Genomic DNA, 57,671 nt, shown 5'->3' with positions numbered 1-57,671 from the left:
GTTGAACATTTTAAAAACCATGTGATGGGGTTGTTAGGCGGCCAGGCTAAGGCGATGGTCGTAACCAGTTCACGCAAAGAGGCGGTACGCTATAAATTGGCTTTCGATAAGTATATTGCTGATAAAGACTATAAAAAGATTCATGCCATGGTGGCATTTTCCAGTGAAGTCGAATTTAGCGATAAAGACCCTGATGCCGAAGATTTACTGGGCCAAAAATTTACCGAGCATAATATGAATCCGAATCTTAAAGGCCGTGATATGCGAAAAGCCTTTGATTCTGACGACTATCAGGTCATGATTGTTGCTAATAAGTTTCAGACCGGGTTTGATCAACCCAAGCTTTGCGCCATGTATGTGGATAAAAAACTGGGGGGCGTGGAATGCGTGCAGACCCTGTCGCGATTAAACCGTACCTATCCTGGCAAGGCGGAAATCGGCACTTTTGTACTGGATTTCTTTAATGAGCCTGAAGACATTCTCAAATCATTTCAGCCTTACTATCAAACGGCTGAATTAGCGGATGTTTCCGATCCTAATCTCATCTTTGACCTGTTCGATAAACTGCGTGCGGCAGGGATTTTTCACTGGCATGAGGTCGAGCAGTTCTGTGCGGCATTTTTACAGAAAAGTAAAAGCAATGCGGCGATTGCCAATATCTGCAAACCGGCAGTCGAACGCTGGCAACAACGCTATAAGTCAGCGGTTTCTGCGTACAAGCAAGCCAAGGACATGTTTGAGCGCACTAAAAAAACAGGGGATGCGGTATTAATTACCAATGCGGAGAACAGCTTTAAGTCATGTAAGCAGGAGAAGGATGCCTTGGAAATATTTAAGAAGGACTTGGGCACGTTTGTGCGCTTTTATGAGTTTATGTCGCAGATCGTGGATTATGATGACAAGGAGTTGGAAAAACTGAGCTTATATGCGCGGCATCTGCGTCCCCTGTTGCGTGAAACAGTGCCTGATGACGATGAAATTGATCTGGATAACGTACTGCTGAGCCATTACCGCCTGTCAAAAATTCACCAACAGGATTTAAAGCTGAAAGAAGATTCAGCTGAATATCTGCAACCGGGCGATGGCTTGGGTAGTGCGAAACCAAAAGATAAAAAGGAAGAATTTCTCTCGCAGATTATCAGCCGATTGAATGATCTGTTTATTACCGATCAGCTCACTGAAAAAGATCTGGTCAATTACGCCTATACCATCAGAGACAAGGTCCGTGAAAACGAACTGGTCATGAAGCAGATCGACAATAATACCCCTGAACAGGCCATGTTGGGTGACTTTCCAAAGGCTATTGACGACGCGATACTGGATAGCAGTGCGGCGCATCAGAACCAGATGATGCAGTTGTTATCCGATCCGGCCAAAGCGGCGAAATTTTCACAGATTGTGTTTGATTTGTTGACGAGGGGATGATGATCGTCCGTTATTTGTGTATGGTTTGGTAAAAAACTGATGCCGGGGCTGGTAAAGAATTTATGGATAGTAACGTGAGAAAAGGGAAGGTATAAGATCATGCTTGATCAGATTGATGCCGCCTTATCTATTTTGGAGCGTCTTAAGAATCTTTTTATGCCTGATAGACAATCCCATGAAATTGATTCAATCGCTAGCCGATTTGTCCGCCTATTCGAAAAACATGGTATTCATCGCAATCAAATTCCACGTTTTTTTGGGCATGGCTTAACGCTGGCTGATGTTGCAAGCAATGAAAAGCTTTTGCTCAAACTAACGCATGAAATGCTGCAATCTGTCAGTGAGCTTTTTGCGGTTCGATTGGAATGGCTGGAAGGTGTTGACGAAGAAATATATAAGACACACGACTTTTATAAACATCCGGAAGATTATGCCGAGTTTCTTGATCAACTTATTGCCGATGATAAGCATCGAGTAATGGCCAAGTTGGTGCTATCGGCTGATTCTTCAAAGCAAAATGATGCCTTGTTAGTTTTGGAAGAAGAAATTGATTATATCGGTAATGAACCAGTGGTTCGTTATCATTTATGTAGTGGCTGGGTTAACAAGTACTGGAAATCACGAGCAGACTTAACGGCATGTATTGCCATTACACTTAATCGGTCCGTTCATATTCATGGATGGAAAAAGCGACCAGCAATTGATGTTTTTTGTGCGGGAGAGGGATTCATTAAGGATCTTTATGATTTACCTTGGGCATCTGGACGTGGCTGGCTTTTTCGACGACGAGATCAGTCCTGGCACCCTGAAGATTGGGTATATGATCCTGCGGCATTTTTAAAAGGTGTTGATGCTGAAAGAGATAATTTTGGTATAACTAGTGCGCTTGATCGGTGGCTATATTATTTTGATAAAGGCTACATGGAAACGGGGTATTACCGAGAAAATGCCCATAAAAAATTCACCGCATTGCATGAAAAATATAAGTAGTTAATTTAGTATGCACAATCACTATTTAATTATTAGTCATCGATCAATTTAGGATAAAACTCAGCTTGGATACTTTTAAACAATCGAATCTTTGGAAGAAAAATTTAGCTAACCAAGGAGATAGTGATCCTTATACAGCAGCGCGTGAGCGTCTACGTCAAGCTTTTATTAAAGCCCGATCAGCGGTGGAGCCGCTTGTAGGTCTTATAGCCAAAGAGCTTCCAGATCTGACGATGCATGATATCACTCACTTAGATAGCCTATGGGATATAGCTGATGAATTGATTGGTGATGAATTCGATATAAACCCAGCTGAAACTTTTGTTCTCGGTATGGCGTTCCTGTTGCACGACGCTGCTTGCTCCACCTTTGCATTTCCCAATGGCATAGATGGTTTGCGTGCTACTTCAGAATGGAAGGATTTTGTTGCACAAAAAAGTTTTGATGAAGATGCAATGAAAAAGGGGGTATTAGAATATCAAATGACGCTCTTTGAGACTCTCAGGCTTTTGCATTCTCGACAAGCTGAGAAATTACTGATGCAATGCTGGCCAGGTCTAGATGGCGAATCGCGCAATTTGATGGAAGATATAGAGCTGCGGAATTACTATGGTCCCCATATAGGAAGAATCGCCGCTAGTCATGGTAAAGATGCGGCTGTTGCTGAACAAGAATGGGCTAATGCCGCACCTCTTACTCCACCTAGCTCACTAGGTCTGGATGCAAGTGCACAGTGGAAAGTTGATCGTCTAAAAATAGCGATGTTGCTTCGTTGTATTGATGCTGCACATATTGATAGTCGCCGTGCTCCTGATATGTTGACGAGCTTAATTCAGCCCACGGGCATATCAAGAGAGCACTGGCTTTTTCAAAATCATTTAGGGTCTTTAGCAATCAATGACCAAGACGAGCTTTACTGGTCCAGTCGAGCTTTTGAAGAGAAAGATTCAGATGCATGGTGGCGTTGTTACGACACCATGACAATGATTGACCGTGAAATTCGTACTGCTAATCGTATTTTAAAAAACAATGGCCGGAATGAGTTACTTGCAAAAGGAGTGGCAGGGGCACAAGATTTGTCAATATTTGTACAGAATGTGCCGGTGCAAGGCTGGCGTCCAGTTGATGTAAGTTTTCAAATAAGAAATGTTGGCAGTGTGATTGAGAGATTCGGTGGTGCAAAGCTTTATGGCGATGAACCTCATCTGGCTCTGAGAGAACTTATCCAGAATGCGGCTGATGCTATTCGTGCACGTCGCTTATACAGAAACAAGCCGGAACATGGACGCATCGATATTTTTCTGAAAGAAGAAGATGGAGCATGGTGGTTACATGTTCAAGATAATGGCATCGGTATGAGCCGTTATGTGCTGACTGATGTTTTACTCGATTTTGGCCGGTCTTTGTGGCGAGATGCTGCTTTGCGCGAACAATGGACAGGCTTAGCAGGGAAAGGTTTTGAAGCTGTTGGGCAATTCGGCATTGGTTTTTTCTCAGTATTTATGCTTGGTGATGAGATCAAGGTAACTACTTGGCGGGACGGTGATGCTGAATCTAATCAGGCTACACTATATTTGCGGCAGCGTACCAATGCTAGACCAATTTTATTAGGCTCATAATGGATTCCAGGGAGTTAGCTGATAATCAGCTCCAACAGAGAACTTAATAACGCTTTACCGCGTTTTCTGGCGTTATGGACAAACTCGAAAAAGCCTAAATAAATGGGCAGATGCGCTTGAGAAATCCCGCGATGCGGGCGTAACCAGGAACGCAGCAGCGACCAAAACCCTTCCATTGTGTTCACATGCACTTCATAAAACCCATCACCGTCCTCATCGCGCGCATATTCCCCGGCACCATGGCAAACGCTTTTTCGCGCGTATCCCCATGACTCCAGGCGGTCATAAATCGCATATTCATCGGTGTAAATGAGCGTACCCGGCGCTATGGTGCTTTGAATCACAGGCTGGATGGTCGTTTGCTGAACATTGTCCAGCATCTGAATGACCACTGGTCCGCCGCGTTGAATCATGCCCAATATCGGCGGCTTTTCCTTGGCCAGCGTACCGCGTCCACGCGCACCTTTTAAGCGGTTACGCCGACCTTTTCGGCCTTTTTTTTACGGCTTCCGGTTGGCCTTTATGCCCGGCTACCACATAAACTTCGTCGCATTCGACTTCGCCTTCCAGCACCACCACTGGTCTTTTGCTGACGATCCCTGACCGCAACTGCTGGGTCATTGGCTGAACGTCCGTTTCATTTAAATCCAGCTCACGGGCAATCTGCGCGTTCGATAAGTTCAAGCCCATAAAATACAAGCACAGCACCCAGATCTTCAAGGGTTGATGGTGACCCGCGAAAATCGTACCGGTTAAATCGTCGAATTTGCGCTGACAGGCCTTGCAGCTGTAACGCTGCCTTTCAGACTGGGTATCATCCTTGCCCTGCTTGATTATGGCTTCTGAGCCGCAATGGGGACAAGAGACTTTATCCGGCCAGCGCAGGACGCGAATCGTTTCAAAGCATTTGGCATTGTCTAATAGTTGAGGTAAGGTAATCATCCGTCCTATCTGGGGATACTGAACCTCAAATTCAAGCTTTCAGCAATGGTTGGGTATCTCCCTGGAATCCAATAAGAGCCTTTTATTAAACACTCCCACAGAGCTAAAACTGGACGAACCCGGCACTTGTGTATCAGTCCGATTAAGGAATGGCCGTGCTTCTCTCTTAGAAGAATTTCACACTGGGGGGATCAGATATATGTTGTCAAGTTCAAGTCCTGCTCAAGAAATGACACTGGCTCAAACTGTCGGTATATTAGCCCCAGCGCTTGATATAGATGTGTGGTGCCAAGATGGGGTGGGTCAGAAAACTAAAACAATCGAAGCCAATGACTGGGAAAAATTGTCCCCTATCAAATTGCTGCAACGTTTGGCTCCAGCATACCCAGAAACTGATTTACTGCAGTACACAGAAAGTTTTTATAATGTAAGCGAGAATAATGGAACTATTGTTGGACGCATCGGCATAGATTCGCCATCGATTAGCAGTTTCGGATATGAGCTCGGTGTACTTGCCCATAAAGGGATTTCAATGAGCAAGTTGGATAATATGTGCGGTATATTGCTTTCTAGCAATAATGTAGACTTAGCTCGCAGCCTTGCTAAACCAATTTGTTCAGCAGAAGCTTTAACTACTTGGGCGCAAACTGTTCATGAGAATATAAAACATTCTTCCCCATGGATGACTAGTAAACTGCTTAGTCTGGGAGTATCCGCAGAACATTTACCTATAATAATGTTAGCTAGTAAGTATATTACTGCAGAAGAATTTAAGGCGTACTTGCGGCGAGATGGAACTGAAGAGATTGTGCTGGTATGGTCGGAGAATCTTAAATGCCCTGCCTCAATATCTAAAGCAGACTTTGATAGTCAATTTAAATTATCTGATGATGCGTTCGTGCTTGGCTCTTTTACTGAACGCCAAGATTTTGGCTGGGGTGAGTGGGTTAGCTCCCAGTTGCCAGAAACACCCGAGTCCCCAAGAAATATTATATCCGCTATAAATCAATGTTTTCAGCAAACATGGTCCAATGTTAAATGGACGAAGGAAATGAGAAATGTGGGCAAGGTAGTCGATGAAGATATTAATGTAGAGTGCTCTGTTGCTAGGAAAGCATAATAATATTGATCATACGCTAAGATGTTTACGAGTTGGATTTGCGATTTATGATCATAAATATAGTATCGGCAGGAACGAATTCATTCAATTAATGATAGATTGGTTGCAGCTCATCTTTGATACCATCATCCAAATCAATCCTTTTACCTGAGTAACTGTCGCAATAGTCGCAACTGTCAGTGTCGCAAATATATCGGAAAGCAAACTGGCACGACTACACTATCGTTTTCATCATGCTAACAATGGCCGTGGTGGCCTAGGTATATATGGGTCAGGTTGGGTAATCGCAGTCGACCCAAAATTGGTCTTTTATCTCAATTGTTTGAATGACTGGTTTATTAGCGGATAACAGACAATCGATAAGATAAGAAAAAACCCTATATCATCCGATACGAGAAGATACACTATTAGCGTTTTGATGGCATGCGCTGAATTTATTGCCCAGAATGAGGTAATCATGGATGATATACAGAAAATTATTTAATCATTTGTTATGTGCAAAAGAGGTAAGCGCCTAGCAGAAAGTTAGTTGGTATTGAGAGCCGAAACCAACTGTAATTTCATCAATGGCCTGTTCAAGTTCAGCTGGCGTAAATGATTTGAAAGGCAACCACTCGTATTTCATTTTGTACCATAACATTTCAATGCGATTTAACTCTGGACTGTAAGGCGGCAGGAAGTAAAACTGCATACCTTTGTTTTTCAGTAGCTCCCAATAGGGGGCGAGCTTTTTAGTAGTATGAATCGAGGCATTATCCAGGATCACCACTAATGGCTTATTGATGCGCTCAACCAATGCCATCAAAAAACCAAAGAACCACAAACCGTTCACGCTTTTCCATAATTTTGCCAACATCAATTCTCCCGAAGACAAGAGAGCGCCAATCACATTTAATCGCTGCGCCCGTTTTGCCGTGACAGCATGGGTTTCGCCGCGTTTCGTCCAGGCTGAACGATTCGGCGGTTGTGGCGCAAACCCTGCCTCGTCCACGTAAGCCAATTCGATTTCACCCGCCTGCGCTTGCTGAATCAATCGGTCGATGTCCTGACGGGATTGTTCGAAGCGTTCGGGGTCGCGCTTTTTTTTAAACTGTAGCGTGTTCGTTTCCACACATAGCCCAAGCGCTTGAGCTCAGTTCGCAAGGTAGTCGGTCCAATTTGGACTTGATATTGTTCAGCCAAGCGTGTTAATAATTCCCGGGATGATAACGCTTCGGCTTCAACCCATTGACCTAATTGCTGACGGTGTTCATCCGTCAGTTTACGCGGTGCACCACTCCGTGGCTGATCCGGCAAACTGGCTAAACCGAACTTCAACCAGTTGCGTCGCCGAATTCGGACCGCTTCAAGGCACAGGCCTTGTTGTTCGGCAACCTCTTTTACGGTTTTCCCCGAAGCCAGTAATAATATGGTTTCGGCTCGCTCTCGTTCATGCCAATTAGCGCCTTTTTTGATGATCAGCCGCAGATCATCACCCTCAATTTCCATTAACTCTATCCGTGCAACCCGTGCCACGTTTTGTTCTTTCATCGCATCCAAATGCTCAATAGCATAACGCAAATGGATTTATTGCGAAGCGCTTAAAGGCCCGTGGATGCTTGGAAGATTGGGATAGTTGTTTACCTGATCACATTGATTGCGACCTTCCTTCCAGTTGCAAAGGCCATTGCCCGAAAGGTCGAGTTGAAGCCTGGCGGTGAAGGATTTCAAGAAAGCTCTCACTTCGATGAAAAGCACAAGAAGCTGCTTTTGCAGCACTATTCGAGAATTCAAGGGACGTTGGGATATTGGAAGAACCTAGCAGAGCTATACAAATCCTTGCATTACTACCTTCTGCTATGGACCATCCCTTCGGCGGTAGTGATCCCGGTTCTCACCCCGTTCATTGTAGATAGTAACTTTTCGAAGGAAGCCGTTACCATTCTTTCGGCCATAACGGCAGTTCTGTTGGCATTTCATCAGGGTCTCAAGGTCGAAGATAATCTAAAGGCTTTTCGGCACGGTGAATCCGAATTCTATGATTTGATGAGGCGCCTTCTTGATCGACCGAACTCTTTGGGAAAAACGCAATCTGAACAGATAGATGCCTATTTTGAAGAAGTTGCCCGAATAAGGCGTTTTGTAAGGAATGCAGAGACAGATAATTTAGGAACGCTTGATGATGCCCGGACGGAACTTGAAAAGCGGAGAGCGGAAGGCGGTGGCACATAATCGGGTAACTGGGGCTATTTAGCCCCAGTTACCACACTACCTGACATGCAAGTCTGCACCGGGCGATTCATCAGTTATAATGAAACTTGATCCACTGTTCTCTGACCGAGATGAGACCCTGATCCTTAAGCCATTGATCGCTGAGTCCGCGTTGCACTGCATAGGTTTTCGCCAACCGATAGTACCCTTTGGAACTGAGCCCCAAGAGAATGGCCTGTCGTTTGCCGACACCCAGCTTGATCAGGTCGCGTATTCGAGTTCGCGGCTCATGCCTAGCGTTATGAGGGACCGCTTTCCGAGATTCACCGACCATTCTACGCCATTTATAATCGACCGGTTGTTGCCGGATTCGTCAGTCAGTCCACAGGCTAAAATCTACCCAGAAGAGTCGTCTGGCTTTCTGTGTCATGAAGGTCTGCTATCTGAGGCGGAGGTGCCAATCGTTAACTTGCCGTAGTTTTCAGCTTGCGACCACTCACAAATGCGCACATCTGAGGGATGAGATTCCCATGGGTTTTAAATGGTGAGTGTCGCATAAAAGGCCTTATAGTCATATTCCCATCGCTTTGGTCAAGATGTCCCACACGATCTCGAACGGACGCGTCAGTTGTCTCAATGGCCCTTTAGATTCCTTCCCTGGGCTAACTTCATGAAGATAAAAACCTGGCCCAGAAGAAAATCGGTCATTCAATAACGCCATCTTCCCGCTGTAATACGAGTAAAAGGTTTCACAACGACTAACCGAATAGGCCAAATTAGCACTAAACCCCAAGGTTGCTGCTTGATTTAGAGTGGTTCCAGTGTTAATCACCATGCAAAACTTACCAGATAACTAATAGCAATCAACATTGAAAATTTTCCAGATGCCAAAGTATTGCTTATGAAATCAAAATATTATGCCATATTAAGCTGAGAAAAGCAGCGTTGATAGCTGGAAAAGATTGAGCGTTGATTTACAAACGTCAGAAATATTTTCATATTTTTCAATAGTTCTGAATAAAGACTGGTGGGCAAGAAAAACTCAAAAATAAAACAATAGTCATTTTTAGTTGTCACTTTAACTGATTTAGTTCTTCCAGAATTAATTATGAACATTCAACACTGGTTTAAAAAAAAAGTTGCTAATTGGGGATCAGATATAAATCGACTATGGAAGTTACTAAGCAGATTTGGATTTGCACAAACAATTGTCGTATTGGCTGCTCTTGTTACTTTGATTAGCTTCTTTGTTCCTGCTAGTTCCATTCATACATTCTTCTCGAACATTACTCGCCCATTGATCCAAAATCCTCTGCCCCACGCAGACCCCAACCGATTTAGTATTGCAGTAGCGCATCTTGAAAACGACACCTTAGATCAGCAGAGTGAAAAACTGCTCATTGAAGCTCTAAGAGATTTTGAAGGTGTTCAGGTTCTGAGAGTAGATCGCACAATAAAGATTTCGAAAGGCAATATTCCTGAAGATGCTGAGAGAGCAGCTGAAGATGAAGCGAAGGAATATTTACGTAAAACTGGCGCTGATGTTTTGATTTGGGGCACAGTTCTGGTGGAAGGAGACAAGGTTAGCCCCAAACTTTGGTGGACAATTTCTTCAGATATTGCTCTGAGCAAGCGTCGGGACATATATATGCCGACAAATTTTCGTCTGCCCCAATTATTTTGGACTGATTTAGTTAAGGTCATTCAAATGTTGGTTGAGAGGCAAGTTGAAATTGTTTCAGAACGTGAAGGTGTCCTGCAAGCCGATAAACTTAAGTTATATATTGATAAAGTGAGCAAGATTCTGGAGGTAAGTGATGAAAAACTTGACTGGAGAGAAGAAGATCGTGCCCGCACTTCAATGATTCTTGCAGCTTCATTATTTACTTTGGGCGAAGAAACAAGAAAAAACAGACCGATAGCGCGAGCGATTACTGCCTGCCGAGAAGCCCTGCGCTTTTATACACTCGATAAAACGCCATATGAATGGGGAGCGACGAACTCCATTTTAGGGGGGGCATTCATGATCATGGGGGATCGAGAAATCGGTACGGAGCGGAGAAAGGAGGCAATCGCTGCTTTTAAAGAAGCTATTAAGGGATTTCCAAGAGACAAAAGCCCATTTGAATGGGCGTTAGTGCAATTTTTAATGAGTTCCGACATCTTAAAAATTGGTGAGCAGGAATTAAACAGTGAGAAAATGGAACAGGCGGAAATTGCTGCTAGAGATGGACTGAAAGAACTTTCCAGGGAGAAAACGCCACTGCGTTGGGCTAATGCTCAGAGTATTTTAGCCCTAATATTACGTACTTTAGGTATGCAAGAGACTGGCATTGTGCATCTAAAAGAAGCGGAATCCCTTTACCGAGAAGTACTTCAGGAATTTACTCGAGAGAGAGTGCCGCTGGAATGGGCGCGTGCACAAAGTGATCTAGCTGTAACTCTACAATTGCAAGGCGAGCGTACAGGAAGTGAGAAGCTTCTGGAGGAGGCTAAAGTGGCCTACCAGGAGAGTTTAAAGGTATTCTCGCGGGAAAAGACACCGGAAGAATGGGCAAATGTGCAGATTAATTTGGCTTCCACTCTAAAACTTTTGTGTATCAAGGGCGCAAGGATGCAGATGGAAGAGGTAAAGGTCACCTATCGAGAGTCGATCAAGAAGGTGGAAGAAGCCTACAGAGAGTTGCTAAAAGTATACGATCGAACGGAGACTCCTAGGCTCTGGGCACAGGTGCAAATTGATTTGGGCGATGCTCTGGAAGAGGAGCTTTTTTGGGTATCAGATGATAATACACTTCTAAGAGTGTTTAAAGAAGCGAGCGCGGCTTATTACGAGGCACTCGGCCTATTCACGCAGGATAAAGCGCCATCAGAATGGGCAAAAATACAATCCAGATTAGGGGACTTAATGTCCCATATGGGGGATCATATAGGGTCCTATATGGGGTCCAATATAGTGCGTACATATTTTCCTCCCTATAGTATTGAATCGGCTAATTTCTTTGAAGGAGCAGCATCTGCTTATCGTGAGGCGTTGAAAGTATACAAACCCGAAAATGCATTTTTCGACTGGGCAGATGCACAATTATCTCTGGGCTCCTCACTCTTATCTTTAGGCAAGACTGAAGAGGCGGTGTCTGTTTATCGTGAAGCGCTAAAGGCGAATTTCCGGGAAAAACATCCATTGGAATGGGCAAGAATGCAATCCAATTTAGGTAACGCCTTGGTAACGTTAACGTTAGACACCCGAAGGCAAAACAGTACTTCTTACTTAAAAGAAGCAGTAACGGCTTATCATGAAGCGCTTAAGGCATACCGCTTATCCAGCAATATTTCTAACTCTTCTAATCTGTGGAATCAATCATTTCTAGAGGAGTCACTAGGCGACGTGCTGATGACTTTGAGTGATAGAGAAGCGGATTCGTCATGGCTTGAACAAGGAATAAAAGCTTATCGAAGATCTTTATTCATCGAGGAGCAAATCAGAGCCGAGGGAGATGGAAAAAGATTAACAAGAGAGCCCTTTCAAATGGTTATTCTTTATAAAAAGCTCGGTAATGCGTACTCGCGCAGGGGCATGCGTGAAAATGATATGGGGTTCTTGTTGCAAGCTGTAGTTACTTATCGGGAAGCTCTTAAAAATGTCATTGAAAGAGGCTCACAATTCGATCGGGAAGAGGTACAAGGGAATCTGGCCAATGTACTGAGTGAACTAGGTTTGCGAGAGAATAATATTAGGCGTTTTAGCGAAGCTTTATTACTTTATGTGGAAGTATATTGGGGTAAGGGCTTATTTGGTTTGCCAACGATATATAGCCAATATCCAGGAAGCTATGCACTGCTTCCATCTAGGGACAGAAAGAAGATGATAGCTTACATGCAACAAACTGCTGTTACTTATCGTGAGGCATTAAGAAAAACAAACCGAGAAAAAAAACTGAATGATTGGGCGAGATTGAAGGAGCAATTAGGTGATACGTTATTCATAATTTGCTGGTGGGATATATCTGGGCGTAGCTGTACAGCGCATCTCAAAGAAGTTATAGACGTTTATCTGACGGCATTAAAGCCCAATCCTGATTCTCCATTTATATATTTTAAGCTTTGCTCGGCAATCAACGTGCGGATCAAGTCTATGGACGAAGAAGAACGCGCTTCCTATCTTGAGGAACTGAAAGGGCTTCAAAAACCTAAAGGTGAGCAAGCACCGTTTGTACATGTGATAGTAAAGGAGACATTGGGAAACTTGCTGAGTAGAAATGGGGTACGGCATAACATAAAGGAACTAAAGGAAGCGGTAGCGGCTTATCGGGAAGCTCTCCAGGAGTACAAATTGTTGGGTCTTCAGCAGCAAATTCAAAATGTGCGGATCAGTCTTCTACATACGCTTATTAGTTTGGGTGAGCGAGAAACTGATGCTGACCAGTTGGAGGAGACCCTGATCCTCTACCGTGAGGAATTCAAAGAACTTAAAGGAAGAGAGGCACCATATCAATGGGAAGGTTTGGGTGATCTACTGAAGAAATTAGGCGAAAGGAGAGCTGGGACAGCACGCTTGGAAGAGGCAGAAGAAGCTTATCAACATGCATTGAGTGGTCTCAAGTCGAGTTATCCCACGGGATATGGTACTAATTACATAGCTAAGGATGGCGACTCTTATAATGAACAGATTAAAAATAAAGAACAGATTAAAAAAATAGAGGATAAGCAAGCGGTTGTGCGGGAATTGCTAGCAAAACGAAAGAAGTAATAGTATTCCAGTTATCTTTTTAGTTGAGGGCGATTTTGGAAACCATTAGATGTGTGATTCATAGACATTAGATCAAACCCAGAGTTATACAAACTGCGTATTCTGATTAATTTGAACACCGATTCTGGACAATTTGAACAGTTAAAATCCTAACGCATCCGTGGCAGTAAATTTTTATCCCAAGTGTTCAGCTTGGGTCAAGGAATTCAATTTTTTACGCATCGATTCACCTTTCAAATTGATCCGGTGCGCGTTGTGCATGAGCCGGTCTAAAATGGCATCGGCCAAGGTATTGTCGCCGATCGACTGATACCATTGATCGGTGGGCAATTGACTGAGGATGGCGGTGGCGGATTGGTCATGCCGGTCATCCATGATTTCCATCAGGTCATTGCGGGTGGCAGCTTTTAACGGCTCCAGCCCCCAGTCGTCGATGATCAGCAAATCGAAGCTGGCCAGGTTCTTCAGCAGCTTGCCATAACTGCCGTCGGCTTTGGCCTGGGTCAGCGCCAGGATGAGGCGGGAGAGCCGGACATAGCGCACGCTGTACTCTTTCAAGCAGGCCTGATGCCCCAGCGCACAGGCGAGATAGGTCTTGCCGCTGCCGCAGGGGCCGGTCAGCAACAGGTTCTGCGCTTTGCGGATCCAGTCGCACTGCAGCAATGCCGCCATTTGGCTTTGCTGCAACCCCCGGGGATGCTGGTAATCAATGCCTTGGGCATGGGCTTTGAGTTTAAACTGGGCCGTCCGGATCAGTCGTTCCTGTTTGCGTTGCTGGCGTTCCTGGTTTTCCTGGTCGACCAGCAGTTGCAGGCGTTCGGCAAAAGACAGGCCTTCATAGGGGCCAGGTTGCTCCTGTTGCGTTTGCAGGGCTGAGGCCATGCCGGTCAGTTTCAGTTGCCGCAGTTGGCTGAGGGTTTGTGCAATCATTTTTGGGTAATCCTTGGGTTAATCGTTTATGGGGCAAACGGACTTCAGTGAAAACTGTCAGGTCCGCGAATATTTTCATGATCCTGGGGAAGTAAAGAGGTTTGCACAAACATGGGATCCGGTAACTGATCACGGTGACTGAGCAGAATGGCTTTGATGTTTTTCAATCGATACAGGCCCTCCCGATTGGCGAGGGCGCAGGCCCGGTTCAAACGTTCGGGCGGATAGCTACGCTGCAGATTCAGCAAACCCAAACAGACGCGGTAGGCCTGTTCCGGATGCTGTTGACGGTTTAACTGAGCGTTCACCCAGACAAGCGCTCGCCGGCATGAATCTCCACCGGCTCGCCGACGCAGTGATGCGGGACTGAATACCAGTGCTGCTCGTACGGGACATGGTAATCGATAGCGACCCGGACCGTCTTGATCGCAATATAGCGATAGGCATGTTTCGGCAACGGTGCCAGCGCCGGTTGATCCAGTTGCTCGAACCATTGCCGGCGACTGCCCGGCCACTGCTTGAACGGCTTATCGTTCAGTTCGGCCAGCCGGGCTCGGATGCACTGATTCAGTTCGGCCAGCGAGAAAAATGTCTGATGGCGCAGCCGGGCCAGGATCCAGCGCTCGACCAGTTGCACGCCGACTTCGGCCTTGGCTTTGTCTTTGGGCTTATAAGGCCGGGCCGGCAGCACGGCCACTCCGTAATGGGCGGCCAGCTGCTGATAGGCCGGATTGAGCTCCGGCTCATAGCGGCAAGCCTTGCTGACCCCGCTTTTCAGATTATCGGGCACCAACAGTGCCGGACAGCCGCCGAAAAACTCGAAGGCCCGCACATGGCTGCCCAGCCAGTCCGGCAGACTCTGGCTCCAGGTGGCTTCGGCATAGGTGTAACTGGAAGCGCCCAGCACCGCGACAAAGATACTGGCCGGGCGGATCTCGCCGCCAGCGCAGATGATGGGCACGGTCGGGCCGGCATAATCGATGAACAGCTTGTCGCCGGCCCGATGCGTTTGCCGCATGGAGCGCTGCTGCCGCTTCAACCAGTCGGCATAGCGGGCGCAGAACTGCGAGTAGCTGTAACAGCGGTTCGGATACTGTCGGGTATATTCTTCCCACAGCAACTGCTTGGTCACGCCTTTTTTCTTCAGTTCCTGATGAATCTCCGACCACACCGGCTGCTGAAATTTTCTGGCAGGCCGGGCATCGGATCCTGGATATAACCTCAACGCCAGGGCCTGGTCGTCCAGATCATCCGGCAGCGGCCAGCAGAGCTGGTGCTGTTCGGCCAGCTTGAGGATGTTCTGGATACTGCCGATACTGATCTTGGTGCCGGCGCTGATTTGCCGGATGCTCAATTCGGCACTGAGGCGCAGTCGTAAAACTTCTCTGATTTTTCGCATTGCAATTCGTTGGGCTGACATATCCTTTCCAAAAATCGGAACAGGATACTAAGGTTGAACAAAACAATGCGTTAGAAATGATTCTGGCAATCTGAACAGTGATTCCGGCATCTTGAACACTGATTCCGGAAAATCTCCAAAAAGTGTTCAGCTTGAAATCAGAATCAGTGTTCAACTTCGATCAGAATCAGTGTTCAGATTGAATCAGAATAGGTGTTCAGGTTGGGCCAGAATATGCACAAACCACAAACTCTAAAGAGAGAATCGGCTTAGGCTGGTTTTTTATGCCAGTAAAACTACAGTAAAAACTACAGTAGTTTATTTTTCCTCATACTACTTTTAACAACTTTACACGCTTTTAAATGTGATCTATCCTATTGATTAAAGGATGTTATAAGTAGTATGCAGTTTTCTAATAGACTTTAGCCTCGAACTTTTAATGCGATGGTCGTGCGTTCGAATCGCACACGGCCCACCAACAAACCCATATTCGTTCAAGGACTTCGTTACCTAGTCGATTAAAACCTACAAACGCAGCAAAGGTTATATTCTTTATTGATAAGCTTTATGCTGCGGCAATGACTGCAACGCACCAAGCGCAGATCGCCGGAATCATGCCATCCTGAGATAAACCAGGCATCCGAGAAATCGATCAGTGGCTCGTCGTGCCAGACGGCTTTGATGTAAGCGGTATACCGTTTATAGGCATTCATCAACTTCTTACACAGGTTCGATTCGGGCTCCAGACTGTAAAAGAACGTGAACAGCGTAGCTTCCTTATGGCGTGAGAACTTCTTGAAGAAAAACTGGGGCGTCGTTTTCATCGCCCCACAAGACGGCGATTTCTGGTGCATTCGCACATATTCCCGGCGCAAAAGGGCCGGCGGCAAGCCCGTAGCCTTCGACACAATGGAGATGCGCGCCTTGTAAGCCAGCATCTCCAAGGCCAAATGGTACTGATCAAGCGTAGGCTGGCTCATACGTGTCCTCCAGTCCACCCACGACATGCAGAAAAACATCCATTTCATGCGCTTCAAGCGCAGCCAGTTTCGCAGCAAACTCAGGCGTAAACCGGGGCTCGAAGCAAATAACGCCTGAGCCGGCCACCCGTCGGATTTGCTCCATGTCCATGTTGGCGAAAAAATCGATCATGCTGTGGTTGATGCCGAAAATGATTTTCGCCGTGGCCGGATCGTTTCTCGACAACTCCCGCGCCTTGATCAGCAGTTCGCAGGTTAGATCCGAAATCTCGCCAAACGGCCGGACGTCCTGGGCCAAAAGCTTGTCGATATGATCAGTAGTTTGATTACACGCTGTCCGATAGGCGTTTATATGTTCCTCCCGCAGATTGGCAAATTTCAGCCGGGCGCTCAGCGTTTGAGAGCCAAATTCAAGGACTAGCGGAAAGATAAAATCCTGAAAAAAAACAGGCGACAAGTGCGAGACATCGGCAAAATCGATCTCGCACGGCTCTTTTGACAGGTACAGCTCTGTCGATACCAGTTTGGCGAGCCGTGAGCCGTGGGCATTTTTTGTGTTTCGCTTGAAAAACTCCTTCAAAGAAATCATGAGCAATCCTTTTCTTAAACGGCTTCGAGATATAAAGACTTTTTGATCCTGTTGTGACCGCCGCATACCCCAAAATTCACCTTGCGCCATTTCTGGCGCCCGAGCGAATCGATAGTGGCATCGCAGATCGGACAGAACTTGTAGCCTTCCGGGTATTCCTTGATGGTGGCGTAAGTGTAATTACATCGGCCGCAGCTCATTCGACTAACGTCTGACAGGCTGATTTGCCGCTCAATGAACCAGGCACGGTTGATATTAAGCAGCACCGGTTGGCGCCTGAAGGCGAACGTTTCCTCATAGCGTTCATACGCTTCAAGAAAAATTTCCCCTCGCCAGGCATCTGTCTCGGCACGAACCAACGTCTCATGAATGTTGCAATAGACGGAGGCGTGCAGACAATTTTCCGGCGATTTCATGACCCATTCCGGATCGTAGGGCAGTAAGCCGGAACTTGGGCCCTTACCGTGTATTTCCTTATACAGCTGCACCGCTGACGCTTTGGAGATTCGGCAAACAGCTCGCACGATCGTCGGACGCCCCTCCTTTTTTATAATGCCGGTAGCCAGATTCAGCTTTCGTTTCATCCCCAGGATATCAGTCTCCTTGGGCGTTAAACGCAGATGCGTAACGTCTAAAGTATTTTCGCGTGCCAGTATAGCGTTCATTCAGCATGGCCCCCGTTAGCTGAGAATGGGAGGCCAGCGTCTTCCGAGGTCCGCTCGGAAGACGGTGCTTCCGGAATGGGCAATAACGCAGCGACAACATTGGCCGGTATATGATGGGCCGGCGTTTCTGGTAACGGTGATATGGCCAGAGTGGACCGGCCGCAGGCAGCCAGGTCTTGGATCTGATCAAGAGACATATCCGATATTCTTTCCGCATCAGACTTATCCATTCGGAATCGCCAGATGGCTTCAAGAATATTACGTTTAGCACACTCACGAACCAACATCAAAAATTGAAAATTGATGGTGGTTAGATCTCGGTTTATTGCGTTCATAGTTTTGCTCCCTTACTAAAACGAAAGTTACTTCAAGGTTCCATTACAAGCGAATAACAAAGCTGCCGGCTGACTCAAATGGCTTGATTTCGGCGTGGCGGTTTTAGTGGTATATGAGTCTCTATTACCCAATAACTTATTAGAACCTTAAAAAGTGCTTAAATTCTGAATGAAAACACGGCAAAACTAAAGGCCAAAAGATTGCAAAAAACGCAACGATCCGGCGGAAGCTTTGGGAAATACAGCTTTCAGAGTTTTCATCCAATCTATGATAACCACAAAAAAAATAACGCAAGGGGCAAATCGAAAAAAATGCTTGGTACTTAAATTTTTGATCACTGTGGATTTTTTAGATCAGGCCCAAAAATCCGGATTTTTCCTCCCTATTTAACTTCCCAAAATCAAAACAGTCGTTTTTTGCGCGTCTTTCGACCCGATGCAAAATTTTTTTTTCCCGTAAGATCTTCTGCTGTTGAGTTAAAGAATTTTATCGAGGAGGAAAATTGGACCAGTTCGGATCATCTATCGAAACACGGCATTTTGTTTGCCATTGTCAGTGTCATCTTTGCCATCCTGGGTTTGCGCAGCCTGTATTTCGTGCTGGAGGCGCTGACCCGCTATCTGGTTTTTCCAATAAAGACAAGGCAAGTTCACCCGATCTGCCGAATAGTTAAACAAGTTACCCCTTCCACAACTTCTATTTACTTAAGGAGCGAAAGCATATGAATACGCCAGTCATCAGCCTTGAAAAAGGCGAAAACATCAACCTGACCAAAGAGGAACCCAGCTTAAAAAACATCCTTATCGGATGCGGCTGGGATATCAGGGCGTCCGACCAGGAAACCTTTGATCTGGACGTGTCGTTAATCATGGTCGGCGCTGATGGCAAAGCCAGCAGCGAGCGGGATTTGATCTTTTACAACCCCGCCCACCAGGTTTCGGTTTGCGGCTCAGTCCGTCATACCGGCGATAACCGAACCGGGGAAGGGGAGGGCGACGATGAGTCCATTCTTATCCAGCTGGATCAGGTGCCAGCCGATAAGCACCGGCTCGTGGTGTGCGTATCGATCTACAAGGCGCTCGAGAAAAAACAAAACTTCGGCCAGGTCCTGAACGCTTACATGCGCGTACTGAATGCTGACACGGACCAGGAAATCAGGCGCTACGACCTGACCGAAGACTACTCAAAGTACACCGCAGTCCTTACCGGGGAAATCTACCGTTACAACGGCGACTGGAAATTTAAAGCCATCGGCACCGGTTTAACGGGCGGACTGCTGGAATTCGTTCGCATGCACGGACTATCGGCAGGCTAGCTCATGAATCCACTATCTCCCGTCAAACTGGTCATGTTGTTATTGTCTTGCGGCTTCTGCGGCGCATTAGGCGGCTATTATGCCGCCGCCTTTTCGCCCGTCCCGGCCCAGATCGCCGTTGTCGATGTGCAGACACTGGTTAAAAAAGCCGTGGAAAACAACCAGGCGCAAACCGAAGACGATGCCAAAGCGCTCATGACCAAAATCAAGTCAGCGACCCAACCCCTAATCGAGCAGGGCATTGTTATTTTCGACGCCCAATCCGTTCTGCATGCCCCAGAGGAAGCCTATGTCAACATTGAATAAACCGCAGCCGATAAAACAGCCTTTAACCGTTGATCTCTTTATCGAACGCAGCAAATTTTTTGGCCCGATCTTGCTGAACCATTTCAAGAGTCATGCCATTACCTGGGCCTTGTTGGCTGCGCTGTATGGCGTGATTCACGCCAACTACCGGCTGGCCATCAACCAGACTCCCAGCCTGCCTTACAGATTGTTTCTGATTTCGCTGGATGAAAAAGTGGAAACAGGCGGATTGATAGCATTCCGCTGGCACAACGGCGCTCCTTATCCGGACGGCTACATCTTCACCAAGCGGCTGCTGGCCGGCCCCGGTGACATCGTGACCCGAAAAGGCCGGGATTTCACAGTGGTTGACCGCACGCTGATCGGCAAGGAGGTCGGCCTTAGCCTCAGAAAGCTGTTCCCGAACGATGAGCTTCACGAAGGCAAAAACACCCTCCAGCTGGGCAAATACTTCGTCGCCGGCGATCACGAATACAGCCTCGATTCCCGTTACAACCTACTCGGATTAGTGGATAAAAAAGATGTCATTGGCCGCGCCTACCCGATTTTCTAGTTATCTTTTAGCGGCCATGGTGCTGCTGTCGTCCTCAATCGCCGGGGCGGGCGAGGACGATTTTTTTCTCAAACAGCTTATGAAAGAACAACAACCCAACATGAACCGCAGGATTCCCGACTGGCTGAAAACCCAGCCGGCCCAGTTAAGCCCTGTTTTCGAAAAACTGTTGAAAGACGGCAATCAGATTGCAGGCGGAAATGCACAAGTCCCGGGCGGAGATCCCAATAAACCGCAACCCGTCACTGTGCAAGGAAAATGGATTTTTGTGTCCTTTTCAATGCCAGCGCATGAAATCAGAGCCGCCGCTGAAGAAGCGGCCACCTCGAAATCCGTACTGGTATTCCGGGGCGTGGAACCAGGAACCCATACCGGATCGATCACAAAGAAACTGATCCCGATCGTCAAAGACCTGAAGCCGGTGCCGGGCACCGTGATCGATCCCACGCTTTTCACAAGATTCAACGTGAATGTCGTGCCTACCATGATCGAGACGGATGCCGAGGGAAAGACCCGGATAGCGCGAGGCCTGCCCGGCTTTGAGTGGCTCAGCAAGCAGGAGCCCGGCGATCATGGCCAGCGAGGCCCCACCTTTGGGATCCTGGAGCCCGACATGATCGAGGAGATCCAGCGCCGGATGGAGCACATGGACTGGGATAAGCAAAGACGCGAGGCCATGGCCAATTTCTGGAAAAGACAGGATGCGTTCAATTTGCCGGCGGCCGAGAAAAACCGCGACAGCCACGTCGATATGAGCATCGTGTCGACGCAGGCTATTTTCCATCCCGACGGCCGGTTAATCATCGCCAGAGGGGATAGAATCAATCCGCAGGCCATCATGCCGATGCGAAATGTCTACATTGTTTTTGATGCGACCAGCCAAAAGCAGGTGGCGATCGCCAAAAAAGCCGGCGATGAAGCGCTCAAAAAGCACAAGCCCGTTATTTATCTGTTTTCACAAATCGACAAGGACAGAGGCTGGGATCACTTCAACGAGACCGGGGATGTCTTGAACGGCCCGCTGTACAAGCTGAACCAGGACATGATTAACCGCTTCAAGATCCAGGCGCTGCCTTCCGTCATAGAAGGGGAAGGCGATCATGTGGTCGTCAGGGAAATCGCTGCCCGGGAGCTTCATTGAGATGAGAACAATCACTTCTACCCTACTGCTTCTGTTTGGAATGATTGCAAGCTGGGACACCATGGCAGTCGATCCCATCAATACGACTGAAAGCCAGTCTGTTTCCGCTGAGAAATTGCTGTGTCCCGATGCGGACTTATGGGGCAAAAAAATGATTACCGGAGTGTGCTGGACCTGTTTGTTTCCGGTAAGGCTCCTGGGTTTTACCATTTATGACGACGACAATGATCTGCCGGATGATGTGGCTGAGCAGAGCTTTTGTTTCTGCAATGACGCCGATGGCATCCCCTCGCTGGGCGTCACCGGCGGCGCCTGGTTGCCGGCCAGGCTGATTGAGGTCGTGCGTAAACCTTACTGCTCGCCGGCACTGGGCGGCATTTCATTCAACAACAGCGTCCGTTTGTGGGGTGGGCATAAAGAAGTAGAAGGCGACGGTACCGACAAGACCTTCTACAACTACCATTACTGGGCTTTCCCTTTGTACGTGATGCTGGACCTGTTCGTGCAGAATAGCTGCAATGCCGGCGGTTTCAGAAACATGGACATGATGTACATGTCGGAAATCGACCCGACCTGGAACGTGGACGAGCTGGCCTTCTTCCTGAATCCGGAGGCCGTGGCGTTTGCCAATCCGTTGGCGGTGGCGGCCTGCGCCGTGGATTGCGCGGTCACGACGGCAACACAGCCGATGACCTCCTTGTGGTGGTGCGCAGGCTGCTGGGGCAACTTATACCCGTTCACGGGCAATATCGCCTCCGATGGCTCACCGGTCAGGGACAGTAGCCTGCTTTCTGCGAGAGTGCTGGCTGCCCTGCATCGGCGTGGCCTTGCTCACAAAACCTACGGTAATGACGCGCTGTGCAGCGGCACCCTCTATCCCATGATTCCCAAGCAGCAATACAAGATGAGCATGCTGTTTCCGGTGACCGAAGCCAAAGCGGAAAAAATCAGCACGCAGGAAACGGATGCCGAAGGGCATACCCGCATAGTGGAGAAAGTGGTTCCTGGTGAGAATTGCTGCCATTACCTTGGAGAGACGCCGTTCACGTGGGGCGAGTGGCGGAATATCCCCGGCACGGGCGAAGACTTCGTTTACCTGATCTGGCGTTACACGGATTGCTGTTTGACGGACCATGAAGACTAATCCGGCACCCCACCTTCTTCGCTCAACAGATTAAGATTAAGAATAGACAGCCATGCAAAAAATTACAAAAGCCGTCGCAGAAATTCTCATCGTCTGCATTTTCCATAATTCGGTTGCCGTATTTTACATTGCGGCCCGATTCGCTTTCTTTACGCCGTTTCCAGCGTTTGCGGACGCCTTCATAGACAAGGCGGTTGAAGGCGAAGCGCTTGGCGGAACCCTGATGTCCGAGTTTACGATACCGGATGTCAATGCCGCAACCGGGGAAATTACGCTGACCAACGGACCGGTGGCGGGCCAGAAGATCCAGCAAAACGAGATGTTCCAGGAGATACAGCCCGGCTCGATGGATGCGGCTGCAGCGGCCTACGGTAATTCGGCGGCTCAGGGTACTTACGTCAACAATACCATCAACTCGCTGTCCACAGGATCGTCCACGCATGCTTACGCCTACCAGACCCTGATGGGCGCCAATACGGCGATGCCGAACATCTACAACGACCCGATCTGGCAACAATCGGATGCGGTGCTGTCCCGGCAGTCGCCTTTGATCGACGATCTGTTCAGCGGCTGCACTAAAACCACGAACTGGGCCGAGACCTCCTGCCCAATCCATGTGGAAGACCTGAAAACGTGCAAAAAAGTCTTGGGGAACGAGACGTGCAAAGTGACGCGCGCGGTTTCCTATACGCCGATCATGGGCTTCGGATCAGGGAACGGCAGGATTGCCAGCTGCGGATCGGGGTGTACGTATTTGCATGTAGGCCCTGATACGAATAATACCCTGGCAGGGGATTGCGCGGTCTTTAACTGGAACGCGAGTTATGTGGTGATGCGTCCGGATGCCATTATCCAGGTCACGATCGATAATGTTAAATATGACGATTACACGCGCATATACATTAACGACACCTTGGTTTATACCGGTGGGACAGGATGGGGCGGTGGAGGTTGCGAACTCGGTGAAAGTTGGGTCGAGAACCCCGGCACCGATATTACTGCCGCGTTTAAAAATGCGGCTCAAGGCGGAACGGTTGTGGTACGGCAGGAAACGCTGGTCGGCGGACTGGGCGAGGCCGCCGCGACGTTAAAGGTCATGGCCTCACCGGATCTTTCCGAGCAATTCATCGACAATCCGCCCGGCTGCAGGGAACGCGTGTTTAATGCATGGCCGCCAGGCTGGTCGCCTCCGCTCTGGTTTCCGACAGATTCGCTGAATGATCAAGCCTCGACCGATTGGTGGCAGTGCCTGGATGCATCGAATGATCGCGTGGTAGGCACGGTAACCATTACCCCCAAGGAATACGGCGCATTAGCGGGGCCCATACTGCCCGATCCGCCGGCATCGCCGCCCGCGCCCATTTGCTATCAGGCGGAATCGCGAGTGCCGAGCTCGCATGTGATCGAGCCTTGCTATACCGATTACCAGGGCTATGAAATATGTCCTGAGTACGATTATCCGCTCAGTGCGCATGATACCTGCGAGTCACTGGCAGCCAATCCGTCCTGTGCCTATGTCAAGGAGGAATGCACTAAAAACGATGCCGGGAATGACCGTATAGATACCCTTACCGGCGCCTGCAAGGAATTTATCGTCACCTATGATTGCGGCACTGACCATGAAGCCACCTGTGATCTGTCTAATAACGGCGAAAAAACCATTTGCGATGCCCAAATACGCTGCATGGGCGGCGAGTGCGTTGATCCGCCGCAGGAATCCAACGAAGATTTCATCAAGGCGGCCACAGCGCTTCAGACGCTGAACGAGGCGCAAAAGGCCAAGGATTGTGATCCGGCATCGAGCGAGTGCGAGCTGTTTAAAGGGGAAGCCTTGTGGTGCCAGATGGCGGACCTTTCCATTCTGGGTAACGTCGATTGCTGCAACATGCCCATCCAGGGTAGTTGGATTGATTATATCTGGCTGGCCAAAAATACATGGGATATGGCCGATACGTCCGTTGAAGTCTATCAATTTGGATTGTCGAATGCAGGTACTGAGGCCGCTTCCGGCGCCTGGCAATTACTGGCTAACGGCACGGTATTTCAGACTCCGGTCAACATGATAGCCGATACCTATACCGCTATAACCCAACCATTCTCATCCATGTATGATTCTGTGCTGTCCATGATGGGTGAAAATCTGCTTACCGATTTATCGATGGAAGCAATCAAAAACCAAGTGGCCAATTGGCTGGGTCACTGGATAGCATCGACATTCGGGGAAACGGCCGCCTCCACCTTGCTTACGGCGACAACGACAGGAGCTGGAGCAGCCGTACAAACAAGCTATACAATGGCAGGCTCAATGTTGTCCTCGATTATGACAGTTGTGGGCATCATTTACGCGATCTATCAAATCGCGAAAATGGTGGTGCAACTGATTTTTGCGTGCACCGAAGAAGAGATGAAGCTAGCTATGTATAAAGACCAAAAAATGTGCACCAAGCCTGATGAGATTGGGACGTACTGTTCAGCGGATACATTCTTCGGGTGCGTGGCGGAAAAGCAAGCTTACTGTTGTTTTACCAGCCCTTTTGCACGCGTGTTTCAGGAGCAGGCCCGGAAACAGCTGAGTATGAGTTTTGGTCTACCACGCGAACCCAGTTGCGACGGATTCACTGTTGACCAAATTGCCGGTCTGGATTTTGACCAGATGGATTTTAGTGAATGGATCGATATGCTCAAAGTGGCCAATGTCATGCCGCTTAACAGTACCGTGGCGGAATCGCTATACAGTTCTGGAACGGTTACTACGGGCAATTTACCGAACACACAAACCAACAACGTGCAGGATCGGTTAAATACCCAAACCCAAGGATCAGACATTGACGCTCAACGGCAGTATTTGTTGGACCATATGTGATTATTGTCCACTTTTCAGTCAATTCGACTGAACAATAGGAAGAGTGCCGGACAAAAGGGACCCTCTCACAGAGTTATCCACAGATTTTGTGGATAACTCAATTTACCGACTTCCTTAATTCAACAAGAAAAATGCCAAACTATTATTTTATGACTAACTCATATTTACCACCTTGGGTTAGTGAATAAGGCTTCTCACCTTTTTTTGTGATGCGAAAACCCACCCACTCCGGAAGTTTGGCTGAAATCCGCTGGTAGAATCCTGGATAATCGAAATCAGGAATTTCCTGACCTTCTACAAAATGCTTTTCATTTTTGTCGTATTCCTTGGTGATTTTTACAAATCTTATTTTTTCCCTGAAAATATTTGTGTACCAGTAAATTTCTCTGCCGCTATTCCTCGCTTTTACTATTTCTCCTTCCCATTGCCCTGCACTTTGGGTCGGTATGGGACCGCTAATTTGGCATGACCAGTTTTCGCACAACGGACCATCGACGCGGATCCAGCGCGGCCTGGACACCCTGCCAAAAGCATAGTGATCATCGTATTCGACAATTTTAGTCTGATATGTTGGAGGCAAGGCTTGAATAATCGCTTTTTCCATCAAAGCGCTCATTTTCAACTGGGCGTCATCCTCATCTTTCGCATAGGTCAGCGGCATGGCTATTATAAGATAGTTGTCATTGTCCGGCACGATACTAGGTCTGGAGGGCCCGCCCAGCAGCAGGGCTGCGGCGGCAATCCCCACGCCGGCGCCGTGCGGTAGCGCACCGGGAATAGGGCGGCTAGCCGCGGCCAAACCAAGATTCGTTGTCCGGGATGCAAGCGACTTACCTCCGCCGCCTGCGCTTGCCGTCGTAGGCGTGGGTTTGATTCTGGCTTCCGGGTTAAATGGATTCTGTGCGTAAGGTTTGAAGGTTCCGCAGCCCGAAATTAGGCAGGCAGTAAGAAGGATTGCGAAAGCGTTAGTCCGTGATTGAGTCATGTTGCTGCTCCATTAAAAAGAGATTTCTTAAGATACTCTTAAAATATCTTCTCAAACACCGACCAAAACGCAAAGAAAAATCAAAACAGGCGTTTTTTGCGCGTCTTTCGACCCAATGCAAATTTTTTCGGCGGATTATCATATCCCGCATGAACAAGAGCATCATTTTACTAATTATCTTACTACTCGCTTCAGGCCGAGCGCATTCTAATCCGACGCTGGAAAACAGCGTCTGGGGACGCGCTGCGGCCTCGGCCGGCGTTAATGCCACTACGCTCTACAGCATAGCCGTCCAGGAAAGCGGCATGCGCTTGCGTGACGGCGCCTTCAGGCCCTGGCCTTGGACCCTCAATGTCAATGAAAGGAAAAGCGGCATCAAGGCAGGTCCCCGACGTTTCGCCAGCAAGGAAGCGGCTGCACGAGCGCTTCAGGACTGACTAACAGATGATATCGTGATAGTAAGTCACTCAATGATTCCACAGGAATCCCTAAGCTATCACAATTCATTGTATTGAGGTTTTCTATACAAAATTGTATATTAATATGATATACAAATTGGAATATGACCATGTCACATATACGAACCAAAGAAGCCGTTTCCATAAATATCCGTGCCAAAGCTAAGCAGCGCGATCTCATCGATCAAGCTGCGAACCGTTTAGGGCGTAGCCGGTCTGATTTTATGCTTGAAGCAGCCTGTCGTGAAGCGGAAGATGTACTGCTAGATCAAGCTTTTTTCTCAGTCGACGCGGGCACATTTGCTAAATTTCAAGCACTTCTCGACCAACCGTTACCGCCGACTGATAAATTACGCCGGTTACTTAAGACAAAGGCTCCTTGGGATAAATGACCGAATTTAATCTCAAGCCGCCCTCGCCGATCACAGTTGATCAAAAGTTAACAAATTTCGACAGTGGTGAATTGTCCCTGAACGAATGGCTTAAAAAACGTGCGTTAAAAAACCAAGCGACTGGCGCTTCACGCTGCTTTGTGGTGTGTTCCGGAACGGTTGTCATTGGCTACTACAGTTTATCCGCAGGCGCTATAAGTCATGAAGCCGCGCCAAAGGCGATGAGGCGAAATATGCCTGACCCGTTGCCGGTCATTCTGCTTGGCAGGCTTGCCGTCGATAAGCGTTACCACAACAGGGGTATCGGTCAGGCATTGTTGCGCGATGCGCTATTGCGGGCAATCAACGTCTCCGGGGATGCTGGAGTGTTCGCCATACTCATTCATGCCCTTACTGACCAAGCCAAACAGTTCTATCTGTCGCGCGGCTTCGTGGAATCACCTATACAACCGATGACTCTCATGATGACAATTGAAACAGTCCGGTCAATTCTGGCAGAGTCAGTATCGCAGATTGCTTAGTTCAACTGCATCTAATATTCGGTTGTATGCTTTTTATTGTCTGACTCATCTGAGAAAGTATTTCGTTTATTTTTTGGGGCAGAGGCATTTGTTATGAATAACAAGTATTTCAAAAAATCTGTTGAATCAGCAAAGTAGTTCGGGTAGGCCTCCTTAATACCGCCAACCGCTGTAGTAGAAACAAGCGCTACAACAATGCCATTTTTTTCAGTTGCTCGTTTTTCTGCATCGATATACATCTTCTCAGCATTTTTGTTTGCACTATCTTTAAAAAAAATTGTTTTAACTTCCTGTTTTGTTGTGTCGACCTCAACTAAGACGTAACCAGCTTCTGAATTTTTTTCGAGATGCCCGTCAACTATTTTGAGTGAATGAGTAAAGGCTTCAAATACTTCGACTACCCCTAATTTTTCAGAATATTCCCGAGTAGCATCAAAAGATTCAATAGCTTCTGGATTTGCATTCAATTGTTTTACATATAATTTATATTTTTCTTTATCCTCAAGCGCATTAAACAAATGAATACTTTCCATCACAGCAAACTGTGCGCTAACACTTGAGAAAAAACGTTTCCAATTTTCATCTCCTCGATTAGACTTTAATGCTTGACCTGTAAATAGATCAACAATTTCCAAAGCTGTAGCCCAATCATGCTGAATATTTGTCCTTAGCTGGACTTCTATATCTTTCTTGTCTCCATGCTCATCTTTAAATTGACCAACTATATGATACCCTCTGTAACCATCTTCTTTTGGATTTACTATATAATCTTTATACCGGATCTTTCCTTGTGAATTCTTAAATTCAGGCCTCCTTTTTAGCTCTCTTGCTACTTTATATAGCTTTTTGGGGGTTGAAACGATAGCCCTACATCCTCCAATATCTTGCATGTTCTTAAGTTTCATTTGCTTAAATCGTTTTAGCTTAAGAACAATAGAAACATATCTCTTCAATCGTTTTGCAAAGATGGCCGTTTTATCTATTTTTAACGTTATTTCCCGAAGAATTTCTAATGCTTCCCCAAGAGGCACCTCATGACTAAAACGCCAATATGACAAAATGTCCATTGCTCGATCGAATTCGTCAGCACTGTTAATAATGTCGCCCTCAAGGAATTCACCAGCTTTAATGACTTGTTTTCCTGTATATTTTTTATTCATAAATTCAGTCCATTGATAAACGCAAATTGCGATATATTCGGCTTTGTCCTGTAAATTGGATAGGGTGGTCGCAGGTGATAGTAAAGAGTGAGCTTAGTCTAGATGCCAACTCATAAGATATGTGTCGCTCACGCAAGTCCTCAGATTGTAAAATTACATATTGATCGGCTGCTATAAGCCAAAACCAGCAGCCGTCTAAATTTGATGTTATTTATAAGGCTAAATTAGTCAGCGCTAACTCATCCATTATGCAATAAATGACTAAAGAAGTATGTCGGTTAAAGATTACAAAATTGAAGATCGCTACTTGTAAAGGTGGTTTTTTACCTGAACTGGCGATACAATAAAAATTGTAATAGAGAACTGCTACAAAAGTTCTCTTTGTTATTAGTAAAATGAGCTATAAATCAATAAGTTAGAAAATAAATTGCGAAGTCTCTGTCTCTCCACCATTTCACAATTTCCATTCAGAATTAGTCGCTTACAAGATTTCCAAATCAAAAAAGTTAACAGGTTCGTCAACAGATCATTGAGTGAAAAAACACGCAAAGACTGCCGGCAAATCCTCACGTGTTTCTCCAAATTTTTCTAAGCCAAATAACGCCTTTGATCTTTGCGTATTGTGCTAGCTGATCTTCAAGAGTTCTCTCAGTATCAACTGTCAGTCTCGAAACAAAGCATAGCTTATGCATTGCCTATTATGGATGTAGAGAAAATACACAAGTGTTGTTTCAATAGTATGCATCTATCAATAACAAAACTCTCCGTTATCCTTACAGGTCTTATCAACTGGAAATTAGCAGCACACAATCTTCACTACTAGTTTGATGTGGATGGCACTCCTGGAGGGACAGTAATGCTTGCTTCAGGGATAGGGGCATAATTAGTTAAGCTAAACACCCATGGATTAGAGCCGGGCACTAATTCCATTTCGGCACTTACAGTCTGTTGGTCAATGCAATTCTGTATTAATCTTACACTGTGCAGATGCAGTTTGCCGGTTTCAGGTTCAAACTCCACACTAGACGAATACGCTGTTTCCAGCGGAGTATTTTCCGAGACGCTCTCCAGTACGAAGCCAATGCCAGTGGGGCTACTTTCGAGCGGAACGAGTTTCAGGGTAGCCTTGAGTCTTTGATTGTCGATTAGATTGCCAATAACAATAATTGGAAGTGATAGAACATTATTATCGTATGAGTAGAAGGCATCAGATGTAGTCCTTGCCCGTGCCTTGAAAATACGCTCTTGCGTTGCCGGATATAAGTTAAATACCATTGGATCAGAGCCTTCGACTAGTTTCATCTGTACAGATACAAATTGATTATTAATAGGGCAGTCGTCTAATAGCTGATCTACTACGGGTAGAATTACTTGTTTCCCTTTGTCAACGGTATAAAGCAACTTTCCAGTAGAATCATAATAAGCCCAGCTTTCATTAGGCAAAACAGTTGCCGCATTGTTCGAATCCGCCGTGGTCAGCTCGGCGCTTTCCAATACGAATCCATAACCCACCGGACTGCCCTCGTGTGGAATGCGTCTCAGAGTGGCTCTGAATTTTTGATCGTCGACCTTGACGACCGGTACTGTCAGCGTTGACCCGTCAAAGAAAGCGTTAGAAGTAGATATTCTCGGGAAACCAGCCTTTTGCCACGCGAGCATAGCAGCTTTTTGTTCTTCATTCAGCGCTGGAATACTGCTGGAAACGGGCGGCATTGTCATTTCTTCAACGGCCTTGTCGATAATACGATCTGCGTGTGGTCGCGTTGCCTTGTAGGTATCAAAGTTAATTTCAGGCGGAGCGCCATTACGGTCTGCATCGACCTTATCAAATGAATGGCAGGCTAGGCAGTTGGTAGCCAATACCTTGGCTCGAATGCCGTCGGGACCTTCATATACCGGCTCAATAGCTAAAACATGGCTGGTGGCAAGATAAGAAAACAACAGGACTAATGATTTTTTTATAGTCATAGGTTCATCTTTATGTAGGCTTGAAATTGAAAGTCATGACCATAGGATATCTAACATAAAAGATCATGGTCATAATTATGATGCAACTAAATGCGGAGGTTAAGTATGAGCTCGCCATTTTACGTCAATTAAGCGTCACCGTGTGAATCGGCATCCACTCACTATCTTCCACTTTCAGCTTCTAACTTTTATCCGATTGAAAATGAACTGTTGCTGAATCTACTCAGTTTGGTTAATTCAGAATGGGTGTAACGTTTTTGATAATGAGCAAAGCTATCTGGATTCTTCGCTTAAGCTTTGTTCGTTTTTTTGGTGTCTCTCTGATCAAACGGATTTTGCGCGTAGGGTTTGAAAGTGCTGCAGCCTGAAATCAGACGTACAGTGACGAGGATTACAAAGGCATTAGTCCATGTTTTGGTCATTTTTTATTCCGCTAAAAGACAATTCTTAAATTTTTCTTAAAATATCTTCGCAAACACCGACCAAAACGCAAAGAAAAATCAAAACAGTCGTTTTTTGCGCGTCTTTCGACCCGATGCAAATTTTTTCTGCGGATTATCATATTCCGCATGAACAAGAGCATCACTTTACTCATTATCTTACTACTCGCTTCAAGCCGGGCGCATTCTAATCCGACGCTGGAAAACAGCGTCTGGGGACGCGCTGCGGCCTCGGCCGGCGTTAATGTCGCCACGCTCTACAGCATGGCCGTCCAGGAAAGCGGCATGCGCTGGCGTGACGGCACCTTCAGGCCCTGGCCTTGGACCCTCAATGTCAATGAAGGGAAAAACGGCATCAAGGCAGGTCCCCGACGTTACGCCAGCAAGGAAGCGGCTGCGCAAGCGCTTAAGGAAATGCTCAGCAAAGGCGTGACGAACGTGGATATCGGGCTCATGCAAGTCAACTTCTATTGGCACGGCCACAAGGTGTCCAGCCCCTACGCCCTGTTAGATCCCAAGACCAATATCACGGTAGCGGCAGGCTATTTGAAGTCGCTCAACAAACATAACGTCAGCAAAACAGTCGCCGACTATCACGCGCCGTCGAATCCCGCGCGCGGCAAAACCTACGTCCAACACGTCAAACATTACGAGAAGATCATCCATGAAAAACTTAAATAAAGTGCCGATCGCACTATTGGCCAGCCTGGCGATAGGCTGCTCGACAACCGGCGGCGGCCCTTTTAACCGGTCGGGCGATGACTGCGACCGGATAATAGTGACGGCCTATTTGCCGCCCGTGGTCGCCGAACTGAACTACAAAAACATTCAAGGCTCCCGCAATCAGGTGATCGTGCAAAGCGGCTTCCAGCATGCCCTGTCCGTCCCTGGGCCGGAAACGCTGCAACCCGTCACAGAACCCGTGCAGTCCTTTGCGCTGCCACCCGTGCCGAATGCCGTTCCGGACACCGAAACCGTTCTTTTCGCCTTTGACCACGCTTCTCTTGATCCCGTGGAAATGGACAAGCTCGATCATCTGTTCCATCGGATTGAAAACGCCCACTTGATGCACATTCGCATCGAAGGCCATACCGATAGCAAAGGTTCCGCCAGGTACAACCAGAAACTGTCGATCAAGCGGGCCAAGGCCGTCAAAAACTATCTCATTCAGCGCGGCATTCAAGCCAGTAAAATCTCGATCGAAGGCCTGGGCGAAAGCGATCCGGTCGTGCCTAACGATACCGAGGCTCACCGCATCAAGAATCGCCGGGCGGATCTGATTCCTTTCGTGGGGAATTAAGATGCGTGACATTCCGAATTACATAGATGACCCTCAACAAATCCTGTTCTGGGAGTTCGACGAATTCATTCTGCTGGCCATCGCGTTTGGCGTCGGCATCATGGTGAATTATCTCGGCGTGCTCATTCTGTCAGGGCTCGCCGGCATCAAAGTGTACCGGAGAATCAAGGACCGGCAGGCGAATGGCTTTCTGCTGCATGCGCTGTACTGGTATGCCGGCTTGGGCTGCGATGAGACACCGCCGACCTCCAGACCCCTTGCCTTTATTCGCAGATTCTTTTAGGACTCCCTATGCACTATAAAAACTTCGCTTCAACCTGGCTGAGCCTGCAAGCCTCAAATCGGTTCCTGAAAATCGTTTGCCTTGCTCAACTGACGCTGCTCTTGATAACCCTGATCGGCTGGCTGAAAAAAGACACCGCGGTCATCTTGATACCGCCCAGTCTCTCAGAGCAATCAGAAATCGCCAAAAACAAGGCATCGGAAGGTTACAAGAAAGCCTGGGCTATGTACACGGCCACCTTGATCGGTAATGTCACACCGGAAAATGCCGACTTTGTACTGGATTCATTCGGCAACATGGTGACCGGCGAAATCCGTTCCCTGGTCGCCGAACAAGTGGCGCAGGAACTCGACACGCTCAAGCAGGAAAAAGTGACATCCAGCTTCGAGATCGTGCGCGTCACTTATGAACCGGAAACCGACAAAGTGTTCGTGACCGGCCGCAATGTGCTGATGGGGGCGGGCGGAAAATCATCGCCTACCGAACAGACCTTCGAGTTCAAGATCGACGTCAAACAATACTCGCCGATTATCACGCAAATGGCCTCATATCAGGGCATGCCCAAATTGCTCAGTGTACTGCAGAAGGAAGAGGCGAGGCGGAAAGCGGACGAAGAACGTCAAAAACAAATGCAGAAAAAATAGGAGCGACCCCGCATGCAAGTTAAAACACTGATTTTCTCGATGGCCCTGGCAACAACGGCGCTGGCGAACGACATGCCGCCCGAGCTGCCGTTTCAAGCTCAGGACGGCTCATCACTGACACCCTATCAGGATGGCGAGGCAGGCGATCTGGGCGTGAGCGACAGCAAGCCAGCGCTGCCCGTCCCCCCCGCACCGGATACAGCTCCGCCCTCTAGCGGCCAAGTCATCAACGGCACGCCGGAGACGCCCACGGTTGCCCAGCCTGAAACGGTCGAACCTGCGCCCAGGCCAAAACTCAAGAAAAGACCGAAAATCCTTGATAAAGCGCCGACTGCCCAAAAAGCCCAAGCCGAGATGAATGTCCCTGACAGTGTGCCGGGGCTGCAATCCGGCATCACCCTTAAGCCCAAACCAGGGCGCACGGAGAGCGTGATCATTGCCAAAGGCCGGTTGAACCGTATTGTCACGCCTTATCCCGAGCCGAAAGTGCTGACGGTTGATCCGGTCGAGACCAAAATAGACGGCTCGGCCGTGTACATCGCCACTGATTCCGAGGCACCGGTCAGCCTGTTTATTTCTGATACGGAAACCGGCAGCGCGACTTCCCTGCAGCTGGCGCCACAGGACATGGCCATGCCGGTCGAAATCCGGATCGAAGGCGGTCCCGTCCAGGCCAATTCCACCGAAGCGGCCTCATCCAAAACCGACAAGCTGTTTCGGCAAGACACACCGTATATCACGGAAATGAAAGCCATTATGCAAAACCTGGGCAAACAGCAGATCCCGCAAGGCTTTACCCTCGAAGAAGTCACTGAAGAATTGCACGGCATAACTTTCTGTCACGATCCCAGCCTGACTTACTGGCCCGGCCAACTGCTGTCCGGACATGAGTCAAGAATTGTGGTCCTGATTGCCCAAAACAACGGTGCAAGCACGGCAGTATTCGAAGAAGCGTCCTGCGCGAGCGATGACACGATGGCCGTGGCCGCCTGGCCAAAAGTCCGTCTGGAGCCGGGCGAGAAAACAGAAATCTACCTGCTGATGCGCTTGCCCGACGGGAAAAGCGGCGAAGAAATCAGACCTGCCTTGCTGTAAAAAAGGAGCCTTGTTGTGATCGACCTTGAAAAGAAAACACCCCAGGAAAGACTGATCGACTGGTATACCAAGCTGGACCCGTCGAAGCGCAAGCAGCTGACGCTAATTGGAGGCAGTGCCCTGTTTTTTGTGCTGTCGGCGATTGTTATCACGGCGACATCGGATGATACGCCCAAGATCATGCAAAAACCCCGCAAGGTGGAATACACCTTATTTAATGGCAAAAGTCCCCGGGACGTGTCCATGGATGCGATGGCCGGCAAGATCAAAAAGCTGACGGAAGACTTTTCCGATATCCGCACGACCTTTCAGCGGCAGGATCAAAAAATCCAGGAAGCCTCGCAAATGATCAAGCTGCAGACGGAAGAGCTGAACAAGCGCACGGAGAAATTGGCGCAACAAACCAATGATCTGTACCAGAAAATTGACGCGGCGCAGGAGGCGCTGAAAAACCAGGTGCCTTTGCCTGAAATCCCGCTCGATGAGAAACCGGCCCGCACGGGCAAAGGCAGAAAAAGCAAAAAAAACACGGGAGAGCCGGAACTGCTTGGCGAACAGCCGCCCGCCCTGGCGGAAAGCGATACCGCCCCCGCCGAAACGGGGCCGAAGATACGGGTCGTGACAGGAGAGGGAGAAGAGAGCAAAAAAAGCGATAAAGGCACACAAAAAATCGCCGGCAAAAAAATAACCGAATTCGTCAATATCAAAAAGCCCTCCGGTAAAACCGGCGTGCCCGATATGTTCCTGCCGGCCGGCAGTATTTTGAGCGGCACGCTGGTAACGGGTCTTGATGCGCCGACCGCCAACCAGTCGCGCAACGATCCGTTCCCGGCCCTGTTGCGGGTCAAGCACGAAGCCATTTTGCCGAACCGTTACCGCATGGATATTCGCGAGTGTTTCCTGATCGCCAGCGGTTACGGCGACCTGAGCGCCGAACGCGCCTACATGAGAGCGGAGCGTATTTCCTGCGTCAAGAAAGACGGCGCGGTTATTGAAACCGCCATCGATGCCTATTCGGTCGGCGAAGACGGCAAAGCGGGCGTCAGGGGGCGGCTGGTCAGCAAGAATGGCCAGATCATAGGCAATGCCCTGTTGTCGGGCTTCGTGGCCGGCATCAGCCAGGCGTTTGCACCGCAAAAAGTATTGGCCTACCGGGACAACGCCCAGCCCGGCGAGCAACAACCCTTCCAGTATCCCTCGCCCGAAATGCTGGCTGGTCAGGCGCTGACGGGCGGCATCAAAGGCGCGGCTGAGCAAATTGCCGATTACTACCTGGAAATGGCCAAGAACATTTTTCCGATCATTGAAGTGGATGCCGGCCGGAAAATCGATTTCATCATGATCCGCGGCATGTCGCTGAATCCTAAATCGAGATCAGGCCATGGGACTGGCGGGCAAAGCGGGGTCCGTAATGCCAATAACGCCTATGGAGGCGGCGATCAGGATGGCTACCGTAACGGCTACGGCGGCAACATGATGGGCGACGTGCTGAATGGCATGATGCAGGGCTATGGGGGAGGCCGCGGTGGTTCAGGCGGGTATGGCCGAGGCGGGCAGGGCGGCTACGGTGGTTATGGCCGTTAATTTTTTTAATACTTTGTTGGAGAAAAATAATGCTTAAAAAACTAGGATTAGTCATGGCGCTGACGGGTGCATGGATTCAAACGCAAGCGGCAGGTCCCGATGACTCTCAACTAAAACAACCGAAAACCGACACGGAAATGACCAAGGAAGTCAAAGAGTTCATGCGTAGCGTGGATGAAGTCAAGCGGCTGCCGGTCACGGGGCTGTCGCTGGTCAAAGCCGGCGACAAGACGTTCCTGATCACGGACAACGGCCATTTCGTCGTCGCTGGCAATTTCAAGCTGGTCGATATGTGGCAGGGCAAGCTCATTGGCTCGGTCGCCGATACCCAAGGCATCGATAAAATCGACCTGCGCAAGATCGGGTTGAATCCGGATGAGTTGTCAACGTTCACTATCGGCACCGGCAAGAAAGAAGTCGTCATCTTTATCGATCCGCAATGCCCTTATTGCCATAACCTGATCGGCCAGCTTGAACCATTGGGCAAAGAGTATGTGTTTAAGCTGGTTCTGATCCCGGTCTTGGGCAAGGAATCGGCCGAGATCAGCAAGAAACTGATGTGCAACAAGGACAAAGCACAATCGTTGAAAGCGCTGGTCGCCAAGGATTATTCGAAACTGCCCGCGCTGGAGCGTAAAGAAGGCGCTTGCGGCCTGAAGCCGTTGCAGAAAGCCGTCGTGGCTACGAAGCTGCTGGATATTCAGGGCGTGCCTTACATTTTCCTGCCGTCGAAAAATACTTATAAAGGCGGCGCCCAATCATTCAAAACCTTGCTGGAGAAAGACCTTGAAGACGAAATCAACGGGCGTTAAAGGACCATTAATCCTGGTGGCTTTAATCGCCGCCATCAATTTATCAGGCTGTTCGTTCCTGGCTCTTGGAGACAGCGATTTCGGCTGTAAAGGCGGAATCAACGGCGTGCGCTGTTTGTCCGCGCGTCAGGTCTATCAGGCGACCGAATCGTCGGATTATGTGAAAACGGCGTCTGAATTAGAAAAAGAATCCGGGAAAGCCGCCCCCATAGCCGGACAGATACCCGGTAAAAGCCAGGTGGCGGTGCCCAGCATCGAACAGCCGGTGCCTATTCGGACACAGGCCAAAGTGATGCGGATCTGGATGGCGCCCTGGGAGGATGACGATGGCGATCTGCATGCGGACGGGTATCTGTATACCGAGATAGAAAGCCGGCGATGGAATCTGGGCGATCGTTTTAAATCACCCGGCTCGGCGATAGCGCCGCTCTCAGTTCCGACCTCGGCGCGCTAAAAAACCGCAACCGTTGCCGAAAGAAGAGCCCCGAAATTGCCTCGGGGCTTTTTTTTGCCTATTTTTTTTCGCCAAAAACCCAAAAATTTTTAAAAAAATGGCCTTTTTAGGCGTCCATCCCCCCGAAAGGTCAGCGAAAAACCGCGCCTTTCACTTTTCAACTGAAAGGTCAGTGTGTTTGGGCCTCTTTCGATCTGAAATTTTTTAAAAATTTATAGACAATGATTTCCGTTCCGGAACAGAACCCCGGCCGGTAAATTGCAATAGCTGGCCAAGACCCTAAGCATATTTTTTTTGGAGTTTGTTCCCATGAAACGTTTAATGAAATCTAAAGTAGTTCTGACCTCTGCTGCCGTTGCTGCGGTTGCCTTGGCGTCTAACGACGCGATGGCCGGTACTGCGGGCACTGAGTTCGACGACATTTACACGCTGCTGGTCGGCTGGACTCAAGGCACCTTGGGCAAAATCATCGCGCTGGGCATGTTCCTGGTAGGTCTGGCGGCGGGTATCGTTAACCAATCCATCATCGCGGTGGTTATCGGCATCGGCGGTGCTTTAGCCCTGTATTACGCGCCGACCGTGATCAACGGTGTGGTAGCCGCGCTGGTCTAATGCCCCCCATATCGCCTGTTCCACAACGGGCGATATAGGCTTGAATTCTTGAAAGGCTGCCCATGAAAACATGTGCGGCCTTTTTTTATGCCGAATTTTCTTTAAAAAAGCCCGATTTGGCTAAAAAAAATTAAAACAGGCGTTTTTTGCGCGTCTTTCGACCCGACAGAAAAATTTTCCGCCCCCTAAAATAGCAGCTCTGTTTTTTATTAACACACGGGGTAAAAAAATGAGTGCATCGGTTTATGAAAAGCATCTCAAGCGACATACACTAAGGGAACTCGTCCCGGTCGAATCGTTCGACGAGAACAACCAGTTGTTTTTCATGGCCGACGGGTACCTGGGCTTCGGCTTTGTCAGCAAGCCACTGCCTGCCGGCGATGAGTCTGTCACTCAGCGACTGAACGTGTTGTTCACGTTCGATTACCCGAAAGCAAGCTTCATCCAGATCATGCTGATGGGTTCACAGGACATTCGTCCGACGCTGGATCAGATCAAGCAGCTTCGCACCACCCAGGATCCGGCGCTGAAAGAGTCCATGGAAAATCGCCTGAACATGCTGACGGAAGGGGCGAGTCAAGCCATCAGCCTGCACGCCCAATCCTTTGTCCGCGACTATAAAGTGGTTTTCACGATCAAGCTACCGCTGGAGAAAAAAGGCCAACTCCCGACCCAGCATGAATTTGCCCAAGCCCGGGATCTGCGCCTGTCGTTTGAACAAACGCTGAAATCGGCCGGCTTTGAACCGCAATCGATGGATGCCGAACGCTACCTGCGCGTGATCGGGCAAATCCTGCACTGGAGCCCGTCTGCCAACTGGCGTAGCGCGGCGTCTTACTACGACCCGACGACCCCGATTAATGAGCAGCTCAGCGAATCCGACGACATGATGCAAATCGAGGCCAATGGCGCCTGGCTCGGCCATAAACGGCTGCGCATCCTGTCGCCGGTGCGGTTGCCCGGCAAGATGAGCCTGCAAAACATGCGCCGGCTGATCGGCGATCCCCTGACCGGCAACCGCGGCATTCACGGTAACTTTTTCATCAACCTGAATATCTTCATTCCGGATAACGCCACTGAAAAGCAGAAAGCCGACAAGGAACGCAATGCGATCAATTATCAGGCTTACGGGCCGATGCTGAAATTCAATCCCAGGCTGCTCTTTAAAAAAGAGAGTGCGGATATGCTGTTCCAATCCATCAACGATGGCGACCGGATACTCAAAATCAAATTGTGCGTCGGGTTGTTTACCGACTCGCTGGAAAAAAGCAGTACCCGGCTCACGGAAGCCCAGACCTATTTCAGCGAGCTGGGCTGGAACATGAAGGAGGACAAATACGTCACGCTGCCGATGCTGGTCAATGCGATGCCTTTTTGCGCCGACGCCAAAGCCGTGCAATTCCTGCAACGCTACAAGCGCTGCGGCTCGAGGCACGCCGTCGAATTCTTGCCCATTACCTCGGACTGGAGCGGTACAGGAACGCCACAGCTGACGTTCATTTCGCGTGGCGGGCAAATCATGAACATGGATATTTTTGATTCCAACACGAATTACAACACCTGCGTCGTGGCGGCCTCCGGCTCGGGCAAATCGTTTTTGACCAACGATATCATCACCTCCTATATCAGTTCCGGCGCCAAGTGCTGGGTGATCGATATCGGTCGTTCTTACGAGAAACTGACCAAAGCGATTGGCGGTGATTTCGTTGAGTTTGGCGAAGACAGTCATATTTGTCTGAATCCGTTTCAGATTATCAAAAACTACAATGAAGAGGCGGACATGCTGGTAGGGATCATTGTGTCCATGGCCGCGATGGAAGACAAACTGACCGATCTGCAGCTGGCGAGACTGCGTTCTATCCTGAAAGCGCTCTGGGATCAGTACGCACGGTCCATGACGGTTGACCGGGTGGCGGAACGACTGCTCCAGGACGAGGACCAGCGTGTCGTGGACATGGGGCATCAGTTATTCGCCTTCACGTCAGGCGGCGAATACGGGCGCTTCTTCAATGGCGAAAATAACGTCAATTTTGATAATGCGCTGACCTGCCTGGAGCTCGAAGAGCTGAAAGGCCGCAGTCACTTGCAACAGGTCGTGCTGCTGATTCTGATCTACCAGATCCAGCAGGCCATGTATCTGGGCAACCGTGACCAGCGGAAAATCCTCATCATTGACGAAGCCTGGGATCTGCTGGCCAAAGGCAACATCGCCAGCTTTATCGAGACCGGCTATCGCCGGTTCCGGAAATACAATGGCGCCGCCATCACCATTACCCAATCGTTAAACGACCTGTACAACTCGCCGTCGGGTGTGGCGATCGCCGAAAACTCGGCCAATCTTTTCCTGCTCTACCAGAAGCCCGAAACCATTGAATCGATCAAACGCCAGAACCGGCTCATGATCGGGGAGGGCGGTTATACGTTCCTGAAGTCCGTGCATACCGTCACCGGCCAGTATTCGGAAATCTTCTTCATGACCAGCTACGGCCTGGGGATAGGTCGATTGATGGTGGATAAGTACACCAAGCTGCTGTATTCGACACACCCTGATGACATTAAAAAAATTGCAGAACGCACCCGCCGCGGCATGACGACCGCCGAAGCGATTGAAGACATTCTGCGCTCCGGCTATTAACCGCTCCATAAACGAACCCAGAGAGACCCCATCATGGCTGAAACTCCACAAAACGCATCCAGTCGCCCCACCCGGGATAATCCGGTCAGACGACATTTCATCAGCGAGTGCCGCGATAACCGCATTATCGTGCAAGCGCGTTTCTCCGTTAACGTATTGCGCCTCTACCGGCGCAATTTTGACCGGTTTTCCCGTGCCGCTTATCTGTTGCGGTTCTATTGCCGCGTCGGTGCCAACGCCACGGTGGAAAGCGAGCTGACCAAGGAAATCATTGGCCTGATGGAAGAGGTCAATGACAACCTGCGCAAGAAGATCACCGTGGCCGAGCAGCTCCTGAAAAAAGATAACGTGAACATGAGCAAGCCGCAATTCGGCACGACCCATATCACCATTATTGATCCCTTGGCCAACCGGTTCTTGCAGACCTTAAAAACCGTGCAGGAACTGGATGAAAAACTCAGCGCCCTCTGGCTGGCCTGCGTGATCGATGACCTGCAACGGAACAAGGCGCTCGCTGAAATTGACGGTGAAATAAGACGCATCCAGACGCAAACCCGGACGCTTTCCTTAGGGGTCAGAGACCGGGTGCAAGCACGGAACCAGGCCAGACAGCAAGACGACGGTCAGACCGAAGCCCTTGCATCGGAAACGGATGATAACCGCACGGCGGCCCAAGACACTACCCCTCAGGCGCCGCAGGAAGAAACCGCCACGCTTGACGCTGAACAAGAAGTCGCGGCGTGATCAGACAGCTCCTGCCGCCCTTAACGCTCGCGCTGGCCTGCTGCAGTCATGCCGTGTCCGCTCAGGAAAACGACAACGCCGGCTCGTTTTTCAGCGTCTCCGATGGACGGGAGTCCTCCGCGTCCGTTTCTGACGGGGCGCCTTTTTACGAGGACAAGGAGCGCGGCTGGTTCTGGTACGAAGACCCGGCCTTGGAAGAGGACATGGCCGAAGTAGAGCCGCCAGCACCGACGTTGCCACCTCCGCCTACACCGGAGAAACCAGCGGCGCCGGCGGCTCCCTCAGGACCCAAGCCCCTGTCGGCTGAGTGGTTCCGCAAGAACATGGAAAAGTATCGCGATAAGGCGATCGACGAACCGACCCATGAAAACGTGTCGGCCTATATGTATTTGCAACGGGTCATGCTGGACAAAGCCGAGAAATTTACCGAGGTTTCCCAGCGGGTGGTGATGAGCGATTCCGTATTGGACGAGAACGCCAGGCGTCCGATCGCCACATTCGGGGCGTTCGCCAAAGATGAGATGTCAACCCAAGGCATCGAAAAGGCATCGAAAAAACTGGCTGAAAGCGCGGGGTTGTGGTTCTTCTATGCCAGCACCTGCGAATTCTGCGTCAAGGAAGCCGGCGTCTTGAAAGGCCTGATGAATGCCTACGGATTCAAGGTGCTCCCTATTGCGCTCGACGGCCTGCCTTTGTCAAACGGGGAATTTCCTGATTTCACCCTTGACCGGGGCCAGGCCAAGAAACTGGGGGTCGAGACCACGCCCGCGTTATTCCTGGTTAAACCGGGCGAGAACGGCGGCGCCCTGCAACTGGGACAGGGCTTGTTATCCGGTGACGAAATCGTCAAACGGGCCATCGCCTTATCTTATGAGAATGGTTGGCTGAATGACGATGAGTATCAGGACACGCTGAAGGTGAACCCCATCCAGGTAGATAACCGGACCCTTCAGAGCATTGACGAAAAGACCGTGAATGAACCAGGCGAATTGGTGAGGATCATTCGCGATAACTTAAGACAACAACTTTGAAGCAGCTTAAATGCTACTGACTGCTTACCACTGAAAACAATTTTTAAAAACAAATGCATCACACTAAAGACCGATATGTGCCTCTATTCACGCCGCGCTTCCATCTGGCTGACGCAACCATGGTCGGCATGGAAGTTAATGTTAAGCGCGGACAAAAACTATTAAAAGCTCAAGATACCTTCAAGCTGATTCAATCCGGCAACGAAAAGCCCTTGCTGGCGGACATCCATGCCCACTTGTCGAAATGGCTGCATAAATCCGGGCGGCCGATCTATTTGTCGTGGGGACTCGCCCATCAGACCAAGCCGAACGATCTGAAACTGTTCCTGGATGAATTGACTTCGTCGCTGCCGTCGGTTCCGTTGGAAATCGTCATCGATGCGCGCGATCAGGAAGGGTACCAGGCGCTCGAACAATCCCGGCCGCTGTTTGAAATACTGCGGAAGCGCCAGATCAGGGTCGGCTTATTTCATGCCCGACTTTTTGAATTCAATTCGAAAGGCATCAGTGAATACATCGATGTGTTCAAGATTAAAAAAGGCGCCATCATGGAGATGCGGGAAGATTTGTCCATCGCATCGCAGGCGTATGGCGTCATCGAAAAATTGAATGCCGAGCATATACAGATCATCGCCGATGACCTGTATTCGAAATCCGACGTGACCTGCGCCATCCTGATGGGCATCAAATACGGGCAAGGCTACTTTCTGTCAAGAAATCAGGCTCGGCTAAAAAAAGCCGTTAAAGCGCCGACAAAAAAAACCGGCAATAATTTTTACCAATGCCGGATGGATTATTTCAGCGATATCGTCTGGATCTAATTATGCGAAACCGAACTCTGTTGGCACTCATCTGCTTAGCGCTGTTCATGGCCCATCCAGCACAAGCAGGACTCGATAGCGAGTTAAACGGCATGTTCAATGACATGATCAATGTCACGGCGGCCGGATCCTATCAAACCCAGAGGCGCGGGGTGATCGCCGGCGGCAGTCTCTCAATGCGCAACAAGGTGGTTCATCCCAACCTTGTTTCATTTATCCCGCCGGACATCAAGGGAGGCTGTGGCGGAATTGACCTGTTTGGTGGTTCTTTCTCCTATATTAATAGCGCGCAGTTTACTCAGCTTATGCGTAGCATTGCCCAGGCGGCAGTCGGTTACGCGTTTCAATTAGCCATTGAAGGCATGTGCCCCACGTGCTCGCAAATTATGTCGAAGCTACAAAAAGACGTGGCGACCCTCAACTCGCTCATGCGGAATTCATGCGAAGCGGCTCAGAATGTTGTCAATGCAACAGGCTTGAAAGCATGGCGGGACAAAGAAGTCTTTGAGGCCGGGGGACTGACTGCTCAACATGGTTACCTGGAGGACTTCTTTAAAGCGAAAGAAGGCACAACAGACTCTCCGGCCAAGGTGATGATTGCTCACGGATCTGTGAATGAAATTACCGGCAATATCGTTTATGAAGCCCTGCAGGCATCAAATGCAGCCAGTTGGTATACCAGTAATGATGAGCAGATGAAAATGGTCATGATGAGCCTGACGGGCACAATCATCCGCAACGTAAAAAACGATAACTCGGATGCTCAGTATGATACTCGCCCAGCGCTTTTGAGTGTCCGGGATTTCATAGAAGGCGGACAAGTAACTATCTATAAATGTGAGAGTTCGAAATGTTTGCTGCCTAGCGGTAATAACAGCCAGGTTATTACTATCACCGGCATGCGACCGAAGATCAGGAAAATGCTGTTCGGCACCGGATCGGGCGCTACGGGAACCGGCGGCATTGTCAGAAAATTGGCCAGCAAGGCCCTTGCCGATCAATTCACAAATGAGGAGCAGAAATTCATTGCCTCAACATCGCCGGGCGCCTATGGCTTGTTGAGACGTTTGAGCACTGAAATAAACTCGGCCGGGCTGGCAGGAGACAGAATGGTGGATATACAAGCGATCGAGCTTACCAGTTATTTCATCGAGGAAATGTATGACGCCGTCAGAAACGCCGTTGAAGGCACGGGAAGGCCCATGGATTCATCCATGCTCCAGGTCATGCGGGACAAGAAAGAACAAATTAATTCACAACGGGCTATTGCAAATAACGCAATAGCGGGCGTTAACACCTTGCTTTCTTTACAGGAAAACCTGGTCAGGTCGCTAAGAGAGCCTTTGAATCATAAAATCCATTAAGGATATTCACCATGACTTATGACATTTTAAGTATCGGCGATGGCGAAATGCTGTATGAAGCATTCAAAGGCGTCGCGATGATCTTCGGCAATAACAGCCTGAATAAACTCATCAATGCCGGATTTGTGCTGGGGATTTTGTTAATTTCAATTAATTACCTGACCAATCAGGAATTCCCGTTGCGCTACTCGCTGATCGCGCTGCTTGCCTATTCAGTGTTGTTTATACCGAAAGCGACGGCCATTATCGAGGATGTCTATACGGGCGAGGTAAGGACGGTTGACGATGTGCCGCTGGGCGTCGTTGTCCCCATGTCTGTCATATCAACTATGGGCGTCAAGATGACGGAGATGTTTGAAACGGCGTTTTCAACGCCCGCTGAAGCCAGCCTGTTGAATAACGGCTATCTGAATTCGCTGAACACATTAATCAAATTACAGCATATCGGGTTGGGTACTGCCGGATCCGATTCCTCTCTGTCCGGCAGCCTGGGCGAAACACTGAATGCCTATATCGAAAGTTGCGTCATGTTCGATTTGGAAAGAGGCGGGAGCGATGCGGAAGTGACTATTGAAGGATTGCAAAAATCCGATGATTTGTTAGGTGCGTTGATCACGTCGTTTGTCAACATCGATATCCTGGTGAAGTTGCCTTCATCCGGCGCTGCCGGCACGCAGAAAAATTGCAAAGGCGCTTATCAGGATATCGTCAATTACATGAAATCCAGTGAGTTTTCAGAGGCGCTGGACAGGTATGTGTCAGGCTTGCTCGGCATTCAAGATCCCTCGCACACAGCCGCAGAGACCATTGATCAGGCGGCTGTTGCACTGGATCAGGCACAGATTGATTCGCAGACCTATATGCAAAACGCCTTGCTGGCATCCTATCTGAAGGGCGGTCCGGTCGCATTCATCCAGCGCCAGGGCAAAGAGCAGCTCAATTTGCAGTGGGCCAGCGAGCAATCGATGTTTAATGAGATTGCCCAACCCTTGATGGCGTTTGTGGAAATTTTTACCGTGGCCATTTCGCCCATTGTGGCTTTCCTGACCACGTTGGGCCCTGTCGGCATGACCATGCTGGTGCGCTATGTGCAGATGATGATCTGGATCTCGTTATGGGGACCGCTGATGGCGGTATGCAATCTATACATTACCATTGTGACCTCGCGAGCGCTTAAAACGATTGCGGAGAATGCGGAATCCAACGGATCCGGACTGACCGCCATGATCAACCATGACCAATTGTATGGGACATTGGAAACCTGGCTGTCGGCCGGCGGCATGCTGGCGTCCAGTGTGCCGGCTCTGGCCTTGATGATCGTCTACGGCGGTTCCGTGACGGCCACCAACCTGTCCAGCAAGATGATGTCAGGTGCCTCCAGCAGCGTTGATCCAGGTCGATTGAGGCCGGACGCCTACCAGTCGACGCCCGCCATGACCTTAGGTTCAAAAACGGAGGCCTCGCCGAACACCGGGACCAAGCAGTCCGGAATGGCCGATACCACTATTTCATCGTCATCCACGTTTGGAAGAGCGAAGCAAAGCGCCGCTGGCTCGGTTCGCAGTGCCAGTGCGACTGCCAACGAGACCATGAGTAAGATCAATCAGCTTTCCAGTCGATCCGGCACTATGAGTAGCGTCGCTAATGCGACCACCAGCGCCGTGAACCAAACTCTCTCCTCTGGCACTGGATGGACAACGAGTGACGGCAGGACTGTCAGCGATACAGCTTCCATGTCATCGGCGGAATCAGAAGCGGTTAAAGCAGGCTTGAATGCAGGCTTGAATGCAGGTCTCGGTGGAAATAAGAGTTTCATGAAGGCCGCTGTTGAATCGTCCCTGGATTCTGTAGCTAGCATGACCGCAGAAAGAAAAGAAGCATTATCTGACTTGGCGTCACAGTCCTACACTAAAACAGATCAATACCAAGAGTTAACAAATTCTAGCAATGGCAAATCGACAACCAGTACTAATCAAAGCTTCCAGGCTTCTGAGGAAATGGAAGCACTTGGCGAGCAATACCAAAGCCAGTTGCAAGCCGTTCAACAGGCAGAAGAGCGCTATTCTGAAATGGCGTCCATGCAGGATTCCAATGCAAAATCCATCAATATGGCTACATGGCAACTTGGCCCAGCGCTTAATAAAGCAGGGGCATTGGCTGATATATCCAATGCCAACCGGGCTTTAGAAGAGAAAATAGGGCCGCAAGCATATGCCAAACTGAGTAGTGAGGCACAATATGAAATCAATAGCTCAAGCGCATCGGGCCTGATCGGCGACGATCGCGAAACGTTGGCTGGTTTCTTAAAACTCAACAGCGCAGATCCTGTCGCCGCGACAAAAACCTTCAACGATTTCCTGCTGCCCACAACAAGCGGTACCGGCATGGATATTAGCCCAACCGAATTCAAAAATAATAGCCAGTCAGTGGATAGCATTGTCAGCAATGACATGGCCGAGGGATTCAGATCAAAAGTCAAAGGTTATGCCGGCGACCAAGATTCTGATGTCGGTGTTGAAAGCCGTAGCGGGCACCCATCGGCGCTCAAACAAACTGCATCCCACACGGCACCTCATCAAGAGCATATTCCAAAATCGGCTCAAACAAGCAAACCAGCCACGCTAAATCATACCGCCGACAAGGATAACAATTCCAGCGGCTCAAAATCAGGTCAGACTTCCAAGCCAGGAAACCAATCTGGTACAGGGCCGCGCGCTAAAGTGGAGGCGGCGCTTAAGCATAGCAATCTCGGTAATCCTGATGAAGTCAGAAAAAATATTGAGTTGGGTGGAAAAATTGATAACAACAAAGATACGTCCCATATGATGGGAAGGGCTATGATAAACGAAGGATCACTTTTTTATGACAACACGGTTGTCGCGGCAGAAAAAAGTGCAGACACTATGAGAACTAAAGCCAAAGACTTCATAAATGAAAATTTTGGCGACGACGATAAACCTCAACGAAATATATCAGATAACGATTTACCCCCAATACCACCGAAATAATTAACGAAAGAAAAGGTAATTTCATGTTGAAACCAAAAAACAAAAAGAAAATAAATCCTCAAGAATTGGGCCAGATTTACAAACGTCAGCTTGACCAGGCCAAACGGGAATTTGAACAGCTTGAATTTCTATGCGAAAGCGAAGGGGGCGACGTTAAAGTCGTACTCACCGGTCGCCGCGAGATAAAAACTCTTACGCTTGCACCTGAGATCTTGCAAGGTCGGAAAGTTCAAGCTGAAGAATTGATAACCGCTGTCATAAATGAGGCATTGGCATCCGTTAGAGATGCCAATATCCAGCTAACTGAAACAGTCGCGAAGAAATTTAACACGCAGTATGGTTAAAGCCTAAAGCACTTGAAACAAACCGTTTCTTTTGATTTTTGGTATATTTGTTCCTTGGGGCGTCCGCTGCGAGGCGGGAAGCCAGGTAGTCACCAGAACAGATAGGATCTTGCATTTTCCCTGCGCAAAAATCGCTTTGGAAAAATGCAAAGCCTTCCGACAGCGCGTCGAGTCCCCGGGTCACTTTCTACGAAAGAGCTTGAATTAAGGAGTTAGATATGTACTTTGTTAGTTATTGGATCGCTTTTGTCTTTAATTTTATTCGATCAATTTTTGGATCAGCCTGCAAACGAATTGCCTTTCTATTCGATAGCATAAGGTTATCGATTAACTCTTTTAAAAATAACCAAAATCCTTTTGACGAAAACCAAATAGTTCTTTTAAATCCTGCAACTGGATTGCCTATGATTGGTGGCGACATGTTTGGTTTTGATACTGCTGGTAATCGTTTTGGCAAAAACGATTTATTTGATCGTTTGTTTGAAAGAAACATCAACCCCGCAACTGGATTGCCCATGATTAGTAACTACTCAGGAGTTGATGTTGCTGGCAATCCTTATGGCTTTGATTTGCATAGCAACGACAGTTTTTCTTCTTTTGACAACAGTTCATCATTTGACCTGAATTCAAACAGCATCTCATCATTTGGCCTTAGTTCAATGGGAAATATTAACAACTTGTCCAACTTTTAAATTTTCTAACCGAATAAGTCCCCGGCGTAGAAAAAAGCCAGCCTATGCACTACATAAGCTGGCTGGTTAGCCTAGATATCTCGATACTATTGCTTGCTTTGCGAAGTATTTTGCTTCGTCTCTTACAAACACCCCCATGCGTATGGGGAAGACAATGCCCAAATCTCTTTTCACATTATCAAGTGAGAAACACCCCCATGCGTATGGGGAAGACCCAATGTCAGCGCCGCGCGTGAGGCGGTCGGCAGAAACACCCCCATGTGTATGGGGAAGACGCGCTTGCGCGTTAAAAACATGGACGCGACCAAGAAACACCCCCATGCGTATGGGGAAGACATATATTGCTGCCCGCTGTCCTGCTGCATCATGGAAACACCCCCATGCGTATGGGGAAGACGTTTGGTTTAATATCTGCCGGATTAGGAAGCTAGAAACACCCCCATGCGTATGGGGAAGACGCGGCGTGCTGAATGGCGAACCAACTCAGTACGGAAACACCCCCATGCGTATGGGGAAGACTCAGTTGATTGTATTTATCAATCAGCGAATCCAGAAACACCCCCATGCGTATGGGGAAGACAAGCTTGGCCAGTCGCGCGAAGAGTACACCAAGGAAACACCCCCATGCGTATGGGGAAGACACTTTCCAGCACCTCGACGCCGGTCAAAATCTGGAAACACCCCCATGCGTATGGGGAAGACCTCAGCCCAGGGCGCATCTAAATGCGTGTAGCCGAAACACCCCCATGCGTATGGGGAAGACGATGCAGATGAGCGGGTTAATTTTGCTCTTAGAGAAACACCCCCATGCGTATGGGGAAGACTGTTCCGGGAAATCCGAAACCGTGAACATAGTAGAAACACCCCCATGCGTATGGGGAAGACTGAGGCAGGGCATTACCGAATAGTCTTTGCTCAGAAACACCCCCATGCGTATGGGGAAGACACGCTGCCGACGTTGTTTCTGAATACCCGCACGGAAACACCCCCATGCGTATGGGGAAGACCTGCCCGATGCTGCGCCCATGTTGCCGATAGTGGAAACACCCCCATGCGTATGGGGAAGACGCCTCTCATCCTTGCACCTAATGCGCTGTCCAAGAAACACCCCCATGCGTATGGGGAAGACATATTCTTGGCTCATAAAGGTCCTGATCAGGCAGAAACACCCCCATGCGTATGGGGAAGACGCCGGAGAAAAGGCCGCTGCTTTAGCAAAAGAAGAAACACCCCCATGCGTATGGGGAAGACGCTGGCAACCAATCATTAAAAGATGCGTGGTTAGAAACACCCCCATGCGTATGGGGAAGACGTAGCTATCGCCGCCTCATTCAACCTAAACAGAGAAACACCCCCATGCGTATGGGGAAGACGCCACATCAAAGAATATGGCAACCTCGGCCTTAGAAACACCCCCATGCGTATGGGGAAGACTTTTCTACCATCCTGCTTTCATAGTGAACGCAGGAAACACCCCCATGCGTATGGGGAAGACACCAACAAATTGTGGTGAGTATGAAGATCAATCGCAAGATATGCTGTTTTGGTCATTAATAATCAGAGCTTCTCCTTCTTTTTCCTGCACTAATTGCAAGCCAGAAATTTCGATAATACTCCGTCGGGTATCGCCAACACCGAGAATTTCATAACCTGGTGTTTTATTGATGCGACGAAAAATCATCAAGCCACTTTCCGGTGGACAATGCTGATACAGATAATCCACCACAGATTTACCTACCGAGTCTTTCACACCGGAAACGAACACATTGGGACGCGGCTCAACAAACCAGAGCTTCATTCGACCTCTGACCGCAGGCGGCAGATCATTAGCTATCACGACGAGCACTTTTACCTCCTAGCATTTCTTCAATATCGGCACTGATACAGGCTAGCAAATCCATTTCTATCACTCTTTTCCTAAAACTTTCTGCTACCTTGTGCTTGTTATAGCGTCCGGCCATCTCGACCGTTAATGCAAACGCCAGATCAATACACAACTTTTCCTTGTATAAATCAGCCAGATCGTAAACAAAAGGTAAAGGACTGCCAGAATGGATAAAACCGATATGCGGTGAATAACCCATGCTATGTACCGCCGAACTTAAAATTCCATATAGTGCGGCATTAGTTGAGGTCAGAATCTGGTTAGTCATATCACCCAATTCAAATTTGCCTGGCACATACGCTCGACCTTTCCATCCGACTTGGTACTCCTGGGCTTTTTGCTCATATAACTCGCGCACACGGTAGCCTTCCATGCCCATCATTTCCTTCAGACTTTTACCTGTCAGCTCGGCCTTAGGAAAGCGTCGTGCATACATCCTTCGTGCGACCTCCAGTGATTTTTTCTCATCAGCCGATAACAGCATTTGCCTGCGAAAATTGCGCGTATTAGCTGTGGGTGTTTGGCCTATTGCATAAAATAGCAGGCTGTCTTCCCCTACCCAGCAAACATTGCAATTAGCCGATGCGATGACCTTGATGGCCTCATGAGTAACAGTGGTTCCCGGCCCTAACAATAGGCAATTCAAGGTTGCAATGGGTAAGCGCACGACGTTGTTATCGCAGTCTATCCATTTGACGCTGCTATCATCAATCTCCATCCGGCCCCGTTCCAGATAGATAAAAGGATATTTGCTGCTGACCTGTGGCAGCGTGTCGCGCGTGACTTTTATCAGCAGGCGCGTTGAGTCCTTCTCAGCAGTCATAAAAAACCTTTCCGTATCCCATCCCCAGTCGAGAATAATCCAAATTGTTAAAAAGCATGAACGGCAGGCCCGGTTAGGCTGTTACCACCGTCACTCGACGATCACGGTAAAGTTTGTGTTCGCCGAATTGGATAGGCACATCCATCAAAGTCAGGACTTCACCTGGATATTCGCCGTCGACTACGCGAAAGTCCTCCATTAAGGTCTTGTCCTGCACAATTGCTAGGGCATGATCAATGGCCTCGGCTTCATCTGCATACCGTCCACGATAGATGAAATCGGTCGGCACGCAGTTTTTTCGGCCTAAGTAGATATCCCAAGCCGGGTTTTGCAGGGCTTCGGCGATAACATCGGCTCGGGTTGCCGGCACTTGCAGCAGCACGGCAAAGTAGGCATCCTGCAGGTAATAGCGGTAGGTCATTTTGGTGCCACCACCTACAGCTTTTTTGCCCTCACTGGTTTTGGGAATTAGCAAACTGGACCACGGATCCTGATCGTCGTAACCGCTACCAACCATATGAAAATCGCGCAGCAGCGGCTCTCGGTCAATCTTAACCAGTTCTCCTATATTATTGCTGCGGCAGCGGACGAAAGACAGCACGGTTTGCGTGAGCGCAGCGAATTCAGCCAGCAATTCGAATTGCTCGCCACCTGCGCCTAAGGCACTACAGACCAATCCCAAAACACCGGATTTAGTCGGAAAATTAAGGGTATCGCGGCGGCCGAATTTAGAATCGTGCCCCCAGGATTGCAATGGCGCTTCCAGCCACAGTAACAGATAAGGATTATTCATCCACGGCAACCTTGGCATGTTGTTTCAATGCCGCGACCAGATCGTCGATGCTGAAGTTCTCATCTTCGCCAAAGGTATAGTCATTGATTTTTCCAAATAAGGAGCCGGCCAGTTTTTCTTTTTTGGCTAAATAGTCAGTTAATGCATTAATGCTAGGTTGCAGGAAACCGCCATCTTTGGCTTTAACGGTCGTTTCAAAAGGTACTTGCAGGCGTTGGCCTTTCCTGACCAGCACTCTGGCGAATTCCCAAGGCGAGGCGCCGGATTGGGTGCTTTGCCGAGCCGCCGGCACCGCTACAAACAGGGCTTTGGTAAAGGCTTCTACCGCTTCCGGTAAATTCTGTCCGGCCAAGGTTTGATGGAGTTGCCCAAGATCCAGACTAACGTAACGGTAGTACGTAGAGGAGTTGAATTCCAGGCTGCCCATGTGGGCGGCGCCGGGATCGTCTTGCAGATCATCCAGAGCCGTAAAGAATTCGACTTCATTGCTGATTCTGTGGGTGGAAATGGCGTGTGAGAACGAGGCGGCCGCTTCGACATTGAGTTCCGTCGCTTGCGCAACCATACGGCCGAATAAAGCAATATCCAGACCATCAATCGCCGGATTGAAGGTTTTCTTAGCAAGTTTCTGGATGTCCTTGTCTTTGATCTTGCTGCTATCGAACCCCTGGTCCTGGGCGAATGCTGCAAAAGCTTGCGCTTCTGTTTCGGTAAAAAAATGCAGCGTGTCTTTGCTGAACGAGGCGGCAATCGCTTCCCCACAGGACTGAGCCTGTTCTTCGTTGGCACCAAGCTTGGCACAGGCTTTTGCTACATAATCGGCAACCAGTTTGCTGCGGATGGCCAATTTGGCGCCGAAATCCTGCATAGCCATGCGCACCGGCCGTTTCCAGGCCTGAGAACTGACCCGGGCTCGGGTACTACCGCCAACCACGGCGGTTTTGGGCGCACCGACATCGTCGCGGTTCAGGCAAGTCACCGGAAAAGATTGCAGGATGTGGAACTCGATGCGGGTGTTTTTAAGTGGGTTATTAATCATGTATTGAATCCTTGTAATATAAAACGAATGTGATTAGTTAAGCGGTACGATTTGCAACAGCCCGAAACCAAAGGCCCGGCCACGGCCGATGCCTTGCCGGAAACTTTGGATGAACCGGTCGCGGTCGTTGACATGCAGTTCGCCTTTTAAAGTAGCGCTGCCGTGGGTAATGGTCTGGATGCCTTTTTTAAAGCTTTGCACGGCCATCTTTTCAATCTGCAGGTTGTTAGGGTTGACGCTAAAGCCCCAGGATTTTTCTGCGCGATCAATGAACCAGCCGGTGATCGCCTCACGGCCGCGCACCGGTACAATTTTGCCGGTCTGTTTGTCGCGCTTGCCGGGATTGACCGTCACTTCAAAGGCATAACGGCTGTGTTGCAAAAAAGGCTCATTGATGGTTTTGCTCTCGACTTCCCCGAACGCCGGCGATGGATTGGGCGGACGATCGGCCAGCATCAGAATCAGGCGACTGTTAAAATCACCGCCCTTATCGGCATATAAAATGCCGCTGGGAACGCTGGCTTGCTTTTGTTGTTCGCTGCGGACATCGTCGAACAAGTCGTAAACGACCCGATGCAAAGAATAGGAATCAGTGATTTTTAGCGCCTTGATATCACTACGCGACAGGCGCAATGCGCTGGCATAGAGCATCACAGGATGGGGGCTCATGAGGCCTCCTTATCGACCATACGGCTGTAAAAGTCTTGAGCCCAGCGGGCTTTGACTCGTTCATTGTCCCAATGGAACTTCAGCAAATCGGCTAGCAATTGCGCATAGTTCAAGGTCACGCTGGCTTTAGAATCGATCAGGCTGAACAATGGCCGTAATATCCGGCAGGCTTCCTCAACGGATTCGCAGGCCAGTAAGCGCCGCAGCCTAGCTTTAGCTTGGTCGCTGTTGTTGCCGTCTTCGTAGCACAGCGAAATGGCGCGGCCAATGCCGATAGCGCCGTTATGGTCCACCTTCGCTTTAGCGATGGCAGCGGCAATGGTGGCATACGGCAAGCGTTCAAAATCTTTTTCCAGATCGATATAAAATGCGGCCAGATGCTCCCAGCACTGGTATTCGGTCGCCGGGTTATCGGCTCGTCTCAGCCCTGCGGCAATGCCTTTGTCTTTTTGGCATTGCTCAACGGTAAACTTGACAAAAGCCTCGCTTTTGCCGATTTTGCTTGTTTCGGTACTCACGCTTGAGCCTCTTCGGTTTTGGTTTGATCTTTCAGATATTTGACTAGGTTAGGTCGATTTTTGGCCCATGCATCAAATTGTCTGGCGGTGTCTTTGGCGCAAAAGTGATCGTAGGCCCGATTGGCAAAACCAGCGAAAGTTTTGCGCAGGGCTGTGGCTTGGTTGAAATCTTCACAGGCATTGACTAGGTCCTGGAACTTGCGCTCGCAGAGCTGCCAAAACAGATTGCTGGCTAAACCCGCCTGCGCTTTGCCTTCCATATTTTGGTTTTTGAAATAGTTAAGCGTGGCGCTATAAACGACTTTGGAGAGTTGATCCAATTCGAACATTTCCAGTTGTAAATTGGTATACCATAATGTCCCAAGTATCTGTTGAGGCAGCATGACCATGGATTCGACGAAATCATCAGAGCCGGAAACGAACTGCTCGCCGGCATTGCTGCTAACTCGCAGGCCACCTGACCACAAGCCCAGCGTGTCGACCTGTGATCTGGCCCGCTGAAGGCCAAACCGGAGCTGATAGCAATCAAACCCTTGATTACCTGTCTGCGCCAGAAAACCCAATAGCGCGGGCAGAAAACGCCACGGCCTTTTTTCAGGGTCAACCCAGATCACTTTCGGATCTTTGCCGGAAAAATCAACCGAGACACTGGGATCGACCATACTTTCCTTGTATCCCTGATGGGCAATGCCTTCCGAATAATGCAGTCCCGTCTCTGTCAGCAGACAAAAGCGCGATAACGGCAGCAATCGACCGATCAGGCTGGCCTGTAAGCTTTTGGCCATATCACAGGCTTCACCAACCGGCATGGCCTCCCAAGGCGCTTTTCCCAAACCGGCGCTAAAGATGCGCATTTGCTGGAGCTGTTCTACTGTCAGCAGATTCAGCCATAGAGTTTCCTGGACAGATCGACCGATCAAAAAATTGTGCATAAAGCCCATAAAGCCAATGGCAGGGCCGGGCTTGCCAGTAGCGGGTTTTCCCTTGTCATTGGTTTTGCCCGTGTAACCCGGCGACAGCACCACGCTGTTGTCGGTTTTCTTGCCTCCCAGACCGAATCCCATCAACGATACGATCAGCAAGGCTTTATCCGCATCGGATAAACTTTTTTCAATCTGCGTTTGTGTCAATACTGTCGTATTTCCGGTAGCGACTTCCGCCAATACGGCCCCGAAGCTCTGGAGACCAGCGGTCCGAATGGCCGGCATCTGCAAAAACGGCTGATCGCCGTACAGCCAAAACCGGTCATGCCAGCGCTCCAAATACGCCAGACAGTTCGCCGATAGCCCTAGGGCGCCTAAATCGGTCCAGGCCTCATCATCTGCTGGCGTGGCTGCGGATTGAGCAATTGATAACAGCAGCTTGATCAAAGCAATCTTCTGCACCGGATTGCCGCCCAAGGCTCGATAGTCGCTGCGGCTGAAAAGGTCTCTCAAACTGACTCGTCCGACATCGACGACCGGTATCCACGGCTCGTCGATCAGGTTAAAGCGGTTTTCGACTGTCATTTATTCTCCTGCTGAGATGATTTGTCGGCCTGATAGCCGAGATATTGATCGTATTGAATCGAGTAGAAATCGGAGGCTTCGCCATCGTTCAGGCTGACGGCTGTACCGCTGTCCAGTATTTTCGCCACCCGCAGTCGGCTTTCATCGTCGGTCTTGCCCAGATACAGATAGCCTCGCAACCAGTCCAGACCGTTACTGGCTACTGGCTTAGGCGCCATATGCTCGGCAACCCGCACGGTATTCTGCAGCAGCATTGCCGCCAGTTCCCGTTGTTGCGCAGGCTGCAAGCCCTTGCCCTTACCGGGCAGCAATAGGCTCGTATCATCTAAAAACCGCACCAGAACGCCACCCTGTTGCTTATCGATCCGATAACCTTTAATCAGTAGCACTTCGACGCTATCCTGTTCGCTATAGCGGGTACTGGCTTTTTCTTCCGACAGCGTTTTGCCGGCCGTGGATAATCCCAAAAGGGCCATGCGCTTCAGGTCTGCGCGCTTCTTCTCAAGGGCATTAGCATGGTTCAGCAGGGCGCCGGATTCCTCCCGATCTGAGTAAGTCGCTTCAATAATCGCCCTGATCTGTCCAGGTATATTGATGTGTTGCAGGTCTTGCCATACTTGCAGGCTGCGGCACAGCACATAGGGAGCGTAAATTTGTGCAGTCGCCCCGAAGGCTTGCTCCGGATCTGTGATCGCATTGGTCAAGTCAGGAGCTAATAGCCAAGCTTCGCGTTGAGCACTGGTAGGACGCCACGTTTCCTGATGCCGCCATAGGCGGCCTATACGTTGCAACAGCATGTCGCTGGGCGCAAAGCGGCTGATTAAGAAGTCGGCATCAATGTCCAGTGATTGTTCCAGAACCTGAGTACCCACCAATATTCGCCCACATTGCGCACGTAATTTGCCGCCATGTTTGCCGTATAGGTCAGTCCAACGGCTTTCGTTGCCTTCACGGTCAGTTTTTAGATAGCGCGAATGCAACAATCCGCATTCGATATTTAACGAGTGTGCTCTACTTGCCAGCAACCGGTAAATTTTCTGAGCTTCAGCGACAGTATTTTCCACCCACAATACCTGCTGCGCCCACCCAGCGCGTTTTAGTGCTTCTTCAATTGCGATGCTGTCATTTTGGCAATGCTGAATATCAACCTGGACATTAGCTATGTTTGGCGCTGCTTGTTCAATAAAATCGCCGCTTTTGGGCAGAGCGGAAATCAACGGATAGTCATTTTTCGATGTTCCCAAGCCCAATAATGCGTGACGGCGCTCATGGGTCAGTGTGGCGCTGAGAATAATGACCGTGCAGTGCAGTTGCCGGAGCGCTTTGACCAACTCTTCGAGCAGGGTGCCTGTATAGCTGTCATAAGAATGCACTTCATCCAGTATCACCACTTTGCCGGCCAGACCGAAAGTCCGCACAAAACCATGCTTGACATTCATGACCGCCATCAAGGCCTGATCAATAGTTCCGACCGCAAACGGCGCCAGAATGCCGCGTTTAGAAGCTTGAAACCAGGAGCCGCCGGGATTGCCTTCCTTGCCCAATTCGATTTTCAACCAGGCATTGCCGTGCAGCAACAGTGGCTGCTGATGGAGGCTGTCACTATCCAGGATCTGCTTGAGAAATTCACCGACACGGTCATGAATTTTGTCGGATGTCAGTTGGGTCGGTAGTGCAAAATAAAGGCCGGTGGCCTGATTCGAGGCGAGTAATTGATAAGCCGCGTACAGCGCGGCTTCGGTCTTGCCCAATCCCATCGGCGCTTCCAATATATAGATGCCAGGCTGTGTTACTTGCTCGATGAAACAGCATTGGGCATCACGAGGTTGCCA

General features: G+C 49.1%; 53 protein-coding genes, 1 pseudogene and 1 CRISPR repeat array (2 of these 55 cut by a window edge). Of the genes and pseudogenes, 32 read left to right on the top strand and 22 right to left on the bottom strand.

Annotated elements, in window-relative coordinates; genetic code table 11:
- The 3 genes from METLU_RS0101445 to METLU_RS24220 form a co-directional block, all read left to right on the top strand.
- Window positions 1–1,425, top strand: partial view of a type I restriction endonuclease subunit R gene (locus tag METLU_RS0101445; protein ID WP_027156670.1) — the final stretch only. Its footprint begins 1,818 nt before the window's first position; only the last 1,425 of its 3,243 coding nucleotides appear in the window; its start codon lies off the left edge, out of view; it ends in the stop codon at window positions 1,423–1,425.
- Between the two features lie 99 nt (window positions 1,426–1,524).
- A complete protein-coding gene (locus METLU_RS0101440; RefSeq protein ID WP_027156669.1) occupies window positions 1,525–2,415 on the top strand; it encodes a hypothetical protein in 891 nt (296 codons plus the stop codon).
- Window positions 2,416–2,480: 65 nt separating this feature from the next.
- Complete coding sequence (locus METLU_RS24220) at window positions 2,481–4,034, top strand: HD domain-containing protein (protein WP_051299725.1); 1,554 nt, start codon at window positions 2,481–2,483, stop codon at window positions 4,032–4,034.
- A gap of 14 nt (window positions 4,035–4,048) precedes the next feature.
- On the opposite strand, the gene METLU_RS28220 is transcribed toward METLU_RS24220, so the two are convergent.
- Together METLU_RS28220 and METLU_RS28215 are read right to left on the bottom strand one after the other, a co-directional pair.
- Window positions 4,049–4,477 (bottom strand): IS1595 family transposase, encoded by a 429-nt coding sequence (locus METLU_RS28220; protein ID WP_231383524.1) that lies wholly within the window; start codon window positions 4,475–4,477, stop codon window positions 4,049–4,051.
- A 31-nt stretch (window positions 4,478–4,508) separates the two neighbouring features.
- On the bottom strand, window positions 4,509–4,976 hold the full coding sequence (locus METLU_RS28215; protein ID WP_231383518.1) for an IS1/IS1595 family N-terminal zinc-binding domain-containing protein: 468 nt from the start codon (window positions 4,974–4,976) through the stop codon (window positions 4,509–4,511).
- Between the two features lie 199 nt (window positions 4,977–5,175).
- Between METLU_RS28215 and METLU_RS0101420 the strand changes: the two genes are divergently transcribed.
- Entirely contained in the window at window positions 5,176–6,096 is a 921-nt protein-coding gene (locus METLU_RS0101420) for a hypothetical protein (RefSeq protein ID WP_155920374.1), read from the top strand.
- A gap of 514 nt (window positions 6,097–6,610) precedes the next feature.
- Here METLU_RS0101420 and METLU_RS0101415 read toward each other — a convergent pair.
- Window positions 6,611–7,129, bottom strand: coding sequence for an IS630 family transposase (locus tag METLU_RS0101415; protein WP_051299724.1), 519 nt, complete (start codon window positions 7,127–7,129; stop codon window positions 6,611–6,613).
- Window positions 7,126–7,626, bottom strand: coding sequence for a helix-turn-helix domain-containing protein (locus tag METLU_RS24210; protein WP_081678992.1), 501 nt, complete (start codon window positions 7,624–7,626; stop codon window positions 7,126–7,128). The genes METLU_RS0101415 and METLU_RS24210 overlap by 4 nt, the downstream gene beginning before the upstream one ends.
- 60 nt (window positions 7,627–7,686) lie before the next feature.
- On the opposite strand from METLU_RS24210, the gene METLU_RS0101405 reads away from it, so the two are divergent.
- The gene (locus METLU_RS0101405; protein WP_027156665.1) at window positions 7,687–8,307 is read left to right on the top strand and encodes a DUF4231 domain-containing protein; all 621 of its coding nucleotides are present in this window, start codon (window positions 7,687–7,689) and stop codon (window positions 8,305–8,307) included.
- A 70-nt stretch (window positions 8,308–8,377) separates the two neighbouring features.
- Here the strand turns inward: METLU_RS0101405 and METLU_RS27695 are convergent, their stop codons facing one another.
- Window positions 8,378–8,620 carry a hypothetical protein gene (locus METLU_RS27695; RefSeq protein ID WP_155920370.1) on the bottom strand — a complete coding sequence of 81 codons (243 nt, stop codon included), beginning with the start codon at window positions 8,618–8,620 and terminating at the stop codon, window positions 8,378–8,380.
- A 774-nt stretch (window positions 8,621–9,394) separates the two neighbouring features.
- Here METLU_RS27695 and METLU_RS0101395 point away from each other — a divergent pair.
- Window positions 9,395–13,036, top strand: a complete 3,642-nt coding sequence (locus METLU_RS0101395; protein ID WP_027156663.1) for a tetratricopeptide repeat protein — start codon at window positions 9,395–9,397, stop codon at window positions 13,034–13,036.
- A 174-nt stretch (window positions 13,037–13,210) separates the two neighbouring features.
- Here METLU_RS0101395 and istB read toward each other — a convergent pair whose 3' ends face one another.
- The 6 genes and pseudogenes from istB to METLU_RS0101365 form a co-directional block, all read right to left on the bottom strand.
- Window positions 13,211–13,966, bottom strand: coding sequence for an IS21-like element helper ATPase IstB (gene istB / locus METLU_RS0101390; RefSeq protein WP_027156662.1), 756 nt, complete (start codon window positions 13,964–13,966; stop codon window positions 13,211–13,213).
- Window positions 13,967–14,010: 44 nt separating this feature from the next.
- Window positions 14,011–15,386, bottom strand: a pseudogene (gene istA, locus METLU_RS24205) (IS21 family transposase).
- Between the two features lie 497 nt (window positions 15,387–15,883).
- Window positions 15,884–16,345: a FlhC family transcriptional regulator gene (locus METLU_RS0101380; protein ID WP_027156661.1), complete on the bottom strand. Its 462-nt coding sequence runs from the start codon at window positions 16,343–16,345 to the stop codon at window positions 15,884–15,886.
- On the bottom strand, window positions 16,326–16,934 hold the full coding sequence (locus METLU_RS0101375; RefSeq protein WP_027156660.1) for an STAS-like domain-containing protein: 609 nt from the start codon (window positions 16,932–16,934) through the stop codon (window positions 16,326–16,328). The genes METLU_RS0101380 and METLU_RS0101375 overlap by 20 nt, the downstream gene beginning before the upstream one ends.
- Window positions 16,935–16,948: 14 nt before the next feature.
- The gene (locus tag METLU_RS0101370; RefSeq protein WP_027156659.1) at window positions 16,949–17,599 is read right to left on the bottom strand and encodes a FlhC family transcriptional regulator; all 651 of its coding nucleotides are present in this window, start codon (window positions 17,597–17,599) and stop codon (window positions 16,949–16,951) included.
- Window positions 17,596–17,934: a flagellar transcriptional regulator FlhD gene (locus METLU_RS0101365; protein ID WP_027156658.1), complete on the bottom strand. Its 339-nt coding sequence runs from the start codon at window positions 17,932–17,934 to the stop codon at window positions 17,596–17,598. Before METLU_RS0101365 ends, METLU_RS0101370 begins: the two co-directional genes overlap by 4 nt.
- Window positions 17,935–18,656: 722 nt before the next feature.
- On the opposite strand from METLU_RS0101365, the gene METLU_RS0101355 reads away from it, so the two are divergent.
- From METLU_RS0101355 to traN, 6 genes are all read left to right on the top strand, one after another.
- Window positions 18,657–19,250, top strand: coding sequence for a TerD family protein (locus METLU_RS0101355; protein WP_027156656.1), 594 nt, complete (start codon window positions 18,657–18,659; stop codon window positions 19,248–19,250).
- Window positions 19,251–19,253: 3 nt separating this feature from the next.
- On the top strand, window positions 19,254–19,556 hold the full coding sequence (locus METLU_RS0101350; RefSeq protein ID WP_027156655.1) for a hypothetical protein: 303 nt from the start codon (window positions 19,254–19,256) through the stop codon (window positions 19,554–19,556).
- A complete protein-coding gene (locus METLU_RS24200; RefSeq protein WP_051299722.1) occupies window positions 19,540–20,109 on the top strand; it encodes a S26 family signal peptidase in 570 nt (189 codons plus the stop codon). Before METLU_RS0101350 ends, METLU_RS24200 begins: the two co-directional genes overlap by 17 nt.
- Window positions 20,078–21,250, top strand: a complete 1,173-nt coding sequence (locus METLU_RS0101340) for a TrbC family F-type conjugative pilus assembly protein (RefSeq protein ID WP_027156654.1) — start codon at window positions 20,078–20,080, stop codon at window positions 21,248–21,250. Before METLU_RS24200 ends, METLU_RS0101340 begins: the two co-directional genes overlap by 32 nt.
- A 61-nt stretch (window positions 21,251–21,311) precedes the next feature.
- Window positions 21,312–22,394 (top strand): TraU family protein, encoded by a 1,083-nt coding sequence (locus METLU_RS0101335; RefSeq protein ID WP_231383517.1) that lies wholly within the window; start codon window positions 21,312–21,314, stop codon window positions 22,392–22,394.
- Window positions 22,395–22,446: 52 nt separating this feature from the next.
- On the top strand, window positions 22,447–25,257 hold the full coding sequence (gene traN, locus METLU_RS0101330; RefSeq protein WP_027156652.1) for a conjugal transfer protein TraN: 2,811 nt from the start codon (window positions 22,447–22,449) through the stop codon (window positions 25,255–25,257).
- A 142-nt stretch (window positions 25,258–25,399) separates the two neighbouring features.
- On the opposite strand, the gene METLU_RS0101325 is transcribed toward traN, so the two are convergent.
- Window positions 25,400–26,242: a hypothetical protein gene (locus METLU_RS0101325; RefSeq protein WP_027156651.1), complete on the bottom strand. Its 843-nt coding sequence runs from the start codon at window positions 26,240–26,242 to the stop codon at window positions 25,400–25,402.
- Between the two features lie 149 nt (window positions 26,243–26,391).
- Here METLU_RS0101325 and METLU_RS24195 point away from each other — a divergent pair, with 149 nt between their 5' ends.
- From METLU_RS24195 to METLU_RS0101310, 3 genes are all read left to right on the top strand, one after another.
- A complete protein-coding gene (locus tag METLU_RS24195) occupies window positions 26,392–26,679 on the top strand; it encodes a hypothetical protein (RefSeq protein WP_051299720.1) in 288 nt (95 codons plus the stop codon).
- 131 nt (window positions 26,680–26,810) lie between these two features.
- Entirely contained in the window at window positions 26,811–27,092 is a 282-nt protein-coding gene (locus METLU_RS0101315) for a type II toxin-antitoxin system TacA family antitoxin (RefSeq protein WP_027156650.1), read from the top strand.
- Window positions 27,089–27,613 carry a GNAT family N-acetyltransferase gene (locus METLU_RS0101310; protein ID WP_027156649.1) on the top strand — a complete coding sequence of 175 codons (525 nt, stop codon included), beginning with the start codon at window positions 27,089–27,091 and terminating at the stop codon, window positions 27,611–27,613. The genes METLU_RS0101315 and METLU_RS0101310 overlap by 4 nt, the downstream gene beginning before the upstream one ends.
- Before the next feature lie 11 nt (window positions 27,614–27,624).
- Here METLU_RS0101310 and METLU_RS24190 read toward each other — a convergent pair whose 3' ends face one another.
- Both METLU_RS24190 and METLU_RS0101300 read right to left on the bottom strand, forming a co-directional pair.
- Window positions 27,625–28,773, bottom strand: a complete 1,149-nt coding sequence (locus tag METLU_RS24190; protein ID WP_081678983.1) for a RelA/SpoT domain-containing protein — start codon at window positions 28,771–28,773, stop codon at window positions 27,625–27,627.
- A gap of 819 nt (window positions 28,774–29,592) precedes the next feature.
- Window positions 29,593–30,741, bottom strand: coding sequence for a hypothetical protein (locus METLU_RS0101300; protein ID WP_027156648.1), 1,149 nt, complete (start codon window positions 30,739–30,741; stop codon window positions 29,593–29,595).
- Window positions 30,742–31,310: 569 nt separating this feature from the next.
- Between METLU_RS0101300 and METLU_RS24185 the strand changes: the two genes are divergently transcribed.
- The 17 genes from METLU_RS24185 to METLU_RS0101210 all read left to right on the top strand — a co-directional run bounded on the left by METLU_RS24185 (window position 31,311) and on the right by METLU_RS0101210 (window position 48,604).
- The gene (locus METLU_RS24185; protein ID WP_051299719.1) at window positions 31,311–31,862 is read left to right on the top strand and encodes a transglycosylase SLT domain-containing protein; all 552 of its coding nucleotides are present in this window, start codon (window positions 31,311–31,313) and stop codon (window positions 31,860–31,862) included.
- Entirely contained in the window at window positions 31,846–32,481 is a 636-nt protein-coding gene (locus METLU_RS26540) for an OmpA family protein (RefSeq protein WP_051299718.1), read from the top strand. Before METLU_RS24185 ends, METLU_RS26540 begins: the two co-directional genes overlap by 17 nt.
- A 1-nt stretch (window position 32,482) precedes the next feature.
- Window positions 32,483–32,764: a type IV conjugative transfer system protein TraL gene (traL, locus tag METLU_RS24175; protein ID WP_051299717.1), complete on the top strand. Its 282-nt coding sequence runs from the start codon at window positions 32,483–32,485 to the stop codon at window positions 32,762–32,764.
- 8 nt (window positions 32,765–32,772) lie between these two features.
- Window positions 32,773–33,408: a TraE/TraK family type IV conjugative transfer system protein gene (locus tag METLU_RS0101275; RefSeq protein ID WP_027156647.1), complete on the top strand. Its 636-nt coding sequence runs from the start codon at window positions 32,773–32,775 to the stop codon at window positions 33,406–33,408.
- A gap of 12 nt (window positions 33,409–33,420) precedes the next feature.
- Window positions 33,421–34,503, top strand: coding sequence for a TraK domain-containing protein (locus tag METLU_RS0101270; protein ID WP_027156646.1), 1,083 nt, complete (start codon window positions 33,421–33,423; stop codon window positions 34,501–34,503).
- Between the two features lie 15 nt (window positions 34,504–34,518).
- A complete protein-coding gene (locus METLU_RS24170) occupies window positions 34,519–36,087 on the top strand; it encodes a TraB/VirB10 family protein (RefSeq protein ID WP_051299716.1) in 1,569 nt (522 codons plus the stop codon).
- 29 nt (window positions 36,088–36,116) lie between these two features.
- On the top strand, window positions 36,117–36,899 hold the full coding sequence (locus tag METLU_RS24165) for a DsbC family protein (protein WP_081678982.1): 783 nt from the start codon (window positions 36,117–36,119) through the stop codon (window positions 36,897–36,899).
- Window positions 36,874–37,353 (top strand): type IV conjugative transfer system lipoprotein TraV, encoded by a 480-nt coding sequence (gene traV / locus METLU_RS24160; protein WP_051299715.1) that lies wholly within the window; start codon window positions 36,874–36,876, stop codon window positions 37,351–37,353. Before METLU_RS24165 ends, traV begins: the two co-directional genes overlap by 26 nt.
- Window positions 37,354–37,674: 321 nt before the next feature.
- Complete coding sequence (gene traA, locus METLU_RS0101250; protein ID WP_231383516.1) at window positions 37,675–37,965, top strand: TraA family conjugative transfer protein; 291 nt, start codon at window positions 37,675–37,677, stop codon at window positions 37,963–37,965.
- Window positions 37,966–38,194: 229 nt separating this feature from the next.
- Window positions 38,195–40,600, top strand: coding sequence for a type IV secretion system protein TraC (gene traC, locus METLU_RS0101245; protein WP_027156643.1), 2,406 nt, complete (start codon window positions 38,195–38,197; stop codon window positions 40,598–40,600).
- Window positions 40,601–40,633: 33 nt separating this feature from the next.
- Entirely contained in the window at window positions 40,634–41,344 is a 711-nt protein-coding gene (locus METLU_RS0101240) for a hypothetical protein (protein ID WP_027156642.1), read from the top strand.
- A complete protein-coding gene (gene traF, locus METLU_RS24155) occupies window positions 41,341–42,375 on the top strand; it encodes a conjugal transfer protein TraF (RefSeq protein ID WP_051299714.1) in 1,035 nt (344 codons plus the stop codon). The genes METLU_RS0101240 and traF overlap by 4 nt, the downstream gene beginning before the upstream one ends.
- Window positions 42,376–42,428: 53 nt before the next feature.
- Complete coding sequence (locus METLU_RS0101230) at window positions 42,429–43,196, top strand: EAL domain-containing protein (protein WP_027156641.1); 768 nt, start codon at window positions 42,429–42,431, stop codon at window positions 43,194–43,196.
- A 2-nt stretch (window positions 43,197–43,198) separates the two neighbouring features.
- Window positions 43,199–44,560 carry a conjugal transfer protein TraH gene (locus METLU_RS26535; protein WP_051299713.1) on the top strand — a complete coding sequence of 454 codons (1,362 nt, stop codon included), beginning with the start codon at window positions 43,199–43,201 and terminating at the stop codon, window positions 44,558–44,560.
- A gap of 11 nt (window positions 44,561–44,571) precedes the next feature.
- Window positions 44,572–47,568, top strand: coding sequence for a conjugal transfer protein TraG N-terminal domain-containing protein (locus METLU_RS0101220; protein WP_027156640.1), 2,997 nt, complete (start codon window positions 44,572–44,574; stop codon window positions 47,566–47,568).
- Window positions 47,569–47,591: 23 nt separating this feature from the next.
- On the top strand, window positions 47,592–47,912 hold the full coding sequence (locus METLU_RS0101215; RefSeq protein ID WP_027156639.1) for a YbaB/EbfC family nucleoid-associated protein: 321 nt from the start codon (window positions 47,592–47,594) through the stop codon (window positions 47,910–47,912).
- 218 nt (window positions 47,913–48,130) lie between these two features.
- Window positions 48,131–48,604 (top strand): hypothetical protein, encoded by a 474-nt coding sequence (locus METLU_RS0101210; RefSeq protein WP_027156638.1) that lies wholly within the window; start codon window positions 48,131–48,133, stop codon window positions 48,602–48,604.
- A gap of 125 nt (window positions 48,605–48,729) precedes the next feature.
- Window positions 48,730–50,099: a CRISPR direct-repeat array (repeat unit 28 nt; unit sequence GAAACACCCCCATGCGTATGGGGAAGAC).
- Between the two features lie 27 nt (window positions 50,100–50,126).
- Here METLU_RS0101210 and cas2e read toward each other — a convergent pair.
- From cas2e to METLU_RS0101170, 8 genes are all read right to left on the bottom strand, one after another.
- Entirely contained in the window at window positions 50,127–50,450 is a 324-nt protein-coding gene (gene cas2e, locus METLU_RS0101205) for a type I-E CRISPR-associated endoribonuclease Cas2e (RefSeq protein ID WP_027156637.1), read from the bottom strand.
- On the bottom strand, window positions 50,431–51,312 hold the full coding sequence (gene cas1e / locus METLU_RS0101200) for a type I-E CRISPR-associated endonuclease Cas1e (RefSeq protein WP_027156636.1): 882 nt from the start codon (window positions 51,310–51,312) through the stop codon (window positions 50,431–50,433). Before cas1e ends, cas2e begins: the two co-directional genes overlap by 20 nt.
- 73 nt (window positions 51,313–51,385) lie before the next feature.
- Window positions 51,386–52,105 (bottom strand): type I-E CRISPR-associated protein Cas5/CasD, encoded by a 720-nt coding sequence (gene cas5e, locus METLU_RS0101195; protein WP_027156635.1) that lies wholly within the window; start codon window positions 52,103–52,105, stop codon window positions 51,386–51,388.
- Window positions 52,098–53,144, bottom strand: coding sequence for a type I-E CRISPR-associated protein Cas7/Cse4/CasC (gene cas7e, locus METLU_RS0101190; protein ID WP_036242631.1), 1,047 nt, complete (start codon window positions 53,142–53,144; stop codon window positions 52,098–52,100). Before cas7e ends, cas5e begins: the two co-directional genes overlap by 8 nt.
- 33 nt (window positions 53,145–53,177) lie before the next feature.
- Window positions 53,178–53,813, bottom strand: a complete 636-nt coding sequence (cas6e, locus tag METLU_RS0101185; RefSeq protein ID WP_196806466.1) for a type I-E CRISPR-associated protein Cas6/Cse3/CasE — start codon at window positions 53,811–53,813, stop codon at window positions 53,178–53,180.
- Complete coding sequence (gene casB / locus METLU_RS0101180) at window positions 53,810–54,331, bottom strand: type I-E CRISPR-associated protein Cse2/CasB (RefSeq protein ID WP_027156632.1); 522 nt, start codon at window positions 54,329–54,331, stop codon at window positions 53,810–53,812. Before casB ends, cas6e begins: the two co-directional genes overlap by 4 nt.
- Complete coding sequence (gene casA / locus METLU_RS24145; protein ID WP_036242627.1) at window positions 54,328–55,839, bottom strand: type I-E CRISPR-associated protein Cse1/CasA; 1,512 nt, start codon at window positions 55,837–55,839, stop codon at window positions 54,328–54,330. Before casA ends, casB begins: the two co-directional genes overlap by 4 nt.
- Window positions 55,836–57,671, bottom strand: partial view of a CRISPR-associated helicase/endonuclease Cas3 gene (locus METLU_RS0101170; protein WP_036242623.1) — the 3' portion only. It continues 738 nt past the right edge of the window; the window shows 1,836 of its 2,574 coding nt (coding positions 739–2,574); the start codon falls outside the window, past its right edge; the stop codon is at window positions 55,836–55,838. The genes casA and METLU_RS0101170 overlap by 4 nt, the downstream gene beginning before the upstream one ends.

It is taken from the genome of Methylobacter luteus IMV-B-3098 (assembly GCF_000427625.1).
In the GTDB taxonomy this organism is placed as follows: Bacteria; Pseudomonadota; Gammaproteobacteria; order Methylococcales; family Methylomonadaceae; genus Methylobacter; species Methylobacter luteus.
This window is presented reverse-complemented; position numbering and strand designations above follow the sequence as displayed.

What these genes read in the sequence shown, in the direction of transcription:
- METLU_RS27695 (WP_155920370.1), bottom strand. Translation starts at nt 8,620, where the DNA reads ATGGTCGGTGAATCTCGGAAAGCGGTCCCTCATAACGCTAGGCATGAG.
- METLU_RS0101370 (WP_027156659.1), bottom strand. Translation starts at nt 17,599, where the DNA reads ATGAACGCTATACTGGCACGCGAAAATACTTTAGACGTTACGCATCTG.
- METLU_RS0101310 (WP_027156649.1), top strand. Translation starts at nt 27,089, where the DNA reads ATGACCGAATTTAATCTCAAGCCGCCCTCGCCGATCACAGTTGATCAA.
- cas1e (WP_027156636.1), bottom strand. Translation starts at nt 51,312, where the DNA reads ATGACTGCTGAGAAGGACTCAACGCGCCTGCTGATAAAAGTCACGCGC.
- METLU_RS0101220 (WP_027156640.1), top strand. Translation starts at nt 44,572, where the DNA reads ATGACTTATGACATTTTAAGTATCGGCGATGGCGAAATGCTGTATGAA.
- METLU_RS0101230 (WP_027156641.1), top strand. Translation starts at nt 42,429, where the DNA reads ATGCATCACACTAAAGACCGATATGTGCCTCTATTCACGCCGCGCTTC.
- METLU_RS26540 (WP_051299718.1), top strand. Translation starts at nt 31,846, where the DNA reads ATGAAAAACTTAAATAAAGTGCCGATCGCACTATTGGCCAGCCTGGCG.
- cas7e (WP_036242631.1), bottom strand. Translation starts at nt 53,144, where the DNA reads ATGATTAATAACCCACTTAAAAACACCCGCATCGAGTTCCACATCCTG.
- METLU_RS0101240 (WP_027156642.1), top strand. Translation starts at nt 40,634, where the DNA reads ATGGCTGAAACTCCACAAAACGCATCCAGTCGCCCCACCCGGGATAAT.
- METLU_RS0101365 (WP_027156658.1), bottom strand. Translation starts at nt 17,934, where the DNA reads ATGAACGCAATAAACCGAGATCTAACCACCATCAATTTTCAATTTTTG.
- traL (WP_051299717.1), top strand. Translation starts at nt 32,483, where the DNA reads ATGCGTGACATTCCGAATTACATAGATGACCCTCAACAAATCCTGTTC.
- cas6e (WP_196806466.1), bottom strand. Translation starts at nt 53,813, where the DNA reads ATGAGCCCCCATCCTGTGATGCTCTATGCCAGCGCATTGCGCCTGTCG.
- METLU_RS0101275 (WP_027156647.1), top strand. Translation starts at nt 32,773, where the DNA reads ATGCACTATAAAAACTTCGCTTCAACCTGGCTGAGCCTGCAAGCCTCA.
- istB (WP_027156662.1), bottom strand. Translation starts at nt 13,966, where the DNA reads ATGATTGCACAAACCCTCAGCCAACTGCGGCAACTGAAACTGACCGGC.
- METLU_RS0101215 (WP_027156639.1), top strand. Translation starts at nt 47,592, where the DNA reads ATGTTGAAACCAAAAAACAAAAAGAAAATAAATCCTCAAGAATTGGGC.
- METLU_RS0101355 (WP_027156656.1), top strand. Translation starts at nt 18,657, where the DNA reads ATGAATACGCCAGTCATCAGCCTTGAAAAAGGCGAAAACATCAACCTG.
- METLU_RS24190 (WP_081678983.1), bottom strand. Translation starts at nt 28,773, where the DNA reads ATGAATAAAAAATATACAGGAAAACAAGTCATTAAAGCTGGTGAATTC.
- METLU_RS28215 (WP_231383518.1), bottom strand. Translation starts at nt 4,976, where the DNA reads ATGATTACCTTACCTCAACTATTAGACAATGCCAAATGCTTTGAAACG.
- METLU_RS24165 (WP_081678982.1), top strand. Translation starts at nt 36,117, where the DNA reads ATGCTTAAAAAACTAGGATTAGTCATGGCGCTGACGGGTGCATGGATT.
- METLU_RS0101375 (WP_027156660.1), bottom strand. Translation starts at nt 16,934, where the DNA reads ATGATTTCTTTGAAGGAGTTTTTCAAGCGAAACACAAAAAATGCCCAC.
- METLU_RS0101300 (WP_027156648.1), bottom strand. Translation starts at nt 30,741, where the DNA reads ATGACTATAAAAAAATCATTAGTCCTGTTGTTTTCTTATCTTGCCACC.
- METLU_RS24185 (WP_051299719.1), top strand. Translation starts at nt 31,311, where the DNA reads ATGAACAAGAGCATCACTTTACTCATTATCTTACTACTCGCTTCAAGC.
- METLU_RS0101350 (WP_027156655.1), top strand. Translation starts at nt 19,254, where the DNA reads ATGAATCCACTATCTCCCGTCAAACTGGTCATGTTGTTATTGTCTTGC.
- traN (WP_027156652.1), top strand. Translation starts at nt 22,447, where the DNA reads ATGCAAAAAATTACAAAAGCCGTCGCAGAAATTCTCATCGTCTGCATT.
- METLU_RS0101380 (WP_027156661.1), bottom strand. Translation starts at nt 16,345, where the DNA reads ATGAGCCAGCCTACGCTTGATCAGTACCATTTGGCCTTGGAGATGCTG.
- METLU_RS0101395 (WP_027156663.1), top strand. Translation starts at nt 9,395, where the DNA reads ATGAACATTCAACACTGGTTTAAAAAAAAAGTTGCTAATTGGGGATCA.
- casA (WP_036242627.1), bottom strand. Translation starts at nt 55,839, where the DNA reads ATGACAGTCGAAAACCGCTTTAACCTGATCGACGAGCCGTGGATACCG.
- METLU_RS0101335 (WP_231383517.1), top strand. Translation starts at nt 21,312, where the DNA reads ATGGCAGTCGATCCCATCAATACGACTGAAAGCCAGTCTGTTTCCGCT.
- METLU_RS0101315 (WP_027156650.1), top strand. Translation starts at nt 26,811, where the DNA reads ATGTCACATATACGAACCAAAGAAGCCGTTTCCATAAATATCCGTGCC.
- METLU_RS0101340 (WP_027156654.1), top strand. Translation starts at nt 20,078, where the DNA reads ATGTCATTGGCCGCGCCTACCCGATTTTCTAGTTATCTTTTAGCGGCC.
- cas5e (WP_027156635.1), bottom strand. Translation starts at nt 52,105, where the DNA reads ATGAATAATCCTTATCTGTTACTGTGGCTGGAAGCGCCATTGCAATCC.
- METLU_RS24210 (WP_081678992.1), bottom strand. Translation starts at nt 7,626, where the DNA reads ATGAAAGAACAAAACGTGGCACGGGTTGCACGGATAGAGTTAATGGAA.
- METLU_RS24200 (WP_051299722.1), top strand. Translation starts at nt 19,540, where the DNA reads ATGTCAACATTGAATAAACCGCAGCCGATAAAACAGCCTTTAACCGTT.
- METLU_RS0101440 (WP_027156669.1), top strand. Translation starts at nt 1,525, where the DNA reads ATGCTTGATCAGATTGATGCCGCCTTATCTATTTTGGAGCGTCTTAAG.
- traC (WP_027156643.1), top strand. Translation starts at nt 38,195, where the DNA reads ATGAGTGCATCGGTTTATGAAAAGCATCTCAAGCGACATACACTAAGG.
- METLU_RS0101420 (WP_155920374.1), top strand. Translation starts at nt 5,176, where the DNA reads ATGTTGTCAAGTTCAAGTCCTGCTCAAGAAATGACACTGGCTCAAACT.
- METLU_RS0101210 (WP_027156638.1), top strand. Translation starts at nt 48,131, where the DNA reads ATGTACTTTGTTAGTTATTGGATCGCTTTTGTCTTTAATTTTATTCGA.
- METLU_RS26535 (WP_051299713.1), top strand. Translation starts at nt 43,199, where the DNA reads ATGCGAAACCGAACTCTGTTGGCACTCATCTGCTTAGCGCTGTTCATG.
- traA (WP_231383516.1), top strand. Translation starts at nt 37,675, where the DNA reads ATGAAATCTAAAGTAGTTCTGACCTCTGCTGCCGTTGCTGCGGTTGCC.
- METLU_RS0101270 (WP_027156646.1), top strand. Translation starts at nt 33,421, where the DNA reads ATGCAAGTTAAAACACTGATTTTCTCGATGGCCCTGGCAACAACGGCG.
- METLU_RS0101325 (WP_027156651.1), bottom strand. Translation starts at nt 26,242, where the DNA reads ATGACTCAATCACGGACTAACGCTTTCGCAATCCTTCTTACTGCCTGC.
- METLU_RS24195 (WP_051299720.1), top strand. Translation starts at nt 26,392, where the DNA reads ATGAACAAGAGCATCATTTTACTAATTATCTTACTACTCGCTTCAGGC.